Genomic DNA, 56379 nt, shown 5'->3' with positions numbered 1-56379 from the left:
AAATCACCGATATCCGCCTGATTCACAAAGCCGGCGGAAAGTCCGGCGTCTATGAGGGTGCCTGATGCTCGCTGTCGCCGAAGCCCGCCAGAGGATCCTTAATGCGTTTGCGCCCCTGCCGCCCGAACAGGTCGGGCTCAGCGATGCGCTCGGCCGGGTCCTCGCCGAGGACGTCGCCTCCCGGCGAACCCAGCCGCCAAAGGCCGTTTCCGCCATGGACGGCTATGCGGTCCGTGCGGCGGATACGGCGAATATCCCGGCAGTGCTGGAAGTCGTCGGCGCGGCACCGGCCGGCGGCGCGCATCAGGGCGAGGTCGCACCCGGCCAATGCGTGCGCATTTTTACCGGCGGGCCGGTACCCGCCGGCGCCGACGCCATCGTGATCCAGGAAGACACCGTCGCCGAAGGCAGGTTGATTTCGGTAAAGGTATCCGTACCGGTCGGCCATTATATCCGCCCCGCGGGGCTGGATTTCAGCGAAGGCGACATCCTGCTGAAGACGGGCGACACGGTGACGGCGCGGGATATCGGTCTCGCCGCGGCGATGAACCGCCCCTGGCTGATGGTCCGCCGCCAGCCGCGCGTGGCGATCCTGTCGACGGGCGACGAAGTCGTCATGCCGGGCGATCCCGTCGGGCCCAATCAGATCGTCAGTTCGAACGGGCTGTCGCTCGCCGCGGCCGTCCGGGCGCGCGGCGGCATCCCCATTTCGCTCGGCATCGCACCGGATAACCGCGAAACCCTGGCCGCCATGGCGGCAGACGCGCGCGGCGCCGACCTCCTGCTGACAACCGGCGGCGTTTCGGTCGGCGAACATGACCTGGTACAGAGCGTGCTCGGCGAAGCGGGGCTCGATCTCGATTTCTGGCAGATTGCCATGCGTCCGGGCAAACCGTTGATGTTCGGCCATGTTCACGGCACCCCGGTCCTGGGCCTTCCAGGCAATCCGGTTTCCTCGCTGGTATGCGCGGTCATCTTCATGCTGCCGGCGCTGGACCGCATGCAGGGCGTCGTTGCGCCGGAGCATCCGGGCTACAGGGCGCAGTTGACGGTCGACCTGGAGGAGAATGACCGCCGGGAAGATTATCTGCGCGCCAAGCTGTCGTATTCCGCGGCAGGCGCACCGCTTGTCACCCCCTTTTCCAGGCAGGACAGTTCGATGTTCTCGCGCCTCGCCCATGCGGACTGCCTTGTCGTAAGGGCGCCGCACGCCGCCCCCGCCAGGGCCGGCGATACTGTCGAATACTTGCCGTTACCTTCCGGTATGCTTCGCATCTGAAAGACCAGCGCACGCATTAATTTGCCCGCACGCAATTTTCCCCTTGAACCAAAACGCGAACCAAACTAGAACATGTATAGATGTTTTGGTTTTGTTCCATATCTTGTGGAAAACTTCGCAGGATATCGGATTTGGGAGAATTCATCATGTTGACGCGCAAGCAGTACGAACTCCTGATGTTCATTCAGGAAAAACTGTTGGAAACCGGGGTTTCGCCGTCATTCGAGGAAATGAAGAAAGCGCTCAGCCTCAAGTCGAAATCAGGTATTCACCGGCTGATTACCGGCCTGGAGGAACGCGAATTCATCCGCCGCCTGCCGCACCGGGCGCGCGCCCTCGAAGTTCTGAAATTACCGGAGAACGCGGAAAGCGCCGGGCTCGGGTCCCGGGCCGGGTTTTCGCCGACCATCATCAGCAACGAGGAATATACACCGCCCGCCGGTAATGTTGCCGATGGCGGCGTCGAAAGCATCCCCTTGCCGCTATATGGCAGGATCGCGGCGGGAACCCCGATCGAGGCGCTGCGCGATCAGTCGACGCCGGTCAGCATTCCGGTCAGCATGCTGGGCGGCGGCGAACATTATGCCCTGGAGGTCGAAGGCGACTCGATGATCGATGCGGGTATTCTCGATGGCGATACGGTTATCATCCAGCGTTGCGACACGGCGGAGACCGGCACCATCGTCGTCGCCCTGATCGACGACAATGAAGTAACCCTCAAGCGCATTCGCAAAAAGGGCGATTCCATTGCGCTCGAACCGGCGAACAAGGCTTACGAGACGCGCATTTTCGGGCCGGATCGGGTCAAGGTTCAGGGCCGGCTGGCGGGGCTGATGCGCCGCTACTGATCGCGCCTCTTGCGGCGCCAGTCGGGCCGTTCCGGCGTCCAGGGCCGATTGCCCGAATAATCGGCCACCGTTTCAACGGAAATCTCCCCCTCCGGGCCTATCCGAATGGCGTGGGCGCCATGGCGCCAGAGGTCGAAGCGGTCCACGACGATCCGGGCGGACGCGCAGCGCCCCCGTACCGGGACCGCGCTCACGACGATTTCGGCGCGACGGCAGTCGTCGGACAATGCGCGGGGATCTTCGACCAGGGCCACCGTTTTCCCCCGCAGATGGGCGATACAGCCCAGCGCATCACAGGCGATCCGGTCTTCCAGCGCCGGGTCCCTGGCGGATCGGACATCCAGCTGGCCTGCGTTTTCCAGCCAGCTTCGTGCGGTGCGCCTGCCACGGCGGACATTGTTCACAATCAGTTCGCCCTCCGCGTCCCTGACGGCCATCACGCCCCCGTCGTCGGAAACCAGAATGTCGGGCGCCCGATGCGCTGGTATGGACGCCAGCCCCGCGGCAATTCCCGCGATTCCGAAATATCGCCATCGCCGCCGCCAGAGGCACAGCCATAACCCGCCCAGCGCGATGCATGCCAGCCCCCATACGGGCATGGCCGGCACAAGGCTGACCGCGCCGGGCCAGTCCGCGACGCCCCGCGCCACATGAATGACCAGGGCAACCCCCCATTCCATCGGAACAAGCGCCAGCCCTTCGAGACCGAAGGGCATCAGGGCGACCGACACGACCGCCCAGGGCATGATCCACAGCGCCGTGACCGGTACAGCGACAATATTCGCCGCAAGACCGAAATGTGCGATGCGGCCGAAATGGTACAGCGCGATCAGGCCCGTTGCCGCCCCCGCAATCAGGGTCGTCAGCGCAACGCCGCCGATATATCGCGGCATGCGCCCGCCCCAGCCCCGACCCGGCCGCCGCCGCACGAACGGCATACCCTGCTCATATACCGAAACCAGCGCGACAACGGCGGCGAACGACATCTGGAAGCTTGCGCCCAGCAGGCTTTCCGGCGCGACGATGAGAATGAAAGCCGCCGCCCAGGCCACGAGGCGCAGCGAGATGGCGGTCCGGTCGAACAGAACCGCCATCAGGACCAGCCCGGTCATCAGGAAGGCACGCTGCGTGGGCACCGTCGCCCCAGCCAGTGCGAGGTAACCGGCACTGCCCAGCAGCGCGGCCACGGCGGCCCATTTCTTGATGGGGTAGTTCAGGGCCAGCGTTTCGCTGAGCGCCAGAAGGGTCCTCAGTCCGAAGAAGATGAATCCCGCAACCAGCCCCATGTGCAGGCCTGAGATGGCCAGCAGATGCGCCAGTCCGGAATCCCGCATCGCATCGATGACATCGGCGGGAATGCCGCTGCGGTCACCGGTGATCAGAGCGACCGCGACCCCTCCGGACGCACCGGGCAGCACTGTTCGTATCCGTTCGCCAATGCTGCGGCGAATATCCGATATCCATATCCGGATACTCCCTGCCGCAGCGTCCCCTTTCGCGACAACAGGCCGCGGCGCCCCCAGGGCGAAACCGACCCCGCCGAGTTGTTCGAACCACGCCCTGCGGCGAAAATCGTATTCGCCGGGCGCGGCGGGGCCTGACGGCGGCGACAGTTTCGCAAACACTGTAACCCGCATTCCCGGCGATAACATTTCGGCACGGTAAAGCCGGACACGAACTTGTTTCGGTGTCTCGTCCGGGGACAACCCGGGAATCTCGAGCCGGTCGATCCAAATTCTGGCATACGCCGGAAAGGACTCGATATGCACGACCCTGCCCGCGATAACCGCCGGCCCGTAGGCTTTTTTGAGGACAGGCGCGGCGACCGAAGCCGTCCGGTATTGCGCCGCCGCAAATCCCAGCCCCGCGATTGCCAATACGGCCAGCGGCAGAAACGCATTTCCCGCATTCCTGCGCAGAAGAAGTATCGCCACGGCGAACACCGCCGCGCATACCCCCGCCCAGACAGAGGGCTCGAAAGACATCGAGAAATATGCCGCAATCCCCATGGCGAAGAATACGGGCGCCCAGAGCGGCCAGCGTTCCCGCTCGGCGTGAAACTGCGACCCCAGACCCGCAAACGCGCCTCTTGCGGTTGTTTTAAGATTTATTGCATCCGTTAGAGTCATGATTCGCCTCTAACCGGGTTATCGCAGAATCCGAAGCGGGCGCGCTATGGCAATCCGCGTTTCGATTAATATTTCTCGTTGACCGGCAGCGTGCTAAACCGCGCCTGCTCCTTTTTTGCAGCGAAAGGCCCGATATGACCGTCGTAACGCGATTTGCACCCTCGCCAACCGGTTTCCTGCATATTGGCGGTGCGCGGACGGCGTTGTTCAACTGGCTCTTCGCCCGCCATCATGGCGGCGAATTCATGCTGCGCATCGAGGATACGGACCGCAAACGCTCCACGCCGGAAGCGGTCGAGGCCATTCTGGAAGGCCTGAAATGGCTGGAACTGCACTGGGACGGCGAAACCTATTTCCAGTCGCAGCATCTGGACCGCCATGTCGCGGTCGTGAACGATCTGCTGGCCTCCGGCAATGCCTATCGCTGCTATTGCAGCCCCGAAGAGCTTGCCGAAATGCGCGAAGCCGCCAAAAAGGCAGGCCGGTCTATACGCTATGACGGAAGATGGCGGGACAGGGACCCGTCGGAAGCGCCTGCCGGGGTCAGCCCCGCCATACGCCTGAAGGCGCCGCAGGACGGTGAAACGGTCGTCGACGATCTCGTCCAGGGCGCCGTACGGGTCGCGAACAGCCAGCTAGACGACATGATCCTGCTGCGGAGCGACGGGACGCCGACCTACATGCTGTCCGTTGTCGTGGACGATCACGACATGGGCATAACGCATGTCATCCGGGGCGACGACCATCTGACCAATGCGGCGCGGCAAAAGCACCTGTTCCAGGCCTGTGGCTGGGATGTGCCCGCCTTTGCGCATATTCCCCTGATCCACGGCGTCGACGGTCAGAAGCTGTCCAAGCGCCACGGCGCGCTGGGTGTCGATGCCTATCGCGACATGGGATACCTGCCGGCGGCGCTGCGAAATTACCTGCTGCGACTCGGCTGGAGCCATGGCGATGACGAGATTATCGAAACCGGCCAGGCAATCGAGTGGTTTGACCTGGGCAGCGTCGGCAAGGCGGCCGCCCGGTTCGATTTTGCCAAGCTGGACAGCATCAACGGCCACTATCTGCGCACGGCCGACCCGGCGGCGCTGGCGCAGATGGTCATGGAAAAAATGGGCGGAACGATTTCCGGCGAGCAACGGGACATCATCCGCGAAAGGCTGCTGCAGGGCCTCCCCGGCCTTGCGCAGCGCGTCAAATCCCTGAACGAACTCGTTGAAAACGCCGGTATTTATGTGGCAGCGCCGCAATATCCACTCGCCAACGCAAAGGCCGCGAAGCAGCTGGACCCGGCCGGTATCGCTATCCTTGCACGGTTTTGCCGGGTCCTTGCCGGCATCGAAGCCTGGACCGATGAAGCCCTGGAAGAAGCCGGCCGTCAAACCGCGGCCGAACTGAATGTCGGCCTCGGCGCACTGGCGCAGCCCATGCGCGCCGCGCTGACCGGGTCGAATGCGTCACCCGGCATCTTCGAGGTCATGCGTATCCTGGGAAGGGACGAGACCCTGTCGCGCCTGGGTCAGGTTCCCGGGATCGATCGCCCGCCGGAGTCAGTTTGCCCGTCGGCAAATAGCGCATTATAATGCAGTGCAACGCGAGGGAGAGACAGGTCAGAGCTGCATGCTGCATCGCGCAATTTCCCGCGCGAACATGCTTAACTTGTCGATTAAACATTTGAAAATACAGAAAGGTCTGCAATGAGCGATAAAGCGAAGGGTGCACTCGGAAACGAGTATGTGACACTGACAGACCACAGTACGGGTGAAACATACGACTTTCCGTTGATGCCCGGTACCGTGGGACCGAAAGTGATCGACGTACGCCCGCTGTACGGCCAGACCGGACACTTCACCTATGATCCGGGATTCACCTCCACCGGCGCCTGCGAGTCGAAGATCACCTACATCGACGGCGACGTAGGCATCCTGATGCATCGCGGTTACGCGATCGAGGACCTGGCGGCGAATTGCGATTTCCTGGAAGTCTGTTACCTCCTGCTCAACGGCGAACTGCCGAACGCCGCAGAAAAAAAGAGCTTCGACATGACCATCACCAACCACACGATGGTGCATGAACAACTCCACAACTTCTATCGCGGGTTCCGGCGCGATGCGCACCCCATGGCCGTCCTGTGCGGCGTCGCCGGCGCCTTATCCGCCTTCTACCACGACTCCACCGACATCAACGACCCGCACCAGCGCATGATCGCCACCCACCGGCTGATCGCCAAGATGCCGACCATCGCGGCCATGGCCTACAAGTATTCCATCGGCCAGCCCTTCGTGTATCCGCGCAACGACATGGGATATGCCGAGAACTTCCTGCACATGATGTTCGCGGTCCCGGCGGAGGAATACAAGGTCAGCCCGACCGTCTCCGACGCCATGGAAAAAATCCTGATCCTGCACGCGGATCACGAACAGAATGCGTCAACCTCCACGGTGCGCACCGCAGGCTCCTCCGGCGCCAATCCGTTCGCCTGCATCGCAGCGGGCATCGCATCGTTGTGGGGTCCGGCGCATGGCGGCGCCAACGAGGCCGTTCTGATCATGCTCAACGAGATCGGCAGCAAGGATAACGTCGGCTCGGTCATTAAGCGCGTGAAGGATCCGGACGACAATTTCAAGCTCATGGGCTTCGGCCACCGGGTCTACAAGAACCACGACCCGCGCGCCCGGGTGCTGATGAAATCCGCGCATGACGTGCTGGACGAACTGGGCATCAAGGACGAACCGCTGCTCGACATCGCCATGGAACTGGAACGGATCGCCCTGGAGGACGATTATTTCATCAAGCGCAAGCTGTTCCCGAACGTGGATTTTTATTCCGGCATCATCCTGAAGGCGCTGGGATTCCCGACATCGATGTTCACCGTGCTGTTCGCCGTGGCGCGGACAGTGGGCTGGATTGCCCAGTGGAAGGAAATGATCGAGGACCCGTCCCAGAAGATCTCGCGGCCGCGGCAACTCTACACGGGCCACACCGATCGCAAGTTCGTACCGATCGGGAAGCGCTAGCGTCAGTCCGAATCTAAGAATAGAACGGATAATAAATGTTTTATTATCCGTTCTTTTTTTAGACAAAGTCAGTATGAGGACAGTTCAATAAATTAACCTTAAATCAATCGAGCCTCAGAACAGGCAGATTGCCAGAATTCATTTTATGCTGGCTTTACTGGTCGAATATTTATTCCTACGTTCAATCCTAATGGAGCACAACAAGATGAAAAAGTTTTGAACGAAATGAAGGTTGCTTTTATTACATGGCATTTCCCACCCATCAATACTATCGCCGCCGTACGAACGGGAAAATTTGCAAGGTATTTACATCGGAACGGATACGACATACGTGTCATTACGTCCGGCATAGGCGACCCGGACCGCACACAAACTATTGAAATACCTCAAGAAAAAATTCTCAATACGGGATGGATCGATATTGACCGGTATATCCATCCTTTGTCAAAAACCCATGGACGCATTCTGAATAGTAACAACATCCAGACGTCGAACTCTCCTCAAGGCATGAATAGCGGAATCAAGGCACTCCGCAAAACTATAGCAGCAAACTATAATAATTTTTTCTTTTTTCCGGACAGGTTTATCGGCTGGATTCCGAAGGCCGTGAAGCCGTCGAACGATCTGCTTCGCCAATGGAAGCCGAATCTTATTTATGTCAGTGGACCGCCATTTTCGGCATTTTTACTCGCCTTTTATCTGAGCCGGAAACACGGGATTCCATGGGTCGCCGAATATCGGGATCGTTGGGTGGACGATCCCTATCGCGAATTACCCGATTGGCGCCATATCACCGATAACTGGTTGGAAACCAGAGTACTGAAAAGCGCAGCGGCAATCGTCAGCGTTTCAGAGCCCTGGGTTACTTTTTTTGAAAAGAAATTCAACCTGCCCGTTACACTTGCAATGAACGGTTTCGACCCGGCGCAAATAGGTACGATACCGACTCCCCTTCCTAAACCGGAAGAGCCGCTACGTATTCTGCACATGGGCTCCATATATTCTGGAAAACGTGATCCATCGCCACTTTTTCAAGCTATTGCCCAGTCTCAACTGACACCTGATCAGGTTCGAGTTGTTTTCTTTGGAACGAATATCGAAAGTATGGCGCCAATTGCCGAAAAATACGGTGTTTCCGATTTTATCGACATCATGGGTCGCGTTGGATATGAAGAATCTCTCGAAATACAAAAAGCGGCCGATATCCTTCTGCTCCTGCAATGGAATAATATTCGCGAGCAAGGCAATGTTCCGGCCAAATTATTCGAATACCTCGCCGTTCGGCGTCCCATATTGGGAATAGGACTGAACGACGGCGTTCCCGCGCGAATTATCAGAGAGAGATCTGCCGGGTTGTTTTCCAATGACCCTGGAGAAATTGCACAACAACTATCTGAATGGGTATCTATAAAGAAAAATTCAGGTTTTATTCCGAATCTGCCTGAATCGGTTCATCGGGGATTTTCCCGGGATCAGCAGTTTGACGCCCTGCGCGATACCCTACAAAAGGTTGCGACGCCAGCCTTGAAACCGACGGCTAACAACGTTTCAATTCATCAGAAAAGCCATACCACGCCGCCGTCGGTTCCGTACAACATTCCTACGAATGAAGAATTTCTAAAAAAGCCGACGCTCTGCGTTATTGTGGATACTGAAGAGGAATTCAATTGGAATGCTCCATTCAGCAGGCATGAACACGGCGTAAACTCCATAAAAAATCAATACCTAGCGCAAGATATTTTTTCAAGGTATGGAGTAAAGCCTACGTATCTGGCAGATTTTCCAGTACTCGACAATGCAGAAGCCGTTCAGTATCTGAAACATTTGAAGGACGAAAACCAATGTGAAATTGGTGTACAGATTCATCCCTGGACGAATCCTCCGTTCGAGGAAGAACTGAACGTAAAAAATTCCTTTTTGTGCAATCTTTCCCCCGAACTCATTACAAAAAAAATCGAAATAATTACGGATAAATTTGCCGATGGATTCCAATATTTTCCAACTGTTTTCAAGGCTGGCCGATATGGAATAAATAAAGAATGTTTTGGATTAATCAGAAAATTTGGCTATGAAGTAGACACCAGCGTCGTTCCTCATACATCCTATGCTAGGGAAGGCGGCCCCGACTTTACACGATATCCTGACTCTTCATTTTGGCTGGATGATGAGAAGAATTTTCTGGAGCTTCCCTTAACCAGGGGTTATTCTGGGCTGTTAAGAACGACTGCATCTGCCCGGCACATATCCGCTTACATTGATGCTCAAAATGTGCTGACACGCAAGATACCTGGTTTTTTCGCGCGCGGAACTCTTCTGGAGCGCATCACCCTTACACCCGAGGGGATCGACCATAATGCCCACAGAAGATTGATGACTAATTTGCTCAAAGACGGCCGAAAGCTTTTCTGTTTCTCGTATCATAGTGCGTCACTGCTTCCTGGAAGTACACCTTATGTGCAAACCAAGCACGACCTGGAAGTTCTTCTTCGCCGAATTGAACAGTTTTTAAAGTATTTTCAGGAAGAACTGGGCGGTCAGTTCGTGACGCCGCATCAGGCCGCAGATCTGCTGAGAAACGCCGTCAAGTAGTGTCCAGGACGCCGGCCCTGATTTACCGTCCGCTTCAACATCTGATATCCGGTTCGTCACACCGGCCGGTCGCCCTCCACCGTGGTCCGGTGCATGTGCCGGGAAAACCGCTGGTCGTAGGGTTCCGCCAGATGGTTGGTGCAGCGGTTGTCCCAGAAGACAATGTCGTGCAGGCGCCATTTGTGCCGGTAGACAAATTCCGGCCGCGCGCAATGTTCATTGAGGGCCGCCAGCAGCGGCATGCTTTCTGATTGATCCATCCCCTCGATCCCGGTGATCGAACGGACACTGATATAGATCGATTTTCGCCCGGTTTCCGGATGCGTCCGGACAATCGGATGCAGCACGCCTTGCGACCGCGCCCGCTGCTCCGCATTCAGGGAGACGGCGAATTCCTGCTTCGCCGTCTCGGTGCTGCGCTTGTATCGGTGCCATGCCTTCAATCCGGCGATCCGCGCCTTCATGCCGTCATCCAGCGCCTCATGGGCGGCGGTCAGGTTCGCGAACAGGGTATCGCCGCCCTCCGGCGGAATTTCCAGCGCGCGCAGCAGCGAGCCCATGCTCGGCTTTTCCTTGAACATCATGTCCGAATGCCAGTCCCGCCCGGCATCCGGCATGCCGATATATTCGTCATCCGCATTACGCCGGTTGGATACCAGGAAAATTTCCGGAAAATCCGGCAGGCAGTACTGTTCCATGTCATGGCGGATCAGCGGTCCGAATCTTCGGCTGAACGCCACCTGATCCGCCGGTTCGATATCCTGATCGCGCAGCACGACGATCCCGTGATCCAGCAATGCCCGGTGAATGGCGTGAAACTGCGCGTCGTCATCCCAGCGTCGCAGATCCGCGCCAATGATTTCCGCCCCGAGAATGTCCGAGAGCCGATTGATTTCCAGCGCCATGAATGCCCCCTTCCCTATTCCCTGACCCAGTATCCGAGTTCCCGGTCAACCTGGTTTTCCAGCGGTTTTCCGTCGATAAACCGCGCCAGATTGGCGAAGAACATGTCGATGGTCCGGGGAATATACTGTTCCACGTCGTCGGTCGAATTATGCGGCGTGACGATCAGGTTCGGCGTTGTCCACAGCGGCGAGTCCACCGCCAGCGGTTCGGGATCGAACACGTCCAGTATGGCGCCGCCGATATGGCCAGATTCCAGCCGTTCGCGCAGCGCCCCGTAATCCATGATCGGCGCCCGCCCGATATTGACGACCCCCGCCCCCGGCTTCATCAGGTCGAGTTCCGCCGCCCCGATAAGTCCGCGCGTTTCCGGCGTGACCGGCGAGGCGACGACCAGGAAATCGGCACGGGGCAGATGGTCCCGCAACGCCGCTGTCCGGTACATTTCATCGGCAAATTCACTGGGCCGGCCGCTGCGGGTGACGCCAATGACATGCATGCCGAACATCTTCGCCGCCTTGCCGACGCCGGAACCCAGGCTGCCGAATCCCAGGATAACAACGACCTTGTCCGACGCCACGGTACTGAAGATACGGTTCCAGTCGCGATTGCGCTGGTTGGTGACAACCTCCGGCAGCCGGTTATGCAGCGCCATCAGCGCCATGGCGCCGAATTCGATGGCGCGCTGATGGTGATTGCCGCTGTTGTTCGTGAAGGCGATCCCTTCGGGCAGCCAGTCGAAGGGCATGAAGTTCTCCGTGCCCGCCGCCGGCACATTGATCCATTTCAGCTTCGGCGCGACGTCGCTCAGCCTCTCGCGCGGGAAATCGGATCCGAACAGGATATCAGCGCTTCCTGCATGTTTCGCAAAGTCCTTGCCGTCCCAGCCGAATGTCACATCCAGCTTCGCCGCCAGTTCCGGATGCCGCGCGGCGGCACTCTCCCAGACTTCCGGGGTGAGGTGCATATGCGACGATTTCGCCGAAAGGCTCTCAAGATGCAGATGCAGTTTTTTCGGCATGATCCATCCTTGTTGCCAACCCGATCATTCAGACCCGGCCGCCCGGATGCAAGCATGTTTATAGAAAACGACGTGCTGCGGCGCATATCCTGCGCCTTCCGGCAATTCGAACCGGCCGAGAGGCGCCGCTTAGCCTATGGTTGACGGTTAGGCGCCGGTAACGATAATCCGGCAGCACTCCACCTTCTGGCGCGATATCTCGACGCGAAAACATGAAAGAGGACGGTCATGGCAACCACGAAACGGCAAACTCCGCTGCGCAGTCGCTCATGGTTCGACAATCCCGAAAATCCCGGTATGACCGCGTTGTATATCGAGCGATACCTGAATTACGGCATCACCCGCGAAGAACTGCAGTCCGGCATGCCGATTATCGGCATTGCCCAGACCGGCAGCGATCTCGCCCCCTGCAATCGTATCCATGTCGATCTGGCGGATCGGATGAAACACGGAATCCGTGCCGCCGGCGGCGTACCCTTTGAATTTCCGGTTCACCCAATCCAGGAAACCGGCAAGCGGCCGACCGCGGGTCTCGACCGGAACCTCGCCTATCTCGGCATTGTCGAGGTTCTGCATGGCTACCCGCTGGACGGGGTCGTACTGACAACCGGCTGCGACAAGACCACCCCGGCCTGCATCATGGCGGCGGCAACGGCGGATATTCCGGCCATCGTGCTGTCCGGCGGCCCCATGCTGGACGGTCACTGGGAAGGCACGCTGGCGGGTTCCGGCACCATCGTCTGGAAGGCCCGCGAGATGCTGGCCGCCGGCGAAATCGACTATGACGGCTTCATGGACATGGTGACGGCGTCCGCGCCGAGCCTCGGCCATTGCAACACCATGGGAACGGCCCTGTCGATGAATTCGCTGGCCGAGGCGCTGGGCATGTCCCTGCCGGGCTGCGCCAGCATTCCGGCCCCCTACCGGGAACGCGGACAGATGGCCTATGCAACGGGCAAGCGCATTGTCGACATGGTATGGGAAGACCTCACCCCGTCGAAAATCATGACGAAGGAAGCCTTCCATAACGCTATCGTCGTGAATTCCGCCATCGGCGGATCGACCAATTGCCCGATCCACATCAACGCGATCGCCCGCCATATCGGCGTCGACCTCGATATCGAGGAATGGCAAACCACCGGGCATGACATCCCGCTGCTGGTCAATTGCCAGCCGGCCGGCGAATTCCTCGGCGAGGGATACCATCTTGCCGGCGGCGTGCCGGCCGTCTGTTCGGAACTGATGAAGGGCGGCAAGCTCAAGCTCGACGCCATGACCGTTACGGGCAAGACAATCGGCGAAAACTACAAGGACGCCAAAGTCCTGGACAGCCGGGTCATCTACCCGTTCGACAAACCGATGATGGAGGAAGCCGGGTTCATCGTCGTCAGCGGTAACCTGTTCGATTCGGCGCTGATGAAGACATCCGTCATCAGCAGGGAATTCCGCGCCAAATACCTGTCAACGCCCGGCAGCGAGAACCGGTTCGAAGGACGGGCCATCGTCTTTGAAGGACCCGAGGATTACCACGACCGGATCAACGACCCATCCCTGAATATCGACGATACCTGCATGCTGTTCATTCGCGGCTGCGGCCCGGTGGGATATCCGGGATCCGCCGAAGTGGTGAACATGCTGCCGCCGGATGCGCTGGTGAAATCCGGCACGCCGGAACTGCCCTGTATCGGCGATGGCCGGCAGAGCGGCACCTCGGCCAGCCCGTCTATCCTGAACGCTTCGCCGGAGGCGGCTGTCGGCGGCGGCCTCGCCATCCTGAAAACCAACGATATCGTCTGCATCGACCTGAACAAGCGGCGGGTCGATATCGTCATTTCGGACGAAGAACTGAAACAGCGCCAGGACAACCTCGTCCTGCCGGAACTGAAACACCAGACGCCGTGGCAGGAAATCTACCGTTCCATGGTCGGACAGATGTCCAGCGGCGCGTGCCTGGAACTCGCCACGGCCTATCATGGCGTCGGGGCCAATACCCCGCGCCACTCGCATTAGGATACAGCGGCATGACGGGAAGACTCGCCGGGAAAAAGGCGCTGCTGACAGCGGCGGCGCAGGGGATCGGCCAGGCATCCGCAAGGGCATTCGCGGCCGAAGGCGCCGATGTCCTCGCGACCGATATCAACGCGGGAGCGCTTGCGGAACTCAACGGACTCGACGGCATCACGACCCGCATTCTGGACGTCACGGATGCCGACGCCATTACCGCGCTGGCCGCCGAATACGGCGCGCCGGACATCCTGTTCAATGTCGCCGGTATCGTGCCGCACGGCACCATTCTGGAATGCGGCGACGCGGAATGGAACGCCTCGTTCGATATCAACGTCCGGGCGGCATACCGGATGATCCGGGCGTTCCTGCCTGCCATGCTGGAGAACGGCGGCGGGTCGATCATCAACATGTCGTCGGTCTGCTCCTCCCTGAAGGGATTGCCCAACCGATTCGCCTATGGCGCGACCAAGGCCGCGGTCATCGGTCTGACCAAATCCGTTGCCGCCGACTATATCCGCCGGGGTATCCGCTGCAATGCCATCTGTCCCGGTACGATCCAGACACCGTCGCTCGATGACCGCATTAATGCGTTCGATGACCCGGAGGCGGCGCGAAAGGATTTTGTCGCGCGCCAGCCACTGGGCCGCCTGGGCACGGCGGCGGAGATCGCCGCGATGGCAGTCTATCTCGCGGGCGACGAATCCCGCTATACGACCGGCACGGCGATGATCGTCGATGGCGGGCTTACCCTGTAATTCGCATAAAGAAATTGATACAACCATGACAAAAGCATTCATTTTTCCGGGCCAGGGCTCGCAAGCTGTCGGGATGGGTCTGGCGCTGTCGGAAGCTTTCGAATCCGCCAGGCTGGTGTTCGAGGAAGTCAACGACGCCTTGGGCCAGAATCTCTCGCGTATCATGTTCGAAGGACCGGACGACGAATTGCGCCTGACCGAAAATGCCCAGCCGGCGCTGATGGCCGTCAGCATGGCTGTGCTGCGGGTCCTCAGCCAGGACGGAAAGGTCACCGTCGGCGACAAGGCATCCTTCGTCGCGGGCCATTCCCTGGGCGAATATACGGCGCTAGCCGCGGCCGGATCGCTCGGGCTGGTCGATGCCGCCCGATTGCTGAAACTCCGCGGCCAGGCGATGCAGAAGGCGGTGCCCGTCGGCGAAGGCGCCATGACGGCGTTGCTCGGCCTCGATCTCGAATCGGCCATTGCCGTGGCCAAAGCCGCGGCCGAAGGCGAAGTCTGCGATCCGGCGAACGACAATGCGCCGGGACAGGTCGTGCTCAGCGGCGCAACCGCCGCCATCGAACGCGCCATGAAACTGGCGCCGGAGATGGGCGCCCGGCGCGCCCTGCCCCTGCCGGTCAGCGCGCCGTTCCATTGCGCCATGATGGCGCCGGCCGCCGAAGCCATGGCCGAGGCGCTGGAGGGCACGGCGATCGAGACTCCCGTGGTTTCCGTCGTCGCCAATGTCACCGCGAGCGCCGTGAACGATCCGCCGGTGATTCGCCGCCTGCTCGTCGAACAGGTGACGGGCATGGTGCGCTGGCGCGAAAGCGTGCTTTACATGAAGGCGCAGGGGGTCGATACCCTGATCGAACTGGGCGCCGGCAAGGTGCTGACCGGCCTCACGAAGCGGATCGACCGCGATCTGACGGGCCGCTCGGTCGAGGGACCGGCCGATATCGAAGCCCTGCTGAAAGACCTGTAGCACCCGGGAATTGGAGGAAATGGCATAGATGTTCGATCTGACGGGAAAGAAGGCGCTGGTCACAGGTGCATCCGGCGGTATCGGCGGTGAGATCGCCCGCGCGTTGCACGCCGCCGGCGCCGACGTCGCCCTCTCCGGGACCCGTCGCGACGCACTGGAATCGCTTGCCGGCGAACTGGGCGAACGCGCCTTCGTAACGCCGGCCGATCTGAGCGACAGCGATGGCGCCGGTCAGCTGGTAAAAGACGCCGAGGCGGCGCTGGGTCAGATCGACATTCTGGTCAATAATGCCGGCCTGACCCGGGACGGGCTGGCCATGCGCATGAAGGATGAGGACTGGCAGACCGTACTGGATGTCAACCTGAGCGCGGCATTCCGGCTGAGCCGCGCGGTTTTGCGCGGCATGATGCGCAACCGGTGGGGCCGGATTATCGGCATTACCTCGATTGTCGGGGTAACGGGCAACGCCGGGCAGGCCAATTACGCCGCCTCCAAGGCCGGTCTGATCGGCATGTCCAAATCGCTGGCGCAGGAAGTCGCCAGCCGCGGGATTACGGTGAACTGCATCGCCCCGGGCTTTATCGAGACCGCCATGACCGGGGCGCTGAGCGGGCAGCAGCGCGAATCGCTGGCCGGGACAATCCCGGCCGGACGCTTCGGCGCCGTCGCGGACATCGCGGCCGGAACGGTTTATCTGGCCAGCGAGGAAGCCGCCTATGTCACTGGCCAGACATTACATATCAATGGCGGGATGGCGATGATATGAACGGGGATCCGGCGGCGGTTTTCGGGCGCTGGCCATTGTGAATTAATTGTGTTACTAGGCGCCCCTCCCGTCCGGAATGGCTGGGATCAGGGGAAAATTCCAAGCAAAGCTGAAGGATAAAGACAGATGAGCGACGTTGCGGAGCGGGTTAAGAAAATCGTTATCGAGCATCTCGGCGTGGACGAGGCGAAGGTAACCGATAATGCCAGTTTTATTGACGATCTCGGCGCGGACAGCCTGGATACCGTTGAACTGGTGATGGCTTTTGAAGAAGAGTTCGGGTGCGAAATTCCTGACGACGCCGCGGAAAAGATCCAGACAGTCCAGGATGCGATCACCTTTTTGTCCGAACACGCCGATTCCTGAGCGCGTGTCGCCGGTCATCGTCACAAAAATGAAGAAAACGACGGGATGAGACGTGTAGTTGTCACCGGTCTTGGCGCGGTAACGCCCCTGGGTGTTGGTGTCGATCATATATGGAAACGTCTTTTGGCGGGTGAATCGGGCATTTCCCCGATCCAGTCATTTGATGTTTCCGATCTTCCCTGCAAGATCGGCGGTTCCCTGCCGCCCGGTGACACCAAAGACGGCAATTTTAACGAAGATGACTGGGTTTCGTCCAAAGACCGGCGCAAGATGGACCGCTTCATCGTCTGCGCCATCGCCGCCGCCAAGCAGGCGGTAACGGATTCCGGCTGGGTCGCGGAAACCGAGGAACAGCAGGAACGGACAGGCGTCATGATAGGATCCGGTACGGGCGGCCTTCCCGGTATCGCCGAAGCCGCTGTCCTGCTGGAAACCCGCGGCCCGCGCCGTATCAGTCCGTTCTTCATTCCGGCCAATCTGATAAACCTGTGTTCCGGCCATGTGTCGATCGAGTACGGTTTTCGCGGGCCGAACCACGCGGTTGTCACGGCGTGCGCCAGCGGCGCCCATGCGATTGGCGACGCGGCGCGCATGATTATGCTCGACGACGCCGATGTCATGGTGGCCGGCGGCGCCGAATCGGCTTTGTGTCGACTGGGCGTGGCCGGTTTCGCAGCCGCACGGGCGCTGTCGACCGGATTCAATGACCGGCCGACCGAAGCGTCGCGCCCCTGGGACCGCGACCGGGACGGGTTCGTCATGGGCGAAGGCGCCGGTATGGTTATCCTTGAAGAATACGAACAGGCCAAAAAGCGCGGCGCGAAAATTTATGCGGAAATCGCCGGATACGGCATGTCCGGCGATGCCTATCACCTGACCGCCCCGACGCCGGACGGCAACGGCGCCTACCGCGCCATGAAGGCGGCCCTGCGGAACGCAAAGCAGAACACCACAGATATCGACTATATCAATGCGCACGGCACCTCCACGCCGCTGGGCGATGAAATCGAGCTGGCCGCCGTCAAACGTCTGTTCGGGGACCATGCCCACAGTTTGTCCATGTCATCGACAAAATCCGCCATCGGCCATCTGCTTGGCGCCGCCGGCAGCGTCGAGGCTATCTTCTCCATCAAGGCGCTGCAGCACGGCGTCGCGCCGCCCACCATCAACCTGACAAATCCCTCTGAAGGCTGCGATATCGATCTGGTGCCCAATCATGCCAAGGAACGAAGGATCAGGAGCGTCATGTCAAATTCCTTCGGCTTCGGCGGCACCAATGCGAGCCTGATTTTCGTGGCCGCGCCGGACAGGTGATGCGGCGCGCAAGCCGTCTTCTCATTCTGCTTTCGATTGCCGCCACACTTGCCGTGAGCGGCATTTTGATTTGGGGACACCAGACATTCCATCAGCCGGGCGCGCTTGAAAAGGAAGCGAACGTGATCGTACCACGCGGCACGGGCCTGCAACGGATTGCCGCGCTGCTGGCGGAGGCCGGCGTCATCGATCAACCGCTTGTCTTTATCGCCGCCGCACGGCTGAAGCAGCAGCATCTTGACCTGAAAGCCGGCGAATACGCTTTTGCGCCGGGCGTCAGCCCCGCGGAAGCCCTGGCGCAATTACGGGAAGGCCGCGTGGTCGTCCATCATGTCACCATCCCGGAAGGCCTGACCGGCGCCCAGGTCGCGCGGCTCCTCTCCGGCACCGAAGGGCTGACACACGACCTTGAAAATATTCCCGCTGAAGGGACGTTGCTGCCGGAAACCTATGATTTTATCCGGGGCGACCGCAGCTCCGACCTTGTCCGTCGCATGGCGGCGGCGCATGCCGCGAAACTTGCCGCGCTGTGGCGGGACCGCGCCGAAGGCCTGCCCTTTTCCAGCCCGGAGGAAGCGCTTGTCCTTGCCTCTATCGTCGAGAAAGAGACGGCTGTCGCCGCCGAGCGGCCCCGGATCGCCGGCGTGTTCATCAACCGGCTGCGCCGCGGCATGCGGCTGCAGTCCGACCCGACCGTTGTTTACGCCCTCACCGCCGGCGCCGGCCCGCTGGGCCGTCCCCTGACATTTGACGATCTCAAAATCGACAGCCCCTACAATACCTATAAGGTGTCCGGCCTGCCGCCTGGCCCGATCGCCAATCCGGGGGCCGCCGCCATTGCGGCCGTACTGCAACCGGCAGCGACCGATGAGCTCTATTTCGTCGCCGACGGTACGGGGGGCCACGCCTTCGCCAGGACATTGCGGGAACACAACCGCAATGTTGCGAAATGGAGACGAATAAACCGGCAAAGGCAGCAGCCAGCGGACAACCCCGAAAACTGACGCAAACCTCACAACAGCCTGAATGCGCCCTTTACGGCCAGCGCGACGGCCATTGTCAGCAGAACTATCTGCAGCGCGTCATAGAATTTTTTTGAATCGATGGCATGAAAACTGCGCGTTCCCGACCAGGTCCCCAGCAGGACCACCGGCAGCAGCAGTAATGCCTCCACCCCCACCGACCAGCTGACAAAGCCCGCCCAGATCAGCAGCACGACGCGGACCAGAATGAACAGGCCGGACAGGATCAAGTTCGTGCCGCGCAGCCCGGCGACGGTCCTGCAGACCAGTTTCAGATAGACGATCAGGAAATACAGCCCGCCGCCGCCGCTGATTGTCCCCACAAGGCCGGATACAAGCGCCAGGGTCATGGAAACGAAACGTTCGCGCAGGTCGATCACGTGCGTCAGGCGTTCCAGCAGGCGCAACCTGTCCATGACGACAATGCCCGTGATCATTCCCCCCATCAGCAGCGTCAGCCAGTCCGCCTCCAGTTTCGTGAACACCCAGGTGCCGAAGGTGACGCCGACCACCATCCCCGCCAGCAGCGGACGGGTCACATCCCAGTCTGCGGTTTTCACGCCCTGCGGCAGAAGGTGGATCTGGGACGCGCTGGCGGTAACGACCACAAGCACGACCGCGTGATGCGGCCCGAGGAGCCAGGTTGTCATCAGGATGATCGGCATGTTCGAGCCGAAGCCGAAGGCGCCCCGAATGAAAAAGCCGATGAAATGCGCCGCGAACACGCAAAACACGGCCCATAACGGTATTCCGGCAAACGGAATGAATTCTGGGGGCAAAGCGGCGTATCCTTAATGGATATGGTAAACGGATAGATCGCATCATTGCAAAATGCGGGTATCGTCAGGGATAATTGTTAACTATTTTCTTATCTACTGTAACAATGCTTTCATCTTCTTTCGAATAATCGGGATATTTCCGCTGAAAATGGAACTTTTCCACGGAGTTAATTAAGTATGTCCGACCGTGACTACGACATGCTGGTCCTGGGTTCCGGGCCGGCAGGCCACCGCGCCGCCATACAGGCAGCAAAACTCGGCAAGCGCGCGGCTGTCGTCGAACATATGGCTGCCGTCGGCGGCGCCTGTATCAATACCGGCACAATACCGAGCAAGACGTTGCGCGAAGCCGTCCTGCACCTTTCCGGCTATCGGGAACGCAGCCTGTATGGCGCGTCCTACAGGGTAAAAAAGGATATTTCGATGTCGGACCTGTTCGTCCGCACCGACAGCGTCATCGCCACCGAACTGGACGTCATCCGCCATCAGTTGCAACGCAACCGGGTCGAGTTGCTGCAGGCGGAGGGCAGTTTCATCGATCCGCATACATTGCGGCTTGCGGGCCTGGACGGGCACGGCCACTGGGACGTAACCGCCGACAATATCGTGATTGCCGTCGGCACCCAAACAACCCGCGACGCCCATGTCGAGTTCGACGGGCAACGCATATTCACCAGCGACGACATGCTGACCCAGGAAAAGCTGCCGCGCTCACTCGTCGTTATCGGCGCCGGAGTCATCGGCCTGGAATACGCGACGATTTTTTCGGCGCTCGGGGTGCGGGTGACCCTGGTCGACAAGCGGCCGCGCCTGCTGTCCTTCGTGGATCAGGAAATAGTCGATACCCTGGTTTATCAAATGCGGCAGAACCGGATCACCCTGCGTCTGGGCGAGGAAGTCAGCGGCATCGAGAAGTTCCGCGACGAACAGGGCGAACGCGTGCGGGTCACCCTCGCAAGCGGCAAGCAGGTCCAGGCGGAAAGCGCGCTGTACAGCATCGGGCGAACCGGCGCGACGAAAAACCTCAACCTGGAGGCTATCGGTGTTTCGATGGGTGAGCGCCGGCTGATCAAGGTAAATGAGAAATACCAGACGGACGTGCCGCATATTTATGCGGTTGGCGACGTCATCGGCTTCCCCAGCCTTGCATCGACCTCCATGGAGCAGGGCCGCCTCGCCTCATGCCACGCGTTTGGCGCCCCGGCGGTAAGTGTCCGGAATACCCTGCCCTACGGAATCTATACGATCCCGGAAATTTCCATCGTGGGCCAGAGCGAGGAGGACCTGACCCAGGCCGGCATTCCCTATGAGGTCGGCAAGGCGCAGTACAAGGAGATTTCCCGCGGCCAGATCCTGGGCGATTCCATCGGTATCCTGAAACTGATTTTCCATCTTGAAACGCGCGAACTTCTGGGTGTCGCCATTCTCGGCGAAGGCGCGTGTGAACTGATCCATATCGGCCAGGCAGTCCTTTCCCTCGGCGGGAAAATCGACTATTTCGTCGATACGGTCTTCAACTATCCGACACTGGCCGAATGTTACAAAACAGCGGCTTTCGACGGAATCAACCGTTTGAATTGACCCCTTTCCGACCGTGCTTCCAGGCTTGTCAGCAAGCCTGCGCCCGGTGAAAATGGTATCAGGGATACCGCATGCCGTTGCGGTCCTCCGACTTGACAATTACTGCTTCACGAATCCTGAGAGGGGAAAGCCATGCTGCTCGACCACCGCACCTACACGCTTCGGCCCGGAACGATCAAGAAACACCTGGAACTATATGAAAAACTTGGAAAAAAACCGCAGAGCCGCCATCTCGGCCAGCCGGTCGCCTATATGACGACCGAAACCGGCAATGTGAATCAATACGTCCATATCTGGGCCTACAAGGACGCGGCGGACCGCGCCACCAAACGCGCAGCCATGCAGGCGGACCCGGAATGGGTTGCCTATACCCAGGCCAGCGCCGAACTCGGCGCGCTGGTCAATCAGGAAAACAAGCTGATGATCCCGGTCGGTTTCTATCCCGAACCCAAGAACTAAATCAGATCGTGGTTTGTCGGAATCGCACACGGCGATCCAACGATCACGCGAGTCCGATTTATCCTGTTGAAAACAGAGCAACTTCACAGGATTGAATGGAACCAGTTGTGGTTCTATTCAATCCTGATGTGCTCTGGTCATCAGCCCGCCAGTCCAGGCGGTGGCTTCCAGAGGCGCCGGCGAGGGCAACGATACCGATCAGAATATCATGAAACATCGCAGGCGCTCCTGCGGCCGGGCGTATAGCGCCTCGCGCATGAAAAAGGCCCCGATGAACGGGGCCCGAAAATCCTGAAAATGGTTTCTCAGGTATGGCGCCATCGAACGGCGCCGGTCAGAAAACCCGGTTCAGGATTCAGCTTCCTGCGCTGTATCAAGCGACTGTTCCCTGCGCCGGCCCAGATAGCAGGACAGCAGAAGTACGAGGGGGGCTAAACTCCAAATCAACCAGTAATCCATGAACTCTTCCTCTTTGCTTCCGACCGCGTGACCATCTGTCACGCTGCGCCGCTTCATCCGATGAACAGCATTTAATGTCAATTTTAACGAAACTTCGTCATCCAAATGGGCTACAACAAAATTATTTTTTGCCTTTGCCAACCAGCGACGTAACGTTCCGACGTTTCGATACAGATCCTATCCGGACTTGTTTGTGGATTTGTGACACGTACTTTAGAATTTGCGTATCGCGTCCACTCACTCATCAACGGATATTCTTATTGTTTTTTTTCAAACGGTTGCGATGAACTTCACGAAATTTCACAGCAACGTCGCACGGCTTCCCCGTCTCCAGGGAATCCGACTGTATCGGCAAAGTGTATAGCACGGGTGGCAAAAAAAGGCGACCGGAAAACTTCTGGAACCGGCGAAAACCACCGCGGAATCCTGGAATCCGGTATTCGATATCGTTAACGAGCCTGAAAAATTGTGTCTGTACGACCCGGCGCCATCCTGCGGGGAATTTTACCAGTCGACACCGTCATATTCGAAACGAAAACCGTCGCCGGCCCGGACAATATGGCCCGAAGACGGCAGCGGAAAATGCGCCGTGCAGACGGTCACATCCGTCTCGCAATAACGCTCCAGAAAGCCGCGGCGGGTCCGGCGCGCCGTTTCCACGTCATAGTCGGGGCGCGCCGCCCATTCGGGGTGGCGGCACTGAATCGGACTGTGCATCAGGTCTCCGCTCATCACCATTTCCTGCCCGCCGGATGACAGGCGAAGCGAACAATGATCCGGCGTATGGCCGGGCGTCGATTCCAGCCATACCGAATCGTCCAGCGAATGATCGTTCCCGATAAAGACGGCGCAGCCCGCCTCCTCGATGGGCAGGACACTATCTATAATGTGGCCCAGCGGCGTCTTCTCGTTCATGTCCTTCCAGTAGTCGAATTCCTTTTGCGTAAACAGGTATTTCGCGTTCGGGAATGTCGGCACCCAGCGGCCATCCAGCAAGCGCGTGTTCCAACCGACATGATCCGGATGAAGATGGGTGCACATCACAAAGTCGATATCCTCCGGCCGCAGGCCGGCCGCCGCCAGTGCATTCATATAGGTGCTGTCGGTCTTTAAATGCCAGGAAGGTCGAAGCGGTCGTTCCTTGTCATTGCCGACACAACCATCCACCAGAATATTGTGGTGCCGGGTACGTATGACATAACTCTGCATGGGGAAGAACAGGTTCCCGCTGACCGGATCCATTGCATCGGGTTTCAGCCAGTGCAGGTGCGGTGCCCAGTCTTCCGGTCTGGTTTCGGGAAAGAACCCGTAAGGGTCGAAATCCGGGGAATTCATTTCCAGAATTCTGCCGATCACCAATTCACCCAACTGCCGCTGCGTCATCGCGTTATCCTCCCACGGATTTTCCGCATTTTCATGTCATTGGACCTGTGTGCGCAATATCTGTCAGCCTGACAATCCCGTGTCGCCGGTGAAATGTAAAGATACCGGGCATCCCTGCAGGCGGCAGATTGGACCATTCGGGAATACCAGCCGAACCCGCAGCTTGGCGCCCGCGTCATCGCAACAAGGCGGTATTATCGGAATAGTGTAGGATTTTGCGAAACTTTGTCAGTATCCTGGCGTTTTACCGGCATCCAAGACTGCCGCTTCGGGAAAGATGGCGCGCTGCGATGAGAATAACGCCTGTTTCTTGCCAGTCATCTTGGCAACTACTGGACAACGCAGGAACCTCTGGGCACGATTTTTTAAATTGCAGCTTTTCTTTTGGGGTATAAGTGCTTTAAAAGATGTTTCTCTATTGATTGTGTAATGATTTGAGGAGATCCCTTCCGTGGCTATAAATGAAGAAGAATTGAGCAAAGGACAGCGTGTAAAGCTGACAGCACTTCGAAAATCTCTTGGTGAAGAACTTGCGGATGATGTTTTCGCCAAGTGGCTGAAGCGACATAAATCCGTTTCAACCGAGGACAAACCGGATCCAGTTGCCGAGAAGATTGAAGCCGCACTTGCCGGACTGGTAAATGACGAAACATTCCGTCTCGGTAACCAAGGTTATACTGTCCGGCGCGCCAGGGGCAAAGGTGCTTCAGGCTTTATCGTTTCCAAAAACGAAAAATAGTTATACTTCTTCCAATTCTCGTGAAAGAAGTAACAAAAATAATTGTAAAATCGCTTTCACGCGGCGAGTGAACTTATTCGCGATCATTGCGCAGTTGCACCCAACTGCCATGTATACAATTCGGATTAAATCCGCGGCAGGATGCCCATGAAAAAGCCACCGCAAACCGGTGGCTTTGACGTGTGTCGTTCGGTCCCGGATTTTCAGTTTTGGTCGGAGCGAGAGGATTCGAACCTCCGACCCCTTCACCCCCAGTGAAGTGCGCTACCAGGCTGCGCTACGCTCCGTAAAACGATAGTTCCGATCAGGCGGCACCTTACAGCGGCACCCGGCCACTGTCCAGAAATTGCGGCATCGGCATATCGTGACTAAAGCAAATCGTGATTAATCGGCATCACCCGGGTGATGCCGATTAACACGTGAATTTGCTTTTAATTTAAAGCGATAGAGCAGATCGTGTTTGGTTTTAGTTCGAGTTCAGAATGCGCCGCAAATCGACGAGTTCGGCAAGGATACCTTCGAGCTCCGCACGTGCCGCGGCGGACAGGTTGCCGCCGGCGCCAATCTCAGCCGACACGATGGCCGCATCCTGACCGGTGTTATCCGAATCGCTTCCTTCCAGGACCGATTTCAGACCGGCTTCCCGAAACAGTTTCTGGACACCCTTGATCGTATAGCCGTCGGAATAGAGCAGTTCGCGGATTCGCCGCAATACAGCAACATCCTCGGGCCTGTAATACCGCCGGCCGCCACCGCGCTTCAGCGGCTTGATCTGCGAAAATTTGGATTCCCAGAAACGCAGGACATGTTGCGGAACGTCCAGATCGCGTCCCACCTCGCTAATCGTCCGGAAAGCGGCCGCTGACTTCGCGCTAGATTTCTGGCTGTCCCGTTCCGTTCCGCCTGAATCCATATTCAGTTGCCGTCATATCCATTGCCGGCGTTCACATTAATACGGTTCTTCAACACGTGGCTGGGCCGGAATACCAGCACCTTTCGTGGCAGAATAGGCACCTCTTCGCCGGTTTTCGGATTCCGCCCAATCCGACGCCCTTTCTGACGCACCGCAAAGCTGCCGAATGAGGAAATCTTCACCATTTCCCCTTTTGCGAGAGCATTTGATACTTCCCCCAGTATCGATTCCACCAGATCCGCCGACTCATTACGGGAAAGCCCAACTTCCTGATACACCGCCTCTGTCAACTGCGCCCGCGTCACCGTATTACCCGTCATATTATCCCCCTGTTCTTGCTCGTTTTTTTTACGGTACCGTTCATTGACGGTATCGTCAATTCGAAACAATGGCAAAACCGCACCAATCGACGTGTTATACCGCTGTCACCAGCGGATCAGCGCGGCGCCCCAGGTAAAGCCGCCACCAAGGGCCGTAAGCGCCACAATGTTGCCGGGCCTCAGCCGGTTATCGTCCTGTGCCGCGGCAAGCGCGAGCGGAATGGTCGCCGCAGAGGTGTTCGCCTGGGACTGCACGGTTACAACCACGCGGCGCTCATCCACGCCAAGGCGGCGGCGTATGCTGTCAATTATACGGATGTTGGCCTGATGGGGCACCAGCCAGTCTATTTCGTCCAGGGTCATGTCATTCGCCGCCGCCGCGGTTTCGACCGCGGATGCCATCAGGTTCACGGCGTGCCGGTAAACTTCCTTGCCATCCATCCTGACATGACCGGCGAGCCCGTTCCGCCCCGCACCGCCATCGACATACAATGCCTTGTAATGCGCGCCATCGGAATACAGATGGGTCGACAATACGCCGCGCGCAGGGCCCGCCTCCGGCGGGGCGGCCCGCAGGACCATGGCGCCGGCGCCGTCGCCAAACAGCACACAGGTACTCCGGTCGTCCCAATCGAGAATGCGGCTGAACACTTCGGCCCCGATAACAAGCGCCGTCGTCGCCTGCCCCAGCCTGAGCATATTATCCGCCACGGAAAGCGCATAAATGAAGCCGGAACAAACCGCCTGGATGTCGAAGGCCATCCCTTTGGCGATCCCAAGCGCCGCCTGGACTCTTGTCGCCGTCGCCGGAAACGTATTGTCAGGCGTTGTTGTGGCCAGGATGATCAGGTCGACCTCGTCGGCCGATACCCCTGCCCGGGCCAGTGCCTGCCGGCTGGCCGCCAGCGCTAGATCGGACGCGAGTTCGCCGTCGGCGGCGATGTGCCGCTGGCGAATACCAGTGCGCTTTTGGATCCATTCATCGGAGGTGTCGATCCGCGCCGAAAGATCGTCATTGGTCACGATTTTTTCGGGCAAATAGGCACCGCAGCCGAGCACCACGGCCCGTTGTAAGCTATGCGAAGCGCTCATAGAGGTGCTGTAACCGTCGGAAAATGGCGCAGGGCGAAACGGCTCCGGTCGCCGGAAATAACATCAGGAGTTTCTATAAGTTCGCCGCCTCCCGCGGTTGCGAGGTCTCAACTTTTTCCAGACTCGCAAAGTCATGTTTCATCTTCTCGATGAAACCGTGCAACGCCATGTCGATGCCGACGCCGATCGCGTTGGCGAAGCCAAGCGCATCCGTTCCGCCATGGCTCTTTACGACGATGCCGTTCAGGCCCAGCAGCATGGCTCCATTGTATTCACGCGGATCAATCCGTTCACGCAGTTTCGCAATCGAGCGGCGCACAAAAAAATATCCGATCTTCGAGAACAGGTTCTCCCGGAAGGCCTCGCGCAGGAAGCCTGCATACAGTTTCACAATCCCTTCCGCGGTCTTCAATGCCACATTCCCGGTAAATCCGTCCGTCACGACAACATCCACCGTGCCGGCCGCGATATCGGTGCCCTCTATAAAGCCCTTGAACTCTATCGGAAGATCGGTCGCGCGCAGGATTGCCGCCGCTTCACGAACTTCCTCAACCCCCTTCAGGTCTTCGACGCCGACATTGACCAGCCCGATCGTGGGACGCTCCAGCCCCATGACCGTGCGGGCGAAGACTTCACCCATCACCGCAAACTGCGAAAGGTTCGCCGCATTGCACCGGACATTCGCGCCAAGATCCAGCATCGCCGTCACGCCGCGCGCCGTCGGAAAAAAGCCGCAGATCGCCGGCCGATCGATTCCCGGCAACATTTTCAGGACGAATCGGGCAATCACCATCAGCGCGCCGGTGTTGCCCGCGGAAATCAGCGCATTGGCTTCGCCGTTGCTTACGGCGTCAATCGCCATCCACATGCTCGAATCGCGCCCGCTGCGCAGGGCAGCGGACGGTTTGTCACCGTTGCGGATAACGCCTTCCGTATGCCGCAGGGTCGTTACCTTCGACAATTCGGGATAGCGCGCCAGCAACGGGGCGATCTGCGCCTCATCGCCGAACATCAGAAACCGGACATTCGAATGACGTTCCCGTGCGATTTCGGCTCCGCGCACCACAATTTGCGGGGCACGATCTCCCCCCATTGCGTCGAGCGCGATAACCAATTGCGACGTCAAAATCCAGAGCCCCCTTCGATCAGACCTGCAGCATCAGTAGGAAGAAGCTTCGACAACCTCTTTTTCGCCATAGTAACCGCATGCAGAACAAACGTGATGCGGTCGCTTTAGTTCACCGCAATTGCCGCATTCCACCGAAACCGACGTTTTCAGCGCATCATGCGAGCGACGCATGTTTCGGCGCGACTTGGATACTTTACTCTTTGGAACGGCCATGACTCTACTCTTTCAATACCAGTGGGGCTAAAATTGCCCGGATACATAAACAGAATTACCCCTTACAGCAAGCCTGCACTAAGTCTGATCTTTCCGGCGTGACAACAAGGCCTCAAAAGGCCGATGGGTCGCCGTTCCGGCATCGTCGCTTTCGTCCGTACCGCACTCTAGCACAACACCGGGCGCTCTTGGGTAGGGATCAATGGCGACGCCCAGGCATTGGGCCAGCCATTCGCCGAGTTCGATGGCATTGCCGTGAAACGGCTCGGGCGGGTCTTCCGCATTGGGGTCGAATTCAACTTCCTTATCAAGTTTCTCTTCCGGCCCGAATTTGACCGCCACCGCTTCCTCGATATGCGCCGGCACCGGTTCATCGGTTACCACGCAATTCTGCACGATATCCGCGGCAAAGACGCCATTTACCTGCAACAACGGCGATCCATGGATACGGCGCACCACAAGATCGGCAGTCAAACTGTCGATCGACACCAGATCGAACCGGCGCGCCAGCGCTGCCCGCGGCGCTTCCCCCACGGTCAGTTCCAGGTGCTTTTCCGCAACCCCGACCGTGTCAAGCGGCAGCAGATAGCTATACTCCTGCGTCGGCTCCTCTTGCGGCGTCATCTAGTTTTCTCCGGGTAGCAGGGCGAATCTAACGCGGCCAGCCATGAGGGCGTCCAGCGCCTGCGCGTCAAGCGCCTGTACCGACGCCGTTACATAGGCCGCCACGGCGTTTATTACGGCCGTATCAGGGCAAGCGCCGTTGTCGCCATAAAGGTTGCGATTCAGCGTCTCGGCAACATGCGGTTCACCGGCCTCAAGGGCTTTGGCGTAGGCGGCTGAACGGCCGTAAAAGCCTTCCGCCAGTTTTCTTACCTTCTTGCCGACGCTCAGGTCCCCGACGCCCATTTCCCGAAGGTTTCGGTCCATGTCGTCGAAAATCGCGCCGCTGTACTTCCGGGCAAATGAGGTCGCTGCCGCGTCCTGCTTCAGCCTGTTCAGGACAAGAAAGCAATGCAGGACGATTGAATCGAAGCGCCCCACGGGCGTATCGGGTACGCCCCAAGCCTCATAGAACACGGCTTTCCGCGCCTGATCCACCGTCGCCTGGTACAGGCGATAGGATGCCATGTCGAGGTCCGAAACACGGAACAGCTTTGAGAACGACAAATCCATCGAATGACTATACCCCGAGCCGCCGCAATGCGTTGACACTTTCCGGGCCCGGTGCAATTTTGACACCGTTTCCCATCCGCAGAATTTTACCAGGCCTGTAAAACATGGTTATCCGTAAAGCCGGAGTCAAAGCCCTCATCGCCCTGGTTCTCGTCGCCACGGCCCTGTCTGCCTGCGCGCCGCGTGTCGCCGTTCGGGGCAACCTGCCCCGTGCGGAGCAACTTGAAAAAATCGTTGTCGGCGAGCAAACGCGTGAGGATGTCCTCGAAATCCTGGGCTCACCGTCCACACTTGGGGTCTTTGATGACAAAATATGGTATTACATCAGCCGGAAGACGGAGAAACTTGCCTTTTTCGATGAAGAAGTCGTCGACCAGCAGGTAGTCGCGATTTACTTCGACGATCAAAATACCGTTCAGGCGATCCAGCAGTATGACAGGGACGATTTGCGCGAAATTGATATGGTCGAGCGGGAAACGCCGACATCCGGCAATGAACTTTCGATAATCGAACAATTCCTCGGTAATATCGGCCGATTCGGCAGAACCCCGCCGTCCCAGTAGTCCGGTGCAACGGCGGGACCGCTTCCGGCGGCCCCGCCTGTTTCATGGTCTTCAGTGCGCAAGCATGGAGAGCAGCAGCAACGCGACGATATTTGTGATCTTGATCATCGGGTTCACCGCGGGACCGGCCGTATCCTTGTAGGGATCGCCGACCGTATCGCCCGTTACCGCGGCATGGTGGGCATCGGAGCCCTTGCCGCCGTGATTGCCATCCTCGATATACTTCTTGGCGTTGTCCCAGGCGCCGCCACCGGCGGTCATGGAAATGGCCAGGAACAGGCCCGTGACAATGACGCCCAGCAGCATCGCGCCCAATGACGAGAACGCGGCGGATTTTCCGGCAATCAACAGGACGACACCGAACACCACAATCGGCGCCAGAACCGGCAACAGCGACGGAACGATCATTTCCTTGATCGCCGCCTTGGTCAGCAGGTCGACGCAGGTGCCGTATTCCGGCTTGCCCGTGCCTTCCATGATCCCGGGAATTTCCCGGAACTGCCGGCGCACTTCGATCACGACCGAACCGGCCGCACGACCGACAGCCATCATGCCCATCGCCCCGAAAAGATAGGGCAGCATGCCGCCAACGAAGAGGCCGACAACCACGAAGGGATTAGACAGCGAGAAGTCCAGCACGACGCCCGCGAAATACGGAAACTCGGCCGCATTGGCGATGAAGTACTGCAGGTCCTGCGTATACGCCGCGAACAGAACCAGCGCACCCAGGCCGGCGGAACCGATCGCGTATCCCTTGGTCACTGCCTTGGTGGTATTGCCAACGGCGTCCAGGGCATCGGTCGTCTTGCGGACGTCCTCTTCCATCTCCGCCATTTCGGCGATGCCGCCGGCATTGTCCGTCACCGGACCGTAGGCATCCAGCGCCACGACCATGCCGGCAAGCGCAAGCATTGCCGTCACCGCGATGGCGATCCCGACAAGTCCCGCCTGCAGGTAGGTGACGATGATTGCCGCACAGATAATCAGTGCCGGAACAGCCGTCGCCTCCATGGAAATGGCCAGCCCCTGAATGACGTTCGTGCCGTGACCGGTTTCAGACGCTTTGGCGATTGCCCGCACGGGGCGGTAGTCGGTCGAGGTATAATATTCGGTGACCCAGATGATCAACCCCGTCACAATCAGGCCGGTCAGCCCGCAGATAAACAGGTTCATGCCGGTGAACGAGGCGCCAAGGACGTCAAACGCCGTGTCCATGCCCAGCACAAAGCTGGTTACCGGGTACAGGGCAATCGCGGAAAGAACCGCGCAGACGATGAAGCCCTTGTACAACGCGCCCATGATGTTCTGGCTGGCGCCCAGCTTCACGAAGAACGTCGAAATTACCGAGGTCACGATGCACACGCCGCCGATCATCAGCGGATACAGCAGGAACGCTTCCTGTTGCTCGCCGACGAAAAAGAGCAACCCCAGAACCATCGTGGCCACCATCGAAACGACATAGGTTTCGAACAGGTCGGCCGCCATGCCCGCGCAGTCGCCGACATTATCGCCGACGTTATCGGCAATCACCGCGGGGTTCCGCGGATCGTCTTCGGGAATGCCCGCTTCGACCTTACCGACAAGGTCGGCGCCGACATCCGCACCCTTGGTGAAGATACCGCCGCCAAGACGGGCAAAGATCGAAATCAGCGAGGCGCCGAAGCCCAGCGCGACCAGCGGACCGACGAGGTCACGCCCGCCGACGCCGAGGGTCAGCAGAAGTTTGTAGAAACAGGCGATACCCAGCAGCGCCAGACCGGCCACCAGCATGCCCGTGACCGCACCCGACTTGAACGCGAGATCGAGTCCCGTCGCCAGCCCCTGCCTCGCGCCTTCCGCCGTGCGCACATTGGCGCGCACCGATATATGCATGCCGATATACCCGGCGGCGCCGGACAGTACGGAACCGATAACGAAGCCGATTGCCGAATGCAGGCCCAGCAACAGCCAGACCAGGACAGCGATTATGACGCCAACAAACGCGATTGTCGTGTACTGCCGGTTCAGGTAGGCAGCGGCGCCTTCCTGAATTGCCGCGGCAATTTCCTGCATACGGGCGTTACCCGCACTGGCGTTGAGCACCGCATTACCTGCGTAGGCCCCATAGAGCAGCGCGAATACGCCGCAACCGATGACGATCCAGAGCATATCGTCCCATTCCTTATTCTTGTTTGAAGATGATGCACACCCACCGGAAACGATCAGGAACCGCAGTCCCGAATCAGCGCCGGCCCAAAAAACCGGGCGGAACATGCCAGAACGGCCTTTGAAAGGCAACTGGCGATACGAAATCGGAGAATTGCCCGAAATCCGGGCAGTCCCGCGGCTCCCGACCCGTCAGGCGGCAATCCGGGTGCGGCCTTGCCAAACCCGTAACCAGATTGTCGCAAGCAGCACAAGCGCCATCGGGCCCAGCATGGCGAAATTTATCCACGCCCATCCCGAATAATAGAGAATCTGTCCGGAGGAAAAACTGGCGCCCGCAACAGCGGAGAAGACGAGAAAATCGTTGAGCGCCTGCACCTTGCCACGCTCCGCGGGCGTATAGCATTCAGTCAGCAACGTCGACCCGCCGACGAACATGCAGTTCCAGCCCAGCCCGATCAGCACCAGCCCCGCCCAGAACTGCAGCAGCCCGCTGCCCGTCATACTGACCAGGACCGCCGCCGACATTAAAACAATTCCCACGGTGATGATATTCAGTACACCGAACCGGCTGATCAGGTGCCCGGTAAAGAAGCTCGGAACGAACATGCCCAGAATGTGCCACTCGATCACGAAAGCGGTATCAGCAAAGCTGAGCCCGTCATGCATCATCGCCAGTGGCGTCGCGGTCATCGCCAGCACCATGATGGCGTATCCGAACATGGCGGACATCGCGGCAACGATAAAGGCGGGTTGGGCGGCAATCTGTTTCAGCGGCCGCCCGGCCTCCTGCCGCTCGGACGCTGTCAATGGCGGAATGTCAAGGAACTGCAATACGAAAATCGCGCACAGGATCAACACGGCAACGCAGGCGTAGTTTCCCGCATAGCGGACCGGATCGAATAATCCGATGCTCGCCTTCGCCAGTTCGGGACCGACGATCGCGGCGATGACGCCGCCTGCCAGGACATAGGAAATGGCCCGGCTGCGATAGGCCACCGTCGCCGTATCCGCGGCGGCAAACCGATAATACTGCCAGAACGCATTATGCACGCCGAGCACGGCGGATGCGCAGACGAATCCCGTGAAACTTTCGTAATACACCGCCAGCGCCGCGGCGGTAGTGCCGGCGAATCCGATACACTGCCCGGTCGTGAAGCCGGCGCGCCGCCCGACGCGACGCATCAGCAGCGACGCGGGGACGGTGCCGATCATGGTTGCAAGGAACTGGCACGCGACAGGCAGGGTCGCCAGGCTCTTGTCCTCGGCCAGCATGAAGCCCACCAGCGCCGCAACCGTCGCCACGAGTGAGGAACCGCTCATCGCCAGCGCCTGGCACAGGGCGAGAAGCAGAACGTTTCGACGGGTCGGATCGCGGCGGAGAGCGGCCAATTCGGTCATCCGGAATTTATGAGAAGACGGTCGATAATGCAGAAAAATACAGTCATCGCGGCATTGTGGCGCCGCAATGGTCAGATTTCGATGTCATATCACGGGAACCGAATACGGATCAAACAGCGGTTGTCCGGTATTAATTTGTGCCGCGGCGCTCAAACACGCTCTGGATCAGCACGTCGATGATCCGCTCCTTGCCGATGGCGCTGCCGCTGGCCTCGATCAACCGGCTCTTCACAGCCTTGACGTTGACGCCGTCATCCAGTGACGGCAGGTTGGCGTAATACCGGGTCATCGAGTCGATGAAAACATCGCGCAGCTTCGGCATCTTGTTTTCCGCCAGCGCCTTCGATTCAGCATCGCGCATTTCAAGGGTAATATTCAGCACGATATATTTCTGCACGCCGCCGCCGCGGATGACATGCATGCTCAGCGGTTCCATCACGACGAACAGGGGATCGGCCGGCATGACCACCGTTTCCTCGACCTTTGCATCGACATCGCGGAACAGGAAATACCACGCGGCGCCGCCACCGAGCGCCAGAACGACGACCACTATGACGATGATCAGTTTCATGCCGTTAGCGCCTTTTCCTGCCGGCTGTTTCGATGGACGAAAAGCATGGCGAGGATAAAATACGAATGGTTAACAGGGCGTTATTCATGGGTGTATCCAAGCCGGGTCAGCGCCATCGGCAATCCGGCCGAATCCAGCACCGTCACGCCATCGCCGTCCTCAATGCGTCCGATCGCGGTGACCGGCACGCCGATTTCCCGTGCCAGGTCGTTCAGCGCCGCCAGCGCCGAATCCGGCGCCGCAAAGACCAGTTCGTAGTCGTCGCCTCCGGTCAGCACATTTGCCAGCAATGACGGATCGTCCTGCAATACAGCGGCCGCCGCCTCCGATAAGGGAACGCGTTCGGCGAAAATTCGGGCGGCAACGCCGGACGCATCGGTAATATTCTCCAGATCTGCGACCAATCCGTCAGAGATATCCGCCGCGGCATGCGCGAGGCCCCGAAGTCGGGGCCCCAGGATGCAGCGCGGCTGCGGCCGCTGGTATCGCCCGACCAGGCAGCCCCTGTATTCCGGCAAAAGTTCGGGAAGGCGGTCCTGTAGCGCCTTCAGGCCCAGGGCGCCATCGCCGATGGAACCGCTGACGAACACCGTATCGCCCGGCCGCGCGCCATTGCGCAGGATTGCGCCGCCGGCGGGAACCGTGCCGAACGCCGTCAGGGTCAGCGTGACCGGACCCGTTGTCGACACCGAATCGCCGCCGATCAGCGCGATGCCGAATTCAGCCTGCTCCACCGCCAGACCGGCCGTGAAATCCGCGACCCAATCATCGTCCAGCGACGGCGGGAACGCGACATTGAGAGTATAGGCGAGCGGCGTTGCTCCCTTCGCCGCCAGATCGGACAGATTGACCCGCAGCAACTTGGCAGCGACCAGGCCGGGCGCCTCGTCGCCGATATAGTGAATCCCGGCGACAATGGTATCAGTGGTGACGACAAGCTCCGTTCCGATGGCCGGCGCGATGACCGCCGCATCGTCCGTCAGCCCGTATGCGCCCGGGAAGCCCGCCGCCAGCGGCGCGAAATACGTTGCGATCCGGTCGAATTCATTGCGCTTCGGTCGTTCGGTCACGCGACCGGCCTCCCATTTCGCCGGACCGCGTCTCGCGGGCAAGGCGGTCGAGAATGCCATTGATCAGCGCCGGTTCCCTTTTTTCGAAAAAGGCCTTGGCGACATCGACATATTCGCTGATCGACAATGGCGGGTCGATATCCGGCCGCATCAGGATTTCAAAAGCGCCGGCGCGCAGGATTTCCCGTATCAGCAGTTCCAGGCTGGAAAAATCCCAGTCCCCCTGCAGGACCGATTTCAACCGCTCGTCGATTTCGTCGCGGCGCTGCATCACGCCCAGCACCAGTTCGCCGAACAGCGCGGGATCGGCCTCCACGAGCTGCTGGCCATCCAGTTCGCCGCCGAAGCGGTAGCGGTTGAACTCGCCGACAACGGTTTCCGCCACCCCACCGGCCAGTTCGAGCTGATACAGTGCCTGTACGGCCGCAAGGCGCGCGGCGCTGCGCCGCTTGCCCTTGGAAACGGTCGGTTTTCGCGTCATGTCAATTGAAAGCGGCTGCGCAACGCGACCATCGCCAGACAGGCCTCCACCGCCGCGGCCCCCTTGTTTCCCCGGTCCCGGGCGGCCCGCGCCCAAGCCTGCTCGCCTGTCTCGCAGGTCAGGATACCGTAACCGATGGCCGCAAGCCGTTCCGTCGCCAGATTCTGCAGCGCCCGTGCGCTTTCCTGGCAAACATAATCATAATGCGTCGTCTCGCCGCGGATGACGCAGCCAAGGGCGACATACCCGTCAAATTTCCGCCCCCCTTCCGCCGAGCCGCTGGCCGCCATCGCGAAGCGGATCGTGGCGGGGATTTCGAATGCGCCGGGCACGGCAAAACGTTCATGCGTCGCCCCCGCGGCCTCCAGCGCGGCAATCGCGCCAAGCGCCATTTCATCGGCCAGGTCATCGTAGAACCGGGCTTCGACGATCATGATATGCGGGGCGGCGTCAGTCATTATTGATCATCCGATAGTGCAACGGGAATGGAGCGCTGGCTGACCACGTTCAGGTCATACCCTTCGATACCGATAATTTTCTTCCGCGAGTTCGACAGCAGGATCATGTTGTGAACGCCCAGATCCAGGAGGATCTGCGCCCCGATGCCATAATCACGCAATTCCGCGGGATGCTGGACAACCGCTTTTGCGGACTCGCCGTTCGCCGCATGGACCGTATCGGAAATGAGTGTGGGATACCACTCCCGCAGGACCACGACCACGCCGCGCCCCACCTCGCCGATCAGCTTCATTGCGCCATGCAGGGGGCCGGTCTCGCCATTGGCGATTTCGCCCAGCGCGTCCTGGAACAGATTGACCGCATGCATCCGCACCAGCGGCGGCTCATCGCCGGCCAGGTCCCCTTTCACCAGGACGACATGTTCCGAATAGGTGACCTTGTTCGCATAGACATAGAGGTTCCAGTCGCCGCCATGCCGGCTCTTCAGCGTCGTTTCGGCAACCCGTTCTATCGTGCGGTCGTGACGGCGACGATAGGCGATCAGATCCGCGATAGTGCCTATTTTCAGTCCGTGGAACTGCGCGAACTTCACGAGGTCTTCGCGGCGTGCCATGGTGCCGTCATCGTTCATGATCTCGCAGATCACGCCTGAGGGGTTCAGTCCGGCGAGACGGGCGATATCGACCGACGCCTCCGTATGCCCGATCCGCACCAGCACGCCGCCGTCGCGGGCCATCAGCGGAAACACGTGTCCCGGCGTCGCGATATCCGCGCCGCCCTTGGTCGGGTCGATGGCGACCGCGATGGTACGCGCCCGGTCCGGGGCCGAAATGCCGGTCGTAACCCCTTCCCGCGCCTCAATCGAAACGGTGAAGGCGGTTTCCAGACGGCTCGAATTCTGCTGCGGCAGGAGCGGCAGGCCAAGCTGCGCGATGCGTTCCCGTGTCATCGCGAGGCAGATCAGCCCGCGGCCGTGTTTGGCCATGAAATTGATGACGTCCGGGGTCGCCATCTGCGCCGGAATGACCAGATCGCCTTCATTTTCGCGATCCTCGTCATCGACCAGGATGAACATCCGGCCGTTGCGCGCGTCCTCGATCAGTTCGTCAATGGAATGCTTGTAGTCGCTGAAAGCCACTTTATTACTCGCCTCGCCAGTGCCATCGTTTGCCGGACAGCGTCATCACGCTTCAGTCATATCCGAATGAAGCCGCGCAACATATCGGGCGAGGAGGTCTACCTCAAGATTAACGTTGTCGCCCGTCCGAAGCGTCCCGAATGTCGTTTTTTCCGCGGTATGGGGGATGATGTTCACGCCGAAGCGGCTGCCGTCCACCTCGTTCACGGTAAGCGACACCCCATCGAGCGCGACCGAACCCTTGCGCGCGATATAGCGGGAAAACGCGGGCGGCGCCTCGAATTCGAACCGCAGGCTATCGCCGTCGGGCCGGCGCTCCGTGACCCGCGCCACGCCGTCCACATGCCCCTGGACCAGATGTCCGCCCAGTTCCGCTCCCAGGCGCAGCGACGGTTCCAGGTTGATGTGGCGCCCCTCAAGCCAGCTGCCCAGCGTGGTGCAGGCCAGGGTCTCGGCGGAGACATCGACGGAAAACCAGTCTCCACCCTTTTCGACGACAGTCAGGCACGCGCCGGAACACGCTATCGACGCCCCGATTTCGACCTTTTCCATATCGAACGCCGTGCCGATCACGAAGCGACGGTCCCTGTCGCCGTCCGCCGCGCGCAACGCGCCGACATCCATGATCAGTCCTGTAAACATGCCGCTACTTTATCAGCCGTTCCGCGGCATGTCCCGCCGCTCAAACAATTCCATCACATCCGCCCCCACGGGAATGACCTCAACCCGCGCGAACCGCGCCATGTCGGTAGGGCTGGAGATTCCATAGGCAGCCACTGCCGGAATACCGTCGCCACCCATGATCCCCGCGGTGCGGAACCAGACTATGCGATCGACAAGCCCGGCGGCTATGACCGCGCCGGACAGCGTTCCGCCGCCTTCGACAAGCAGCCGGGTGATGCCCCGTGCCGCGACCGCCTGCATCGCGGCATGGATGTCCGGCCGCCCCGCCGCATCCGCAGCCACCGCGATAATCTCCACTCCCCGGCCGCGGTAGTCGTCCGCATTTCCCGCGTCCGGCAGCGTGACAATCCATGTCGGCGTTTCCCGTGCCGTGCGCACAAGCTGCGAGTTGACCGGCAGGCGCAACCGCCCGTCCAGGACAATACGGACCGGTGAACGGTCCCCCAGCCCCGCCAGCCGGCAGGTCAGCGACGGATCGTCCGTACAGGCCGTGCCGGCGCCGATCATGATGGCGTCATAACTCGCCCGCAGGAGATGACCCCGTGCGCGCGCTTCCGGGCCGGTGATCCATCTGCTGGCCCCGCCCCCGGCGGCGATCCTGCCATCCAGCGTCGTTGCCGCCTTAAGGGTTACCAGCGGCCGTCCGTCGCTTATACGCCGCAGGAACCCCGCATTCACGAATTCCGCTTCGGCGCGCAGCACGTCGCGGATGACTGTCACGCCGCCGGCCTGGAGTTTCTCGTGGCCGCCGCCCGAGACCCGGGGATCCGGATCCTCCAGCGCCGTCACGACCCGCCGGATACCGGCCTGCAGCAATGCCTCGCTGCAGGGCGGCGTCCTGCCATGATGGTTGCACGGCTCCAGCGTGACATAGGCGCAGGCGCCGGCCGCCTTCGCGCCGGCCCGCGCCAGCGCCTCGGTTTCCGCATGCGGGCGTCCGCCCGGCTGGGTCCAGCCCCGGCCCACGACACGGCCATCGGCGACGATGACGCATCCCACCGCCGGATTGGGCCAAACGGCGCCCAGTCCGCGTCGCGCCAGAGACAGCGCCGCACGCATGTAATATTCGTCGCCCGGGTCAGTCCCCGTCGACACCGAGTTCGCCGATGATGAAATCTTCGAAATCCTTGGCTTCACGGAAATTCCGGTAGACCGAAGCAAATCGGACATAGGCGACCTTGTCCAGCGTCAGCAGCGCTTCCATGACCAGTTCGCCGATCTGGTCCGCGTTGATCTCGGCCTCGCCGGAACTCTCCAGCCGGCGGACGATCCCGTTGACCACCCGGTCCACACGGTCTTCCTCGACCGGCCGTTTGCGCAGCGAAATCCGCATGGACCGCAGCAGCTTTTCCCGGTCGAACGGTTCGCGCTGGCCACCCTTCTTCAGCACGGTGAGTTCGCGCAACTGGACGCGCTCGAACGTCGTGAACCGTGCGCCGCAGTTCGGGCAGTACCGGCGACGGCGGATAGCCGAGTTATCCTCGGTCGGCCGCGAATCCTTAACCTGTGTATCCCCATGGGCGCAAAATGGACAGCGCATGTTCAGACCTCCCCGGTCAATGGACTAATGAAAGTCCGCATAAATTGGAAATCGCTTGCACATTTCCGATACCCGCGCGCGGACGCCTGTTTCGGTCGCCGCATTGTCGTCGCGGTTTTTGGCAAGGCCGCGAAGCACCTCCACGATCAGGTCGCCGACATGGATGAATTCCGCCTGGCCGAAACCACGCGACGTCGCCGCCGGACTGCCGAGCCGGACCCCGGACGTAACGCCGGGTTTTTCCGGATCGAAAGGAATACCGTTCTTGTTGCAGGTCAGCCCCGCCCGTTCGAGGCTGGCTTCCGCGATATTGCCGGTCAGCCCCATCGGTCGCAGGTCGACCAGCATCAGATGCGTATCGGTTCCACCGGAAACGATGTTCAACCCGCCCTTTACCAGCGTCTCCGCAAGCACGCGGGCGTTACCCGTCACTGCCTGCGCGTATTGCCGGAAGGACGGCTGCAGCGCCTCGCCGAACGCCACGGCCTTGGCCGCGACAATATGCATCAGCGGCCCGCCCTGCAGGCCGGGGAACACGGCGCTGTCGATCTTGCGCGCCAGCGCCTCGTCATTGGTCATGATCAGCCCACCCCGCGGCCCGCGCAGGGTCTTGTGCGTGGTGGAAGTGACCACATGGGCATGGCCGATCGGGCTCGGGTGCACACCGCCGGCGACCAGGCCGGCGAAATGCGCCATATCGACCATCAGATAAGCGCCGACGGAATCCGCAATGGCGCGAAACCGGGCGAAATCGATCACTCTCGGATAGGCGGAACCGCCGGCAATGATCAGCTTCGGCTGGTGTTCCTTCGCCAGTTGCTCAACCTCATCGAAATCGATCAGGTCGTCCTGGCGGCGGACGCCATACTGCACCGCGTTAAACCATTTGCCCGATACGTTGGGCCGTGCGCCATGGGTCAGGTGACCGCCCGCCGCCAGCGACATGCCCAGGATCGTTTCGCCGGGTTTGACCAGCGCCAGGAACACCGCTTCATTCGCCTGGGCGCCCGCATGGGGCTGCACATTGGCGAAGCCGCAGCCGAACAGTTCTTTGGCGCGGTCGATCGCCAGCCGCTCCGCCACGTCGACGAATTCGCAGCCGCCGTAATACCGGCGCCCGGGATAGCCTTCGGCATACTTGTTCGTCAGCACCGAACCGGCGGCCTGCAGCACAGCGCGGCTGACGATATTCTCCGATGCAATCAGTTCGATCTGGTCCTGCTGGCGACCGCATTCCGCCACCAGGCTCGCATGCACTTCCGGATCCGTATCCGTCAATGCGGCGGTAAAAAATGTTTTGTTTTCTGTCATCTGTAGCACGTTATTCACCTGTTACATCCGTTCTTTTCGAGTCGATCCGTATCGTCGTTGCAAGGCCCTAGGACATTTTGACGATGCGCCGGGCATGGCGGGGATTGCTGTCCCCTTCGAATGCCGTCGCCAGGAACACCGTTACGCAGTCGCGCGCGAGCTCCGGGCCCAGGGTCCGCGCGCCCAGCGCAATGACATTCGCGTCATTATGCTGGCGCGACAGCCGGGCATCGGTCGTGTCATGGCAATGCGCCGCCCGGATATGCCGGTAGCGGTTCGCCGCGATCGAAATGCCGATCCCCGTGCCGCAGATCAGGATACCACGCCCGGCCCGGTCATCCGCCAGCGCCTGAACCAGCGCATCGGCGAAATCTGGATAATCCACGGAATCCGGACCGTCCGTTCCAAGGTCAACGACCGAATACCCCTGCTCCGTGAGGAAACCGGCGATGTCGGCCTTCAAGACATAACCCGCATGATCCGATGCAATTGCGATGGCTTTTACTGATCCTGTGCCTGCATTCACGTCCTACCGGCCCCTTTTTCAGAGTTATCGGACCTAAGCGGCACCTCCCGCCAAATCCAGTGATTTTGAGTTACCATATGTCGCATGCCCGCGCCAGCCTTCCTACAAGGAGTGGCAACCTGGACCGAAGTTTCAGCGTTATTCCGGCTTGAATAACCGTCCGGCGGAATACCGGACAAGAAAATACCATGTCGGCGACAGGCAATTCCCACAACTCCAACCACCGTATCTAGGTATCGATAAGTAACCCATTCATATATCTAGTGCGGCAAAACAGCTTTTGTAATTGTGTAAACTAAATGAAAATTTCCAGTGCAAGCGAATATTTAAACTATTGGTTCGAATAATTGACAACAACAACCCTTTGTGCAAAAAATAGCAACTAACTCGGCTTTTATTGATGGGTGGCGAGGCAATGAGCGACAAGTCGGAAGACAACACGCCGGGCACGGAACTGTCGCAGGGCGACGTACTGCGGATGACGACGGAGGTCGTTTCCGCCTATGTCGGCAACAATACCCTGCCGCCGGCGAAGATTCCGGAAGTCATCAACTCCGTGTTCGGCACCCTGCGGACGCTCGACAGCGGCGGTAGCCATATGAACGGCGACCGGCCGAAACCCGCCGTGCCGATCCGTAAATCCATCACGCCCGACTTCCTCGTCTGCCTGGAGGACGGCAAGAAGCTGAAGATGCTGAAGCGTCACCTGCGTACCACCTACAGCATGACGCCAGAGGAATACCGGACGAAATGGGGTCTCGAAGCGGATTATCCCATGGTCGCCCCGAATTATTCCGCGCAGCGTTCCAGCTTCGCCAAGCGCATCGGGCTCGGCCGCGGCAGGAGCGGCAACGCCTCCTCCGCCACCCGCTGACCCGCCGGCCGCGCATTTCGGCGCCATACGTCAACCCGCCCCCTCAGACGGTCAAACGGTCAGCCCCCCGCGACGCGGCGGTTTCACCGCCTTCGCCATGACCATTTCAAGCTTGCGCCGCGCCGTCATCCGCAGCGCCTGTTCACCCCGCTTCGGATCCCCCACGATGGACACTTCCGTGCCGGTGCGGGTATCGATGGCGGATACCTTCACATAGCTGCCGATCAAAATGAATTCGAAGATGATGCCGTGTTCGTTCTTGCCGCGCATGGTGCCACGAAATCCGCTTACCGTCCCGATGAGCAACCGGAATACGCGGCAGGATAGCAGAATCGCGGAGCGGTCAAACCCTGAAAAACGGGGTCGCCCCGCCAGCCTCGCGCCTTATAGCCCGCCGGTCCCGAACCCCATGCCGCCGCTCCAGAACCGTTCGAGGCGCAGCAGGATCGTATTGGCGTGGTTGAGTTCCTCCACCGGCACCGTATCGGTGCCGAGGCGGTCGGAATGGCGACCGAACATCGCATCGACGACATTGCGCAGATCGATCCCCTTTTGCGACAGGCGGACCCGGATCGAGCGGCGGTCATGCGCCGAACGCTCCTGGATCAGGTAGCCGTTCTCCACCATCTTGCGCACATTGTAGGAGACGTTGGAACCCAGGTAATAGCCACGGTTCGTCAACTCGCCGACGGTCAGTTCGTCCTCGCCGATATTGTACAGAATGACTGCCTGGATATTGTTGATATCCTGCATGCCATGCCGGTCAAGTTCGTTCTTCACGACTTCGAGGAATTGCCGGTGCAACCGCTCGATAAGATGGATGGATTGCAGGTAATCGCTCTTCACTGCCATAGGAGTCATCCGAATTGGTTAATCCTGATTGAACTTCGCATCCAATTATTACCTATTTACTAAAATTTTGCCTCACTTTTTGGCAATTCCCCGCGAATCAAGCCGATTATTGCCGAAAAATCGAGAGATTCATCACCGGACTGGCAGAACAGAGCATACATTGCCGCCGCCGCCGCGCCCATCGGCGTGGCCGCCCCCGCGCCCTGCGCCGCGCCCTGCGCCAGTTTCAGGTCCTTCAGCATCATCGCGGCGGTGAACCCTGCCGGGTAGCCCCGGTTCGACGGCGCCGCCGGCACCGGCCCCGGCATCGGGCAGTAATTGTTCATCGCCCAGCAGGAACTGGTCGCCGTCGAACAGATATCCCACAGGGTCTGCTGGTCGAGCCCCAGCTTCTCCGCCATCACGAAACCCTCGGACACGGCAATCATGGTGGCGCCCAGGATCATGTTGTTGCACAGCTTGGCGACCTGACCATTGCCGACGCCGCCGGCGTGGATGATGGTTCTGCCCATTTCCTCCAGGATCGGCCTGGCGCTGCCGAAGCCGTTCGGCGAACCGCCGACCATGAAGGTCAGCGTACCGCCCGCCGCGCCAACCGTTCCGCCCGAAACCGGGGCGTCGAGCATCTCCAGCTTGCGGTCGGCGGCCATCCGCGCCACCTCGCGCGCCGTCGCCACATCGATGGTGGAGCAATCCAGCAGCAGCGCGCCTTCACGGACATTGTCGAAGACGGATTCGGTATACACGCTGCGCACCTGCGGCCCGGCCGGCAGCATGGTAACGACCACGTCCACGTCGCGGCAGGCATCGCCCGCATCCGCCGCCGCCGTGGCCCCGGCCGCCACCGCCCGCGCCAGCGCATCCGCCGACAGGTCGAAGGCCTTCACGTCATGCCCCGCTTTCACCAGATTGGCGAGCATCGGCCCGCCCATATTGCCCAGCCCGATGAATCCGATCGCCGTCATGTCCGTGTCTCCCCGTAAAGATTTGGTTGGTATCACTCATTCCGGGGCCGCTATGCCGCCACGGCAGCGCCGGAATGAATGATACCCCCTCGCGTCTGGGTGAGGAAGCAACCGAAGCCGCCGACCCCGTCGCAAATTCATACCGATACATTTATCGGCTTAAATTGTTATTCGATGGCAATTATTGGCAAGTGCCGGTCGGCGGCGCGTCTCCGCGCCGCCGTTGCCGAGGAGGTCGGTCCCTGGCGGTCGCTGGGGTCGAAGGCGTCGGTCACCGACATGGAAACCCGGCTCAACCGCCCGCTCGCCAGTCGCGGGCGCGCGGCGGCCCGTTGCCGTCAGCCGGATGTCCCCTCCGCGCGAGATGTTCCTCGATCAGCGCGAGGTTGCGCAAATTCGCCTTGAATCCGATATCGAAAATATCGCCGATCAACGGAATTGAGCCGACAATCATGTCGCCCAGCACATTCGCCGCCATCCGCGCCTTCACCGGCAAGGGGACGCCCAGCGCATGCGCCTGGCCGATGAAATAGACGCCACTGAGCGCCGTAACCGAGTCGCCGATCCCCGGCAGCAACCCCAGCAGGCCATCCAGCCCGATCCGGATACCGGTGCCTGGAATGCGAAACCGGCTGTCCAGCCACCAGGCAACGGTCCGCATCTGCGACAACGTATCACGCCCGGGATCGCGACCGGAATCGCGCGTGCGCGGATTATTCATTTCTTCGCGATCACCCAGATTGCATGGACGAGGCCCGGAATGTAGCCCAGCAGCGTCAGGATGATGTTCAGCCAGAAATGACCGCCGATCCCGACCTGAAGGAAGACGCCCAGGGGCGGGATGAGGACCGAAAAAATGATGCGGAGTACGTCCATGACCATGTTCCGTAACGGATGAGATGCGGAAAATCGTGATTTGGCATAACAACGCGTCGCGCGGCGCCGGGTTCCCCAACCGGGCCGGGTCCTGACGGAAGTGCCGGCGCAAACGGCCTCGCCCACCCGTTATAGGCCTCTACCCGTTATAGAAGGGCCGCCCGGTATTGCGCAGCCACAGCCGCACAAGCCGGCGCTTGCGTTCCGGTTCGGGGTAATCCTCGAAGCCGGTGCGCTTGTGGCCGCAGCGGCGGTTGTCGAGGAACTGCATCTGGCCCGGCTCGAAGTAAAAATCCTTCCACATCGCCGGGTCATCGAGGACCGCCTCGAACGCGTCCAGCGCCGCCGCCCCTTCGGGGTCGAGTTCCTCGCCCGCCAGCCGGTAGCCGTTCATGACCTGGAAGCGCGATAGCCGCGCGACCAGCGCCTCGCCGTCGAACGCGAACAGCGGGTGCCATGTGGTCATCGCGTCGCCCGGCGCGTGTTCGCGCTGGCGGTCGAAATGGAACGGCCGGTAAAGCCGCCGCAGCAGGTCCGGATGGCGCCGCTTCATTTCGTTATGCGCGGCGGTGAAGCTGATGACCCGGCTGATCCCGCCCGATTTCGCCGTCTGCAGGCAGAGCAGCCCCAGGATATGCGGCGGGCAAAGGTTGTAGCTGTTGTCGGTATGGAAATTCTGTTCGACATTGGTGACGTCCGGCCGCACGCCGTTGCCCGGCTTGAGACCGGTATCCTGGACGTCATAGACCATCCAGCCGCGCCAGTTCTGCGCCACCGGCCGGGCCATCACCGACGCCAGCAGCCAGTATATCGCCACCGCTTCCTCGCGGCTGTAGCGATCCATCGGCAAGCGGTCGAGGATCAGGAAGCCGAGCCCTTCGGCAATCTCCGCCTTCGCCCGCCCCATCAGCGCGCGGCACGCAGGCATGTCGAAATGGTCCGGCGACAGGATCTCGACCGGCAGCGGATTGGCCCGCAATTCGGCCACAACCCGGTCCAGTTCGGCACAGCATTCCGGCGGCAGGCGCAGCAGCCCGTCCTCCGGGCCCAGCGTGTCGCGCCGCCAGACGTTGGGGCCGGTGAAATCAGGCAGGATAGCGGGCGGCGATTCGATCATGGCGTCACTTTAGCGCGGAAAGCGGACGGGTTTCTATCCCACATCGTGTTCCGGCGTCCGCATGGCGGGCCAGGGTTCACCGAAATCGGACAGTATGCAGTACAGCCCCCCGACCTCCAGCCGGATGGCCGCATCGCCGGCGAACTGAATTGTCACCGTGCCGCCATCCGCATCGCCTTCGTAAAACAGGGCGAGGAAGGACAGGAACCGGCCGCGGTTGCGCCGGTCGATATTGCGGTAGCCCACATTGCGCACGGCGTCGAAGCGCAGCCCGCTATGGACCCGCTCCGCCGGGCCGCCGGCGCCGGTTTCCCAGCGGAACCGGTTCATCACCATGTACAGGCTGTTTTCGTCCTCCAGATAGGCGATGTCGCCCAGCGGTGTCAGCGCGTCCTGCAGTACAGATGAAATGACGACCAGGTCTTCGGCATCGCGCGCACGCAATTTCAGCGGGGCGTATCCGGCCATCGGTCAGCCGCCTTCCCGGATCCGCTCGATATCGGCGCCGCAGCCCGCCAGTTTTTCCTCCAGTTGTTCGTAGCCCCGGTCCAGGTGATAGACCCGGCTGATGACGGTTTCGCCCTGCGCCGCGAGCCCGGCCAGCACGAGGCACATCGAGGCCCGCAGGTCCGTCGCCATGACCGGCGCGCCGGTCAGGTGAGGCACGCCGCGGATCATGGCCGATGCGTGGTGCAGGTTGATATTGGCGCCCATGCGCATCAGTTCCGGCACATGCATGAAGCGGTTCTCGAAGATCGTTTCCGTCACCATCGAAGCACCATTCGCGACCGACAGCAGCGCCATCATCTGAGCCTGCAGGTCGGTCGGAAAGCCGGGAAAGGGTTCCGTCATCACGTCGGTTCCATTGATCCCGCCCCGTTCGGCGCAGACGCGGATGCCGTTCGCAACCGGTTCCAGCGTCAGCCCGGCAGCGCGCAGCGTATCGGCCGCCACGCCGATCAGTCCCAGTTCGATGCCCTGAAGTTCCAGGCAGCCCCCCGCCATGCCGGCGGCGATGGCGAAGGACCCCGCCTCGATCCGGTCGGCGATGATCTCATGGCGCGCGCCATGCAGGCTGTCGCGGCCCTGGATCACGAGGGTATCGCTGCCGATTCCATCGATCTCCGCGCCCATCGCCACCAGGCACTGCGCCAGATCGGCGACTTCCGGTTCACGGGCCGCATTGACCAGCCGGGTTTCGCCCTTCGCCAGGCAGGCGGCCATCATCAGGTTCTCCGTCGCTCCGACGGAGACGAAGGGGAAAACGATTTCCGCTCCGTGCAGCCCTTTCCGGGCGCGGGCCTCAATATAGCCGCCCTCCAGCTCGATTTCCGCGCCCATCTGCTGCAGGCCGCGAACATGCAGATCCACCGGCCGCGTTCCGATGGCGCAGCCGCCCGGCAGCGATACCCGCGCCATTCCGCAACGCGCCACCAGCGGCCCCAGGACCAGGGCGCTGGCCCGCATCTTGCGCACGATATCGTAGGGTGCGGTTGTGCTGGTGATGACCGGCGTCCGCAGCGACATCTCATGCCCCGCGCCCGCCGCATACATGTCGATTTCCGCGCCATGCTGCCGCAGCAATTCCGCCAGCGTTCTGATATCGGCCAGCCGGGGCACCCGCGACAGGACCAGCGTATCGCCGGTCAGCAGGCTGGCCACCATCAGCGGCAGGGCCGCGTTCTTCGCCCCGCCGATGGCGATCCGGCCGTTCAGGCTGTTGCCGCCGCTGATCCTTATCTGGTCCATGCCGCTCCTCGGCGGTGATTCGGGGGTCTCGAAAACGTCAGCGGGCTTGATGGCGTTCAGCAGGTCATGCGGCGACATGGGATGCTTTCTTATCAGGGAATTGCAGGTGGATAGCGGCTTTTTCTACGAAAAGAATATGACCATCACAAGGCATCCCTGCCCGGCGCGCTATTTGTCGCGAACTGGCGTATCCTCCGGACCGGGCACGCCGGACCGGGCGCGGCTTTGTTGCTTTCGTTTCAGCAGGTTATCGCGCAGCGCCGCGGCCAGCTTGTCCTGGCGCCCGCCCGCGCCCGCCTTGTTCGCCTGGGTTCGCGGTTTTCCCCCCGCCAGCCTGTCATCCGTCATTTTACACCACCGAGTCGCCCGGACCGATTCCTTCGCCGCCTCAGCATACGCCGTCTTGCCGCCGCCGACCACATATGCCATAAGGCACCCCTCGTTTCGGGCCGCCGTAGCTCAGGGGTAGAGCACACCATTGGTAATGGTGAGGTCCACAGTTCAATTCTGTGCGGCGGCACCATTTTTCCTCGCCGGAACGTCTCAGTTCCCTTTTTCCTGGTCGGCGATCTCCTGCATCCGCTCGCTCATGCGCACGCGAGAGGAAATCCAGGTCAGGATGACGACGGCAATGGCCAGGCCGATGGCGAGCGGGCTGTTGAACAGGGCCGCCAGCCAGTCGCCGTCATTGATCAGCAGTCCCCGGCGCAGGTTCTCCTCCGCCTGCGGGGCCAGCAGGAAGGTGATGATCAGCGGCGCTTCGGGGATTTTGAACACCCGCATGAAGTAACCCAGCAGACCGAAGAACAGCATGACCAAAACGTCATAGGGGTTGTTCTCGTAGCTGTAGGAGCCGATCACCGCCATCAGCATCACGACCGGCACCAGCAGCGGCGCCGGCAGTTCGCCCAGCTTCGCATAAACGAAGGCGAAGATGCGGCCGATGCCCAGATTGAAGATGTTGCCAACCAGCAGGATGATGAACAGCGAATAGATGATCGTCGGAAACAGCTCGAACATGCGCGGCCCCGGCGTCGCCCCCTGCAGCATCAGCGCGGCGCCGATCAGCGCCGCCACCGCGCTGCCCGGAATGCCGAAGGCAAGCAGCGGGACCAGCGTCGGCCCGACGGTCGCGTTGTTGCCGGCCTCCGCCGCGGCGATCCCTTCCAGCCGGCCGGTGCCGATCTTCTTTTCCGGGAATGTCTGCTTGGCGATGCCATAGGACAGGAAGGCGCCGACGGTGGAGCCGAGCCCCGGCAGCATGCCGACGAAGGTGCCGACGCCCAGCCCGATGCCCATTTCACGCCAGCAGCTGAAATATTCCTTCCAGCTTATGCCTTCCCCCGAGGTCGTAAGCATGCTCTTGACCGTATCGCCCAGTTCACGCGCCTGCTTGCTTTCCCGCACGATCTCGACCGATTTTTCGATCATCGCGCCCATGGCGAAAACGCCGATGACAACCGGAATCAGATGCACGCCATCCGCCAGCCACCACAGGTCGAAGGTGTTCCGCGAGACAGAACTGATCGGGTCGACGCCGATGGTGCCGACATAGAGCCCGATGGCCGCGCTGAGCATGCCCTTGGCCAGATGCGGGCCGCTGAGGGCGCCCAGCATGCAGACCGCCAGCACCATCAGCCAGAAGCGTTCGGAGGGGCCGAACTGAAGCGCCACCAGCGCCAGCAGCGGCGCCACCATCACCGTGATCAGGTCGCTGAGGAAATCGGCGGTCACCGATGCGTAGAGCGCCATCAGCAGCGCCTTGCGCCCCTTGCCCTGCTGCATCATCTTGTGGCCGTCGAAGACGGTCGCCGCCGCCTCGGACGTGCCGGGCGTGGCGAAGCTGATCGCCGATATCGAGCCGCCATAGATCGCGCCCTTGTACAGCCCGATCAGCAGGCCGAGCGCCGGCGCCTGGCCCATCGTGAAGGTCAGGGGCAGCATCAGCGCCACCCCGGTGGAAGCGGACAGTCCCGGCATGGCGCCGACCCCGACGCCGATGAAAACCCCGACCGCCAGCCACAGCATGGTTTCAAAGGTGAAAACGAGTTGCACCGCCTCATAGAATGCATCTACATTGAACATGGTTTTGCGCCTAGATCGATATGATGCTGGTGGGAAGGTAGATGCTGATCGACCAGAACAGGCCGAAGATCACAAGCGTCATGACGATCCCGGCAATCGCGGCGCTCCGCATTGGCCGCACGCCAAGGAACCAGGTCGCGGCAAACATGAAGACCGGCGTGATCAGCAGGAAGTCGATATTCCAGGCCAGTTCGAAATAGGCGTAACAGACCAGCACGGCCACCACGGGCACAATGAAATTGAACCGCCCGGCCTTTGCGACATCCTCCTCGACGACATTGCGATGCCTGTCGAACAGCAGCGCAGCCGAACAAAGCAGCATCGTGAACGCCGATATCACCGAGAAAAAACCGAGCCGGAAACCATCACGCAAGACCTGGTATATCCAGTCTTCCGTCGACAGATAGATCAGCAACAGGATGACAATACCGACCAGGCATGCGCCCACGCCGCGATTTGTCCGGAGCCAGTTGCCGCGTGCTTCGCCAGCGGCGTTATTGCTATCCAAGGCCTCTTCCCCCCGATTGTCCCGTATCCATGCCCGCGCGCCCGTCACCGGGCTTCCACGGGGTGGGCGTCGCCTGTCCGCCGCGCGGACAATCCCCGTCCGGAGCCGGATTTATCCGGCCCCGGCGGCGATCAGGTCGTGACGGTTACTGGAACAGCGCTACGTTTTTCTTGGACGATTCCAGGATCTCGGAATAGGCCTTCTGGGCTTCGTCATGCGGTACGTAGACGATCACTTCACCCAGTTTTTTCAGCATGTTGACGACCGGCTTTGATTCCAGCATTTCACCCAGTTTCGCGGACATGATCGCAACCTGCTCGTCCGGTGTATCGGGATGCATGCCGATAAAGCGCGGCGGGTTGAACGGCTTCAGGCCCAGGGTCTTGGCGTTCGGGACGTCGCCGATCACTTCCTTCGCGTCGGGCGGATAATCCGTATCGGTCGCGTTGAACACGACGGCATGCTTGTCCATCACCGTCACCGCCGTGGATGTGGTGACCGCCGCCATGTCGATATGGCCGCCCAGGTAGTCATTCATGGTCTTGCCGGTGCCGGGATAGGTCACCAGAATGACCTTGTCCACCAGGCCAAGCTGGTCGAGCGCGCTCGCCGTCCCCATCAACTGGGTCATCGTGCCGCCGATGGTCAGTTTCTTGTCGGCGGTCTTGATATGCTTCAGGAAACCGTCCCAGGTCGAAAAGTCCTTGTCGCGCGGCGCGATCAGCGTCGGCTTCATGACCGAATAATAGGCGACGACCCTGACATCCTTGGCCGGGTCGAAGGGCGGGTTCTTTTCGATCAGCGCCGCCATGACAGGGGTCGGGCTACCGAACATCAGCGTATGGCCGTCAGGCCCCTTGTCGAGCATGTTCTTCCAGCCGATCGTGCCGGATGCGCCGCCCCGATTCTGCACGCGCAACCCACGTTCGAAATAATCGAAACCGACCGATGCGAAGACGCGGGCCCAGCGATCCGTACCGCCACCGGCGCCGAACGGCACCAGGGCCAGAACGGTCTTGTCCGGATAATCCGCCGCAATCGCGGACTGGCCGGGAACGCCGGCAACGGAAGCCATCATGGCAAACGCCGCGCCGCCAAGCAGGAGTCGCCGACGGCGACTGAATTTCGTAAATGTCATTTCTGTTCTCCCTGATAATTTTATTTTCAATCTGGTCTGTTAACATTGCGTGCCAGAATTATGATTATGCACATTATATTTTCTGCGATCAACTCGCGCCGAGAATCAGGGCGTAGCGGGCGGACGCCGGTCTCGCCGTTTTTTCCATCTTTTCAACTGTTTCCGGCGAACAATTTTTTTGCCTCTTCGGGCGGGAAATTGCCCGGATAGGACGGAATATTGTCCGGTATTTCATCCCAGGGCTGCTTGCTGTTCACCCAAAGATGCGCATCCGGCACGGGCATTTTCGTGTTGTCCAGAGTGCCCGCCTTGACGCGCGCGAAGGCCGGCGCCTCGGGGTCCAGATGGTAGATCCTGTTGCCGCATCCGGGACAGAAATAGGCCACGTTACGGCGTCCGGAATCGGACGTCCGCTCCCAGGTCTTCAATTCGCCGGCGACGTGCAGGTCCGCCAGTTTCACGAACATGGTCGTGCTGTAGGCGCTGGCGGAAAGCTTCTGGCACTGGGTGCAGTGACAGACAAACATTGCCAGCGGCTTTCCGGTAATTTCATAGGTAACGCCGCCGCACTGGCAGGATCCCCTCATCGGCTGATCGTCGGACATTTCTTCCTCCATCGCAGGCATTGTCATCGCTCGATTGATGCGAAGAGGTGCCCTATCCTGTACCCCCAACGCAACCCCAGATGACCGAGGATTCATCATGCGTATCGCCATTGCCGGGTTCGCCCTGGAATCGGTTTCTTTCCTGCCGCATCTGACCGGAACGGCGGATTTCGAGCGCTGGGCCCTGCGCGGACCGGCGATGATCGAAGGATTGCGCGGCGAACAATCGCCCGGCGGCGGCTTCGTCGATACGCTGGAAGCCGCCGGCGCCGAGATCGTCCCGTTGGTATATACGGACGGGTTCGCCGCCGGTTCCGCCACGGACGAATCGTTCGAGGCGTTCCGCGATGAAATCGCCACGGGGCTGGCCGCTATCCGGAACGATATTGACGGCGTGCTGCTGTTCCTGCACGGCGCGATGACGACGCCGACGCGCACCAACCCGGACCTCGAATGCCTGCGGGCCGTGCGCGCCGCCGTCGGCGGGGACATGCCGGTAATGCTGGCGCTGGACCTGCATGCGAACCTCGCGCCGGAGACAACCGCGCTGGCCACCGCGCTGTTCGGCTTTCACTATTCGCCGCATACTGACATGGCGGAAACCGGCGCTCGCGCGGCGGATTGTCTGCTACGCACCCTGCGCGGCGAGGTCCGGCCGGCAACGGCGCTGGTGAAGCCTTCCCTCGCCCTGCCCAGCATCTTCACCGCCACCTCGGTTTCGCCGCTGAAGGATATCGTCGCGGAAGGCTTCGCCGCCGAACGGTCCGATCCGCGCATCCTCGACATTTCGATCTTCTGCGGCTTCGCGTATGCGGACGTGCCGCAGCTCGGCTTTTCGGTGGCCGTCGTCACCGACAACGACCCGGCCCTCGCCCGACGCACCGCCGAAACACTCGCCGCCCGAGTCGACGGCGCGCGCGAGGCCCTGCAGCACAGGGACCGCGTCTTCGCGATGAACGCCGGGGTCGACCGGGCCCTTGCCGTCGCGGCGCAGGCGGACCGGCCGGTAGTGATCCTGGAACACGCGGACCGGATGAACGATTCGACCTGGACCCTGCGGGAACTGCTGCGACGCGGAACCCGGCGTGTCGCCGTGCCCTATCTGTGGGACCCGCGGGCCGCGAAAGCCGCCGTGGAAGCCGGCGCCGGCAATAATATCTCCATCGACGTCGGCGGGCATTCCAGCGACCGCGCCGGCGGGCCGGTGCGGCTGGAGGGAAAGGTGCTGTTCGCCGGGCCGAAACGGTTCATCGGCACCGGCCCGATGCGCAAGGGCCGCGACATCGACCTCGGCCTTGCCGCCGTGATTGAGGCCAATGGCGTGACAGTGATCCTCACCGAACACACAACGCCCGCCATCGACCTCGACCCGTTCATCCAGTTCGGGCTGGATGCCGCGGAATTCGACATTATCGTTTTACGGTCGAAAACCCATTTCCGCGCGGTCTACGAGGAATTCGCCGCGGAAATCATCATCATCGACACGCCGGACTGGGGCCCGGCGGACCTCACGACATTGCCCTATCGCCATGTCAGGCCGGGCGTGTTTCCCGTGACTGTCTAATCGTCGCCCGCCGCCGCGTAGCCATAGTCGCGCCGGGCCGCCTCGGCGCTGACGACGCCGTCGCGCAGGTCCGCCGCCACTTTCGCCATGTCGCGCTGCGCCGGACTGCCGATCCCCGCGCCGCCCGGTGTTTCGACGATGAAGGTATCGCCCGCCGGGATGGTCTGGAAACCCTTGCCGTTCAGCTTCCGGCCGGAGCCCAGCCCGACATAGCCGTTGGCGCCGTCCGCGCCGCCCTCGCGGCCGCGCGGCGCGTGATCGATGCGGTCAAAAGACGCCAATATTTCAAAGTCTTCTCCCTGGGTATTCTGAATTTCGATTGACTGGCCATGGCCGCCGCGAAACTGCCCGGCGCCGCCGGAATCCGCCCGCAATTCCTTCTTCCAGAAGACCAGCGGGGCGATGGATTCCATCACTTCGATGGCGGAGGCCCGCACGCCGCTGGGATAGGCCGTGGCCGACAGCCCGTCCTTCACGGGCCTCGCGCCGGTGCCGCCATTGGTCACGACCGTCACCACGTACCCCGCGCCCGCATCGTTCGCGCCGAGGCTTTGCCCGCGCATGTTGAGGTTCCACAGGCACGACGTGCCTTCCGCCGGCACGCGTTCCGGCACCGCCTGGCGCATGCAGCCGAACACCACGTCGGGCAGCAGTTGCCCTACGATATGGCGCGAGGATACCGCCGCCGGTTTCGGCGCGTTGAGTATGCAGCCCAGCGGGGCGGAAACCGTGAAGGGCTCCAGCGACCCCGCATTGTTGGGGATGCGCGGGGAGACCGCGCAGGAAATCCCGAAACAGGTATAGGCGGTCGTATAGGCGTGCGGCACGTTGATGCCGAATTTCGACACCGGCGAGGTGCCGTCATAGTCGATGTGGATGCCGGTATCGGAAATCGTCATCGTGGCGGACAGGTCGAGCGGATGGTCGTAGCCGTCGATCCGCATGGTGTTGCGCCAGGCGCCTTTCGGCAAATTGGCGATTTCCGCCAGCACCGCGTTGCGCGACTGTTCGATGATATAGGCCCCAAGCCCGTCCAGATCGTCGAGCCCGAACTCGTCCATCATCTGGGTCAGCCGCTGGCAGCCGATATCGTTGCAGGCGGCCAGCGAATAGACATCGCCTTCGGATTCCACGGGCTGGCGCGTGTTGGCCCTGACCATTGCCAGCAGCGTTTCGTTCATTTCACCCCGGTCCGCGAGTTTGAGGAACGGAATGTAAATGCCTTCCATATAGACGTCCGTCGCGTCGGGGCCGAAGCCGATGCCGCCGATATCGATCAGATGGCTGGTGCAGGAAAACAGCGCCACCATCCTGCCGTGGTGAAAGGCCGGCGTGGTCAGGACGAAATCGTTCAGGTGGCCGGTTCCCTTCCAGGGGTCGTTGGTGATGTAGATATCGCCTTCGCGCATCGTTTCGACGGGGAATTTGTCGAGGAAATGCTTGACCGATTCCGCCATGGAATTGACATGGCCGGGCGTGCCGGTCACCGCCTGCGCCAGCATCCGCCCGTCCAGCGCGAAAACCCCGGCCGACAGATCGCCGCATTCGCGGACCATGGAACTGAACGCCGTGCGGATCAGCGTCTGCGCCTGCTCCTCGACCACGGAAATCAGTCGGTTCCACATGATCTGCATATTGATGCGCTCAAGGCTGCCGGTCATTCCCGCTGCTCCCGTAATCCGATCCGAATAGCCGCATGGTATATGAAAGACACGCCGGGGCGCTACGGGGCAGGCAAGGCCCGACCGACCGCTCAGTTCCCGAAACTGACCGCGTCGCGCAGCATGTCCGCCGTGCCGCAGCGCCCCGGTTCATATTCGATGGCGCCCAGGTCGTAGACGGCGAGGCGGCGCGGGCGGCCGCAGAAGTAATTGCAACAAGTAACGCTGACAGGACGGCGTTCAGAACGGCGTATCGCCCCGGATCGTGATCCGGTGCGCGCGCCGCCGCTTGCCGTGATAATCGTTGATTGCGTAATGCTGCACACAGCGGTTATCCCACAACGCCAGCGATCCGACCTCCCAGCGGAACCGGCAGGTGAATTCCGGCCGGATCGCATGGCGCCGCAGGTATTTGATCATGCCGTCGCTTTCCTCGTCCTTCATCCCGGCAAAACGCTGGGTATGGGAGCCGATATAGAGCGACTTGCGCCCCGTTTCCGGATGCGTGCGGATCAGCGGATGCTCGACCTCCGCCGGCAGGTCCACCGGTTCCTTCATCGCGACATTGCCGTTGGCCGCATAGCGTTCGCGGCGCGAGCGGCCGCCCGCCTTGTTCTTGCCGCTATCCCCCGCCGCGACGGTCTTTATTCCGGCCAGCATCGCCTTCATGCCGTCGGACAGCGCATCATATGCCTTGTACATATTGGCGAAGATCGTATCGCCGCCGGCGGCGGGCACTTCCTTGGCGTAGAGCATCGTCGCCATGGCCGGCTTCGGCGCGAACATCTGGTCCGTGTGCCAGTCATTGCCGAAATTATAGGTATCGGTTTCGGTCTTCAGGATTTCGATGATTTCGGGGTAGTCCGGCATCCCGGCGATATAGGGATGCAGGTGAATATCGCCGAACCGGCGGGCAAAGCCGAGCTGCTGTTCCGGCGTGATGTCCTGGTCGCGGAAGAAGATGACGCAATGGTCCAGAAGCGCCCGGTGGATCGCGGCGAAGGTGGTGTTATCGTCCAGGTCGCGCGCCAGGTCGACCCCGTGCAGTTCCGCCCCGAGCGCCCCCGCGATGGGCCGTATTTCAATGTCAGCCGTCATGGATATCCTCCCGATTTCCAGCCGGACGCAACAGCGCAATGCCCTCGCATCGCAGTCCGAATGGGGTAAACTAACACGACCGGACGGGGTGGAAACAATAGCAACGCGGCTGCGGGCAGGGCCCCGAACTCAGGTTAACGCTGTTTACGTGTTTCCGTTGGCGTGATTC

At 60.7% G+C, this 56379-nt stretch carries 59 protein-coding genes and 2 tRNA genes (1 of these 61 only partly in view); 20 read left to right on the top strand and 41 right to left on the bottom strand.

Features of this window, described 5'->3' with window-relative positions; all coding sequences use genetic code 11:
- The 3 genes from moaC to lexA all read left to right on the top strand — a co-directional run.
- Nucleotides 1-65, top strand: partial view of a cyclic pyranopterin monophosphate synthase MoaC gene (gene moaC / locus WD767_18815; protein MEX2618144.1) — the 3' portion only. 412 nt of this gene lie to the left of the window's left edge; only the last 65 of its 477 coding nucleotides appear in the window; its start codon lies beyond the left edge, outside the window; the stop codon is at nt 63-65.
- Entirely contained in the window at nt 65-1279 is a 1215-nt protein-coding gene (gene glp, locus WD767_18810; GenBank protein MEX2618143.1) for a gephyrin-like molybdotransferase Glp, read from the top strand. Before moaC ends, glp begins: the two co-directional genes overlap by 1 nt.
- 146 nt (nt 1280-1425) lie before the next feature.
- Nucleotides 1426-2127 carry a transcriptional repressor LexA gene (gene lexA / locus WD767_18805; protein MEX2618142.1) on the top strand — a complete coding sequence of 234 codons (702 nt, stop codon included), beginning with the start codon at nt 1426-1428 and terminating at the stop codon, nt 2125-2127.
- On the opposite strand, the gene WD767_18800 is transcribed toward lexA, so the two are convergent.
- Entirely contained in the window at nt 2121-4256 is a 2136-nt protein-coding gene (locus WD767_18800) for a ComEC/Rec2 family competence protein (protein MEX2618141.1), read from the bottom strand. The two genes, lexA and WD767_18800, sit on opposite strands and share 7 nt — an antisense overlap.
- A 134-nt stretch (nt 4257-4390) precedes the next feature.
- On the opposite strand from WD767_18800, the gene gltX reads away from it, so the two are divergent.
- From gltX to WD767_18785, 3 genes are all read left to right on the top strand, one after another.
- Nucleotides 4391-5842, top strand: a complete 1452-nt coding sequence (gene gltX, locus WD767_18795; GenBank protein ID MEX2618140.1) for a glutamate--tRNA ligase — start codon at nt 4391-4393, stop codon at nt 5840-5842.
- A 114-nt stretch (nt 5843-5956) separates the two neighbouring features.
- A complete protein-coding gene (gene gltA / locus WD767_18790) occupies nt 5957-7276 on the top strand; it encodes a citrate synthase (protein MEX2618139.1) in 1320 nt (439 codons plus the stop codon).
- 225 nt (nt 7277-7501) lie between these two features.
- Nucleotides 7502-9865, top strand: a complete 2364-nt coding sequence (locus WD767_18785) for a glycosyltransferase (GenBank protein MEX2618138.1) — start codon at nt 7502-7504, stop codon at nt 9863-9865.
- Between the two features lie 56 nt (nt 9866-9921).
- On the opposite strand, the gene WD767_18780 is transcribed toward WD767_18785, so the two are convergent.
- Together WD767_18780 and WD767_18775 are read right to left on the bottom strand one after the other, a co-directional pair.
- Nucleotides 9922-10770 carry a TauD/TfdA family dioxygenase gene (locus WD767_18780; GenBank protein ID MEX2618137.1) on the bottom strand — a complete coding sequence of 283 codons (849 nt, stop codon included), beginning with the start codon at nt 10768-10770 and terminating at the stop codon, nt 9922-9924.
- 14 nt (nt 10771-10784) lie between these two features.
- Nucleotides 10785-11789 carry a D-2-hydroxyacid dehydrogenase gene (locus WD767_18775; protein ID MEX2618136.1) on the bottom strand — a complete coding sequence of 335 codons (1005 nt, stop codon included), beginning with the start codon at nt 11787-11789 and terminating at the stop codon, nt 10785-10787.
- Between the two features lie 228 nt (nt 11790-12017).
- Here WD767_18775 and WD767_18770 point away from each other — a divergent pair, with 228 nt between their 5' ends.
- The 7 genes from WD767_18770 to mltG all read left to right on the top strand — a co-directional run bounded on the left by WD767_18770 (nt 12018) and on the right by mltG (nt 18968).
- Nucleotides 12018-13799, top strand: coding sequence for an IlvD/Edd family dehydratase (locus tag WD767_18770; protein MEX2618135.1), 1782 nt, complete (start codon nt 12018-12020; stop codon nt 13797-13799).
- Between the two features lie 11 nt (nt 13800-13810).
- Nucleotides 13811-14551: an SDR family oxidoreductase gene (locus WD767_18765; protein MEX2618134.1), complete on the top strand. Its 741-nt coding sequence runs from the start codon at nt 13811-13813 to the stop codon at nt 14549-14551.
- Nucleotides 14552-14576: 25 nt separating this feature from the next.
- A complete protein-coding gene (gene fabD / locus WD767_18760) occupies nt 14577-15518 on the top strand; it encodes an ACP S-malonyltransferase (GenBank protein MEX2618133.1) in 942 nt (313 codons plus the stop codon).
- A gap of 28 nt (nt 15519-15546) precedes the next feature.
- Complete coding sequence (gene fabG / locus WD767_18755) at nt 15547-16284, top strand: 3-oxoacyl-[acyl-carrier-protein] reductase (protein ID MEX2618132.1); 738 nt, start codon at nt 15547-15549, stop codon at nt 16282-16284.
- 126 nt (nt 16285-16410) lie between these two features.
- Entirely contained in the window at nt 16411-16650 is a 240-nt protein-coding gene (locus tag WD767_18750; GenBank protein MEX2618131.1) for an acyl carrier protein, read from the top strand.
- Nucleotides 16651-16695: 45 nt separating this feature from the next.
- Nucleotides 16696-17964 carry a beta-ketoacyl-ACP synthase II gene (fabF, locus tag WD767_18745; protein ID MEX2618130.1) on the top strand — a complete coding sequence of 423 codons (1269 nt, stop codon included), beginning with the start codon at nt 16696-16698 and terminating at the stop codon, nt 17962-17964.
- 122 nt (nt 17965-18086) lie between these two features.
- The gene (gene mltG, locus WD767_18740) at nt 18087-18968 is read left to right on the top strand and encodes an endolytic transglycosylase MltG (protein ID MEX2618129.1); all 882 of its coding nucleotides are present in this window, start codon (nt 18087-18089) and stop codon (nt 18966-18968) included.
- Between the two features lie 8 nt (nt 18969-18976).
- Here mltG and WD767_18735 read toward each other — a convergent pair whose 3' ends face one another.
- A complete protein-coding gene (locus tag WD767_18735) occupies nt 18977-19765 on the bottom strand; it encodes a sulfite exporter TauE/SafE family protein (GenBank protein MEX2618128.1) in 789 nt (262 codons plus the stop codon).
- A 177-nt stretch (nt 19766-19942) separates the two neighbouring features.
- On the opposite strand from WD767_18735, the gene sthA reads away from it, so the two are divergent.
- Entirely contained in the window at nt 19943-21346 is a 1404-nt protein-coding gene (gene sthA / locus WD767_18730) for a Si-specific NAD(P)(+) transhydrogenase (protein MEX2618127.1), read from the top strand.
- Nucleotides 21347-21478: 132 nt separating this feature from the next.
- Nucleotides 21479-21805 (top strand): NIPSNAP family protein, encoded by a 327-nt coding sequence (locus WD767_18725; GenBank protein MEX2618126.1) that lies wholly within the window; start codon nt 21479-21481, stop codon nt 21803-21805.
- A 348-nt stretch (nt 21806-22153) separates the two neighbouring features.
- Here the strand turns inward: WD767_18725 and WD767_18720 are convergent, their stop codons facing one another.
- Nucleotides 22154-22405, bottom strand: a complete 252-nt coding sequence (locus tag WD767_18720; GenBank protein MEX2618125.1) for a hypothetical protein — start codon at nt 22403-22405, stop codon at nt 22154-22156.
- A gap of 363 nt (nt 22406-22768) precedes the next feature.
- On the bottom strand, nt 22769-23647 hold the full coding sequence (locus WD767_18715; protein MEX2618124.1) for an MBL fold metallo-hydrolase: 879 nt from the start codon (nt 23645-23647) through the stop codon (nt 22769-22771).
- Between the two features lie 451 nt (nt 23648-24098).
- Here WD767_18715 and WD767_18710 point away from each other — a divergent pair, with 451 nt between their 5' ends.
- The gene (locus tag WD767_18710; GenBank protein ID MEX2618123.1) at nt 24099-24386 is read left to right on the top strand and encodes a hypothetical protein; all 288 of its coding nucleotides are present in this window, start codon (nt 24099-24101) and stop codon (nt 24384-24386) included.
- A gap of 210 nt (nt 24387-24596) precedes the next feature.
- Here WD767_18710 and WD767_18705 read toward each other — a convergent pair.
- From WD767_18705 to WD767_18670, 8 genes are all read right to left on the bottom strand, one after another.
- A tRNA-Pro gene (locus tag WD767_18705) sits at nt 24597-24673 on the bottom strand.
- A gap of 179 nt (nt 24674-24852) precedes the next feature.
- Entirely contained in the window at nt 24853-25221 is a 369-nt protein-coding gene (locus tag WD767_18700; GenBank protein MEX2618122.1) for a MerR family transcriptional regulator, read from the bottom strand.
- Between the two features lie 80 nt (nt 25222-25301).
- Nucleotides 25302-25679, bottom strand: coding sequence for an integration host factor subunit alpha (locus tag WD767_18695; GenBank protein ID MEX2618121.1), 378 nt, complete (start codon nt 25677-25679; stop codon nt 25302-25304).
- 45 nt (nt 25680-25724) lie between these two features.
- Complete coding sequence (locus WD767_18690; GenBank protein MEX2618120.1) at nt 25725-26711, bottom strand: beta-ketoacyl-ACP synthase III; 987 nt, start codon at nt 26709-26711, stop codon at nt 25725-25727.
- Between the two features lie 73 nt (nt 26712-26784).
- Nucleotides 26785-27837: a phosphate acyltransferase PlsX gene (gene plsX, locus WD767_18685; protein ID MEX2618119.1), complete on the bottom strand. Its 1053-nt coding sequence runs from the start codon at nt 27835-27837 to the stop codon at nt 26785-26787.
- A 33-nt stretch (nt 27838-27870) separates the two neighbouring features.
- Nucleotides 27871-28053, bottom strand: a complete 183-nt coding sequence (gene rpmF / locus WD767_18680) for a 50S ribosomal protein L32 (protein MEX2618118.1) — start codon at nt 28051-28053, stop codon at nt 27871-27873.
- Nucleotides 28054-28131: 78 nt separating this feature from the next.
- Nucleotides 28132-28677, bottom strand: coding sequence for a DUF177 domain-containing protein (locus tag WD767_18675; GenBank protein ID MEX2618117.1), 546 nt, complete (start codon nt 28675-28677; stop codon nt 28132-28134).
- Nucleotides 28678-29229 (bottom strand): ubiquinol-cytochrome C chaperone family protein, encoded by a 552-nt coding sequence (locus tag WD767_18670; protein ID MEX2618116.1) that lies wholly within the window; start codon nt 29227-29229, stop codon nt 28678-28680.
- Between the two features lie 104 nt (nt 29230-29333).
- On the opposite strand from WD767_18670, the gene bamE reads away from it, so the two are divergent.
- Entirely contained in the window at nt 29334-29792 is a 459-nt protein-coding gene (bamE, locus tag WD767_18665) for an outer membrane protein assembly factor BamE (GenBank protein ID MEX2618115.1), read from the top strand.
- Between the two features lie 51 nt (nt 29793-29843).
- Here bamE and WD767_18660 read toward each other — a convergent pair whose 3' ends face one another.
- The 12 genes from WD767_18660 to rpiB all read right to left on the bottom strand — a co-directional run bounded on the left by WD767_18660 (nt 29844) and on the right by rpiB (nt 41118).
- Complete coding sequence (locus WD767_18660) at nt 29844-31940, bottom strand: sodium-translocating pyrophosphatase (GenBank protein MEX2618114.1); 2097 nt, start codon at nt 31938-31940, stop codon at nt 29844-29846.
- Between the two features lie 189 nt (nt 31941-32129).
- On the bottom strand, nt 32130-33329 hold the full coding sequence (locus WD767_18655; protein ID MEX2618113.1) for an MFS transporter: 1200 nt from the start codon (nt 33327-33329) through the stop codon (nt 32130-32132).
- A gap of 139 nt (nt 33330-33468) precedes the next feature.
- On the bottom strand, nt 33469-33909 hold the full coding sequence (locus tag WD767_18650) for a flagellar basal body-associated FliL family protein (GenBank protein ID MEX2618112.1): 441 nt from the start codon (nt 33907-33909) through the stop codon (nt 33469-33471).
- An 80-nt stretch (nt 33910-33989) separates the two neighbouring features.
- Nucleotides 33990-34979, bottom strand: a complete 990-nt coding sequence (thiL, locus tag WD767_18645) for a thiamine-phosphate kinase (GenBank protein MEX2618111.1) — start codon at nt 34977-34979, stop codon at nt 33990-33992.
- A complete protein-coding gene (gene nusB, locus WD767_18640; protein MEX2618110.1) occupies nt 34954-35460 on the bottom strand; it encodes a transcription antitermination factor NusB in 507 nt (168 codons plus the stop codon). The genes thiL and nusB overlap by 26 nt, the downstream gene beginning before the upstream one ends.
- On the bottom strand, nt 35457-35918 hold the full coding sequence (gene ribH / locus WD767_18635) for a 6,7-dimethyl-8-ribityllumazine synthase (protein MEX2618109.1): 462 nt from the start codon (nt 35916-35918) through the stop codon (nt 35457-35459). The genes nusB and ribH overlap by 4 nt, the downstream gene beginning before the upstream one ends.
- The gene (ribB, locus tag WD767_18630) at nt 35918-37057 is read right to left on the bottom strand and encodes a 3,4-dihydroxy-2-butanone-4-phosphate synthase (protein MEX2618108.1); all 1140 of its coding nucleotides are present in this window, start codon (nt 37055-37057) and stop codon (nt 35918-35920) included. The genes ribH and ribB overlap by 1 nt, the downstream gene beginning before the upstream one ends.
- Before the next feature lie 45 nt (nt 37058-37102).
- On the bottom strand, nt 37103-37699 hold the full coding sequence (locus WD767_18625; protein MEX2618107.1) for a riboflavin synthase: 597 nt from the start codon (nt 37697-37699) through the stop codon (nt 37103-37105).
- A gap of 12 nt (nt 37700-37711) precedes the next feature.
- Nucleotides 37712-38800: a bifunctional diaminohydroxyphosphoribosylaminopyrimidine deaminase/5-amino-6-(5-phosphoribosylamino)uracil reductase RibD gene (ribD, locus tag WD767_18620; protein ID MEX2618106.1), complete on the bottom strand. Its 1089-nt coding sequence runs from the start codon at nt 38798-38800 to the stop codon at nt 37712-37714.
- A gap of 19 nt (nt 38801-38819) precedes the next feature.
- Nucleotides 38820-39281: a transcriptional regulator NrdR gene (nrdR, locus tag WD767_18615; protein MEX2618105.1), complete on the bottom strand. Its 462-nt coding sequence runs from the start codon at nt 39279-39281 to the stop codon at nt 38820-38822.
- Nucleotides 39282-39305: 24 nt separating this feature from the next.
- Nucleotides 39306-40592 carry a serine hydroxymethyltransferase gene (gene glyA / locus WD767_18610; protein ID MEX2618104.1) on the bottom strand — a complete coding sequence of 429 codons (1287 nt, stop codon included), beginning with the start codon at nt 40590-40592 and terminating at the stop codon, nt 39306-39308.
- 67 nt (nt 40593-40659) lie between these two features.
- Complete coding sequence (gene rpiB, locus WD767_18605) at nt 40660-41118, bottom strand: ribose 5-phosphate isomerase B (protein ID MEX2618103.1); 459 nt, start codon at nt 41116-41118, stop codon at nt 40660-40662.
- A 415-nt stretch (nt 41119-41533) separates the two neighbouring features.
- On the opposite strand from rpiB, the gene WD767_18600 reads away from it, so the two are divergent.
- Nucleotides 41534-41992 (top strand): MucR family transcriptional regulator, encoded by a 459-nt coding sequence (locus WD767_18600; GenBank protein ID MEX2618102.1) that lies wholly within the window; start codon nt 41534-41536, stop codon nt 41990-41992.
- 51 nt (nt 41993-42043) lie between these two features.
- Here WD767_18600 and WD767_18595 read toward each other — a convergent pair whose 3' ends face one another.
- The 9 genes from WD767_18595 to WD767_18555 all read right to left on the bottom strand — a co-directional run bounded on the left by WD767_18595 (nt 42044) and on the right by WD767_18555 (nt 47899).
- Nucleotides 42044-42262: a hypothetical protein gene (locus tag WD767_18595; protein ID MEX2618101.1), complete on the bottom strand. Its 219-nt coding sequence runs from the start codon at nt 42260-42262 to the stop codon at nt 42044-42046.
- Between the two features lie 114 nt (nt 42263-42376).
- Nucleotides 42377-42838, bottom strand: coding sequence for a MarR family transcriptional regulator (locus WD767_18590; protein ID MEX2618100.1), 462 nt, complete (start codon nt 42836-42838; stop codon nt 42377-42379).
- Between the two features lie 65 nt (nt 42839-42903).
- A complete protein-coding gene (gene mmsB / locus WD767_18585; protein MEX2618099.1) occupies nt 42904-43809 on the bottom strand; it encodes a 3-hydroxyisobutyrate dehydrogenase in 906 nt (301 codons plus the stop codon).
- A 292-nt stretch (nt 43810-44101) separates the two neighbouring features.
- Complete coding sequence (locus tag WD767_18580) at nt 44102-44530, bottom strand: DUF4112 domain-containing protein (protein ID MEX2618098.1); 429 nt, start codon at nt 44528-44530, stop codon at nt 44102-44104.
- Complete coding sequence (locus WD767_18575) at nt 44527-44685, bottom strand: YqaE/Pmp3 family membrane protein (GenBank protein ID MEX2618097.1); 159 nt, start codon at nt 44683-44685, stop codon at nt 44527-44529. The genes WD767_18580 and WD767_18575 overlap by 4 nt, the downstream gene beginning before the upstream one ends.
- A 139-nt stretch (nt 44686-44824) precedes the next feature.
- Entirely contained in the window at nt 44825-45802 is a 978-nt protein-coding gene (locus tag WD767_18570) for a TauD/TfdA family dioxygenase (GenBank protein MEX2618096.1), read from the bottom strand.
- A gap of 33 nt (nt 45803-45835) precedes the next feature.
- Entirely contained in the window at nt 45836-46270 is a 435-nt protein-coding gene (locus WD767_18565) for a DUF2948 family protein (GenBank protein ID MEX2618095.1), read from the bottom strand.
- 3 nt (nt 46271-46273) lie between these two features.
- Nucleotides 46274-47551, bottom strand: coding sequence for a UDP-N-acetylglucosamine 1-carboxyvinyltransferase (gene murA, locus WD767_18560; protein MEX2618094.1), 1278 nt, complete (start codon nt 47549-47551; stop codon nt 46274-46276).
- A 168-nt stretch (nt 47552-47719) separates the two neighbouring features.
- Nucleotides 47720-47899, bottom strand: a complete 180-nt coding sequence (locus WD767_18555; GenBank protein MEX2618093.1) for a hypothetical protein — start codon at nt 47897-47899, stop codon at nt 47720-47722.
- Nucleotides 47900-47999: 100 nt separating this feature from the next.
- On the opposite strand from WD767_18555, the gene WD767_18550 reads away from it, so the two are divergent.
- A tRNA-Thr gene (locus WD767_18550) sits at nt 48000-48074 on the top strand.
- Between the two features lie 20 nt (nt 48075-48094).
- On the opposite strand, the gene WD767_18545 is transcribed toward WD767_18550, so the two are convergent.
- The 4 genes from WD767_18545 to WD767_18530 form a co-directional block, all read right to left on the bottom strand.
- A complete protein-coding gene (locus WD767_18545) occupies nt 48095-49636 on the bottom strand; it encodes a tripartite tricarboxylate transporter permease (protein ID MEX2618092.1) in 1542 nt (513 codons plus the stop codon).
- Nucleotides 49637-49646: 10 nt separating this feature from the next.
- Nucleotides 49647-50144 carry a tripartite tricarboxylate transporter TctB family protein gene (locus WD767_18540; GenBank protein MEX2618091.1) on the bottom strand — a complete coding sequence of 166 codons (498 nt, stop codon included), beginning with the start codon at nt 50142-50144 and terminating at the stop codon, nt 49647-49649.
- A gap of 145 nt (nt 50145-50289) precedes the next feature.
- On the bottom strand, nt 50290-51282 hold the full coding sequence (locus tag WD767_18535) for a tripartite tricarboxylate transporter substrate-binding protein (GenBank protein ID MEX2618090.1): 993 nt from the start codon (nt 51280-51282) through the stop codon (nt 50290-50292).
- A gap of 152 nt (nt 51283-51434) precedes the next feature.
- Nucleotides 51435-51887 carry a GFA family protein gene (locus tag WD767_18530; GenBank protein MEX2618089.1) on the bottom strand — a complete coding sequence of 151 codons (453 nt, stop codon included), beginning with the start codon at nt 51885-51887 and terminating at the stop codon, nt 51435-51437.
- A 97-nt stretch (nt 51888-51984) separates the two neighbouring features.
- On the opposite strand from WD767_18530, the gene WD767_18525 reads away from it, so the two are divergent.
- Nucleotides 51985-53451: a M81 family metallopeptidase gene (locus WD767_18525; GenBank protein MEX2618088.1), complete on the top strand. Its 1467-nt coding sequence runs from the start codon at nt 51985-51987 to the stop codon at nt 53449-53451.
- Here the strand turns inward: WD767_18525 and WD767_18520 are convergent.
- Both WD767_18520 and WD767_18515 read right to left on the bottom strand, forming a co-directional pair.
- Complete coding sequence (locus WD767_18520; GenBank protein ID MEX2618087.1) at nt 53448-55112, bottom strand: hydantoinase B/oxoprolinase family protein; 1665 nt, start codon at nt 55110-55112, stop codon at nt 53448-53450. The genes WD767_18525 and WD767_18520 overlap by 4 nt on opposite strands.
- A gap of 240 nt (nt 55113-55352) precedes the next feature.
- On the bottom strand, nt 55353-56210 hold the full coding sequence (locus WD767_18515; protein ID MEX2618086.1) for a TauD/TfdA family dioxygenase: 858 nt from the start codon (nt 56208-56210) through the stop codon (nt 55353-55355).
- Nucleotides 56211-56379: the final 169 nt, after the last annotated feature.

It is taken from the genome of Alphaproteobacteria bacterium (genome assembly GCA_040905865.1).
In the GTDB taxonomy this organism is placed as follows: domain Bacteria; phylum Pseudomonadota; class Alphaproteobacteria; order UBA8366.
This window is presented reverse-complemented; position numbering and strand designations above follow the sequence as displayed.

What these genes read in the sequence shown, in the direction of transcription:
- WD767_18565 (MEX2618095.1), bottom strand. Translation starts at nt 46,270, where the DNA reads ATGGCCGGATACGCCCCGCTGAAATTGCGTGCGCGCGATGCCGAAGAC.
- WD767_18750 (MEX2618131.1), top strand. Translation starts at nt 16,411, where the DNA reads ATGAGCGACGTTGCGGAGCGGGTTAAGAAAATCGTTATCGAGCATCTC.
- WD767_18765 (MEX2618134.1), top strand. Translation starts at nt 13,811, where the DNA reads ATGACGGGAAGACTCGCCGGGAAAAAGGCGCTGCTGACAGCGGCGGCG.
- WD767_18785 (MEX2618138.1), top strand. Translation starts at nt 7,502, where the DNA reads ATGAAGGTTGCTTTTATTACATGGCATTTCCCACCCATCAATACTATC.
- glyA (MEX2618104.1), bottom strand. Translation starts at nt 40,592, where the DNA reads ATGACAGAAAACAAAACATTTTTTACCGCCGCATTGACGGATACGGAT.
- WD767_18650 (MEX2618112.1), bottom strand. Translation starts at nt 33,909, where the DNA reads ATGAAACTGATCATCGTCATAGTGGTCGTCGTTCTGGCGCTCGGTGGC.
- rpmF (MEX2618118.1), bottom strand. Translation starts at nt 28,053, where the DNA reads ATGGCCGTTCCAAAGAGTAAAGTATCCAAGTCGCGCCGAAACATGCGT.
- fabG (MEX2618132.1), top strand. Translation starts at nt 15,547, where the DNA reads ATGTTCGATCTGACGGGAAAGAAGGCGCTGGTCACAGGTGCATCCGGC.
- WD767_18580 (MEX2618098.1), bottom strand. Translation starts at nt 44,530, where the DNA reads ATGAATAATCCGCGCACGCGCGATTCCGGTCGCGATCCCGGGCGTGAT.
- WD767_18670 (MEX2618116.1), bottom strand. Translation starts at nt 29,229, where the DNA reads ATGGATTTGTCGTTCTCAAAGCTGTTCCGTGTTTCGGACCTCGACATG.
- WD767_18625 (MEX2618107.1), bottom strand. Translation starts at nt 37,699, where the DNA reads ATGTTTACAGGACTGATCATGGATGTCGGCGCGTTGCGCGCGGCGGAC.
- WD767_18545 (MEX2618092.1), bottom strand. Translation starts at nt 49,636, where the DNA reads ATGTTCAATGTAGATGCATTCTATGAGGCGGTGCAACTCGTTTTCACC.
- bamE (MEX2618115.1), top strand. Translation starts at nt 29,334, where the DNA reads ATGGTTATCCGTAAAGCCGGAGTCAAAGCCCTCATCGCCCTGGTTCTC.
- sthA (MEX2618127.1), top strand. Translation starts at nt 19,943, where the DNA reads ATGTCCGACCGTGACTACGACATGCTGGTCCTGGGTTCCGGGCCGGCA.
- mmsB (MEX2618099.1), bottom strand. Translation starts at nt 43,809, where the DNA reads ATGACGGCGATCGGATTCATCGGGCTGGGCAATATGGGCGGGCCGATG.
- WD767_18555 (MEX2618093.1), bottom strand. Translation starts at nt 47,899, where the DNA reads ATGACGGATGACAGGCTGGCGGGGGGAAAACCGCGAACCCAGGCGAAC.
- ribD (MEX2618106.1), bottom strand. Translation starts at nt 38,800, where the DNA reads ATGCGTGCGGCGCTGTCTCTGGCGCGACGCGGACTGGGCGCCGTTTGG.
- gltA (MEX2618139.1), top strand. Translation starts at nt 5,957, where the DNA reads ATGAGCGATAAAGCGAAGGGTGCACTCGGAAACGAGTATGTGACACTG.
- WD767_18600 (MEX2618102.1), top strand. Translation starts at nt 41,534, where the DNA reads ATGAGCGACAAGTCGGAAGACAACACGCCGGGCACGGAACTGTCGCAG.
- fabD (MEX2618133.1), top strand. Translation starts at nt 14,577, where the DNA reads ATGACAAAAGCATTCATTTTTCCGGGCCAGGGCTCGCAAGCTGTCGGG.
- murA (MEX2618094.1), bottom strand. Translation starts at nt 47,551, where the DNA reads ATGGACCAGATAAGGATCAGCGGCGGCAACAGCCTGAACGGCCGGATC.
- WD767_18725 (MEX2618126.1), top strand. Translation starts at nt 21,479, where the DNA reads ATGCTGCTCGACCACCGCACCTACACGCTTCGGCCCGGAACGATCAAG.
- WD767_18595 (MEX2618101.1), bottom strand. Translation starts at nt 42,262, where the DNA reads ATGCGCGGCAAGAACGAACACGGCATCATCTTCGAATTCATTTTGATC.
- WD767_18675 (MEX2618117.1), bottom strand. Translation starts at nt 28,677, where the DNA reads ATGACGCCGCAAGAGGAGCCGACGCAGGAGTATAGCTATCTGCTGCCG.
- fabF (MEX2618130.1), top strand. Translation starts at nt 16,696, where the DNA reads ATGAGACGTGTAGTTGTCACCGGTCTTGGCGCGGTAACGCCCCTGGGT.
- WD767_18715 (MEX2618124.1), bottom strand. Translation starts at nt 23,647, where the DNA reads ATGACGCAGCGGCAGTTGGGTGAATTGGTGATCGGCAGAATTCTGGAA.
- WD767_18780 (MEX2618137.1), bottom strand. Translation starts at nt 10,770, where the DNA reads ATGGCGCTGGAAATCAATCGGCTCTCGGACATTCTCGGGGCGGAAATC.
- WD767_18800 (MEX2618141.1), bottom strand. Translation starts at nt 4,256, where the DNA reads ATGACTCTAACGGATGCAATAAATCTTAAAACAACCGCAAGAGGCGCG.
- WD767_18515 (MEX2618086.1), bottom strand. Translation starts at nt 56,210, where the DNA reads ATGACGGCTGACATTGAAATACGGCCCATCGCGGGGGCGCTCGGGGCG.
- WD767_18575 (MEX2618097.1), bottom strand. Translation starts at nt 44,685, where the DNA reads ATGGACGTACTCCGCATCATTTTTTCGGTCCTCATCCCGCCCCTGGGC.
- WD767_18530 (MEX2618089.1), bottom strand. Translation starts at nt 51,887, where the DNA reads ATGTCCGACGATCAGCCGATGAGGGGATCCTGCCAGTGCGGCGGCGTT.
- nrdR (MEX2618105.1), bottom strand. Translation starts at nt 39,281, where the DNA reads ATGCGCTGTCCATTTTGCGCCCATGGGGATACACAGGTTAAGGATTCG.
- lexA (MEX2618142.1), top strand. Translation starts at nt 1,426, where the DNA reads ATGTTGACGCGCAAGCAGTACGAACTCCTGATGTTCATTCAGGAAAAA.
- WD767_18525 (MEX2618088.1), top strand. Translation starts at nt 51,985, where the DNA reads ATGCGTATCGCCATTGCCGGGTTCGCCCTGGAATCGGTTTCTTTCCTG.
- WD767_18770 (MEX2618135.1), top strand. Translation starts at nt 12,018, where the DNA reads ATGGCAACCACGAAACGGCAAACTCCGCTGCGCAGTCGCTCATGGTTC.
- WD767_18520 (MEX2618087.1), bottom strand. Translation starts at nt 55,112, where the DNA reads ATGACCGGCAGCCTTGAGCGCATCAATATGCAGATCATGTGGAACCGA.
- WD767_18570 (MEX2618096.1), bottom strand. Translation starts at nt 45,802, where the DNA reads ATGATCGAATCGCCGCCCGCTATCCTGCCTGATTTCACCGGCCCCAAC.
- nusB (MEX2618110.1), bottom strand. Translation starts at nt 35,460, where the DNA reads ATGACGCGAAAACCGACCGTTTCCAAGGGCAAGCGGCGCAGCGCCGCG.
- WD767_18690 (MEX2618120.1), bottom strand. Translation starts at nt 26,711, where the DNA reads ATGAGCGCTTCGCATAGCTTACAACGGGCCGTGGTGCTCGGCTGCGGT.
- glp (MEX2618143.1), top strand. Translation starts at nt 65, where the DNA reads ATGCTCGCTGTCGCCGAAGCCCGCCAGAGGATCCTTAATGCGTTTGCG.
- ribH (MEX2618109.1), bottom strand. Translation starts at nt 35,918, where the DNA reads ATGACTGACGCCGCCCCGCATATCATGATCGTCGAAGCCCGGTTCTAC.
- WD767_18775 (MEX2618136.1), bottom strand. Translation starts at nt 11,789, where the DNA reads ATGCCGAAAAAACTGCATCTGCATCTTGAGAGCCTTTCGGCGAAATCG.
- WD767_18535 (MEX2618090.1), bottom strand. Translation starts at nt 51,282, where the DNA reads ATGACATTTACGAAATTCAGTCGCCGTCGGCGACTCCTGCTTGGCGGC.
- gltX (MEX2618140.1), top strand. Translation starts at nt 4,391, where the DNA reads ATGACCGTCGTAACGCGATTTGCACCCTCGCCAACCGGTTTCCTGCAT.
- WD767_18660 (MEX2618114.1), bottom strand. Translation starts at nt 31,940, where the DNA reads ATGCTCTGGATCGTCATCGGTTGCGGCGTATTCGCGCTGCTCTATGGG.